The following is a 56,816-nucleotide window of genomic DNA, read 5'->3' as shown; positions in this document are numbered from 1 at the left end:
ACCGGAACCACACCCGAGCTGGCCTGCCCGATCGCGCCGGTGGTCGACATCGTGTTCAGCCGCTGGACGACGCCGATCCTGTGGACGCTCAACGAGTACGGGCGCCAGCGGTTCGTCGAGCTGGCGCGCCGCATCACCACGATCACGCCGAAGGTGCTCACCCAGCGGCTGCGGCAGCTGGAGCGCGACGGCCTCGTCGAGCGGACCTACCACGCCGAGGTCCCGCCGCGGGTCGAGTACGAGATCAGCGAGCTGGGCCGGAGCCTGGCGCCGCTGTTCGCCAGCCTCGCCGAGTGGTCCCCGAACCTCGGCAAGGTCGAGGCGGCCCGCGCGGCGTACGACGCCCGGCCCCCGGCCCGCCGCGGCTGGGATCGGGCCGGGCGTCAGCCGGAGGTGTCCAGGTAGTCCAGGTTCGCCGGGCCGTCGGCCGTGGTCGCGGTGAGGCGCACCGTGTGCTGTCCCGCGCCGAGCGCGTACGGCCGCGTCACCGTGCTCCACGTCGTCCACGCGCCCGTCGGCGGGAACGGTACGGCGGTCGCGATCACCGTGCCGTCGACCGCGATGTCCACCGGGCGCGCGGCCGCCGTGCCGTTCGCGTAGCCGAACGTCAGCGCCGACGCCGGTCCGGTCACCTGCCACTCGACGTAGCTGCCGACCGCGTTGGCGCCGTTCGCGAAGCCCGTCCCCGAGAAGCCCGCGTGGTTCGAATCCACCGTGCCGCCCGCGGACAGCACCGCCGACTCGGCTTCGTAGCGGGCGCCGCCGGCCCGGGACACGCGGTACAGCACCGTCGCGTGCGCCGGCACGGACGCGCTGATCGCCCCCGTCGAAACCCGGGAAGCCTTGCTCCACAGGTCTTTCAGCGTGTACGACGACGCGGCGCCGATGCCGGTCGCGGCCGCCGTCGTGCTGATCGTCGCCGTCGCGGCGGTTTCGTTGGACAGCGCCACCGCGCGGTCGCCGTCGGCCAGCACCTTGCTGTAGACGACCAGGCCGCCGTTCGAGCCGAGCACCGTCGCCTGCTTGCCCAGCGGGTCCTGGTCGAGCGCGATGACGTCGGTGTTCTTCAGGATCGAGAAGTCGTCGTCGGACACCTTCCGCAGGTCGCTGCCGATCAGCAGCGGTGCGGCCATCATCGCCCAGAGGCTGAAGTGCGTGCGGTACTCCGTCGCGGTCATGCCGCCGTTGCCGACCTCGAGCATGTCCGGGTCGTTCCAGTGCCCCGGCCCGGCGTACTGCGCCAGCCCGCGGTTGGTCTGCGCCTTCGAGATCATGCTCGACCACTTGTCGGAGATGTCGCCGGTGGTGCGCCACAGGTTCCCGACAGGCGCGGCCCAGGTCCACGGCTTGTTCTGACCCCACTCGCAGATGGAGTACGCGATCGGGCGGCCCGACTTCGCGAGCGCGTCCCGCATCGCCTTGTAGCGCTGCTGCGCGTCGACGCCCTGGTTGTTGCAGTTGTCGTACTTCAGGTAGTCGACACCCCACGAGGCGAAGGTGTTCGCGTCCTGCTGCTCGTGGCCGAGGCCGCCGGGGAAGCCCGCCTTGTTGCACGTGTGCGTGCCGGCGCTGGTGTAGATGCCGAACTTCAGGCCCTTGGCGTGCACGTAGTCGGCGAGCGCCTTGATGCCGTGCGGGAAGCGCACCGGATCCGGGACGAGGTTGCCCTTCGCGTCGCGGTCCGGCAGCGCCCAGCAGTCGTCGATGTTGACGTAGGTGTATCCGACGTCTTTGAGGCCCTTCGTCACGAAGATGTCGGCGATCCCCTTGATCATGGCCTCGGTGAAGTCGGCCTTGCACTGGGTGGAGTTCCAGTTGTTGAACCCCATCGGCGGCGTGCGGAGGAGCCCGTTCTCCAGCGCGGAAGCCGGGGACTGGCTCAGGACGGTGCCGCTGGCCGCGAGCGCGAACGCGGCGGCCGCGACCGCCGTGCGCCGGAGGAAGGACATGCTTGCTCCCTGGTGGAGACATCGGAGGTCTACACCAGTTAGTAAAGGGACCTGCCTAACCGGGCGTCAAGAGATCATGTATCAGATATGAAATTGGGTTTCCGCTGGCCGGGACGCTATTCGGTCACCTGCCGCGCGGTCGCCATCGCGCGCTCGGTCTCCCAGAACGCCCGCATCGACCGGATCAGCCCGTCCTCGCCGACGCGGTAGACGAACACCCCGTCGGTGTCGACGCGGTAGCCGCCCGGCAGGTACGTCGTGATCGTGCCGACGTTGGCGCACTCGTCGCCCGCCGCGTGCGAGTCGCGGATGGTGAACTCGAAGCGCTCGACGGTGCCGATCGTCTTGTCCCAGAACGCGCTGATGCCCTCGGGGCCGTGGTGGCCCTTGCCCTCCTCGTCGAAGAACGACGGCCCGACGGGGTCCTCCACGACCGCGTCGGGCGCGAACAGCGCCAGCCACGCGTCCTTGTCCCCCGCCGTCACCGCGGTCATCGACGCGAACGCCGCGCGCCGCGCCGGCGGCTGCTCCGCCGCGGTGTCCCAGCTGACCCGCACGCCCATGCCCGTCACTCCTCGAACTTGTCGATGATCTCGGCCCCGAACTTGCGGATCGCCTCGAGCTTCGGCTCGACGGGCGCGTCGAAGCCGACGCCGTCGAACACCCACGGCATGGTGATGATGTCGGTGACACCGACCTCGGCCTGCTCGCGGTAGCCGTCGAGACCGAAGCGGTCGATGCAGACCGCCTGGTACTCGAACGGGTCGTCGGCGCGGCCGCGCTCGGCGAGCAGCTCCTTCAGGCGCGCGATGGTGTCGCGCAGCTCGTCGAGCTTCATCATCGCCGAGGACCAGCCGTCGGCGACCCGGGCGGCGCGCTTCAGCGCGACCTCGGTGTGGCCGCCGATGTAGAACGGCACGCGCGACGGCGGCGCCGGGCTCATCTGCAGCTTGTCGAAGTCGTAGAACTCGCCGTGGTACTCGACCATGCCGCCGTCGAGGATCAGCCTGAGCACGTCGATGGCCTCGTCGACGCGCTTGCCGCGCCGTTCGAACGGCACGCCGCAGTACTCGAACTCCTGCGGCAGCCAGCCGACACCGAGGCCGAGCCCGAACCGGCCGCCGGTGAGCACCGACGCCGAGCCGACCTGGCGGGCCAGCAGCACGGGGTTGCGCGAGCCGAGCTTCAGCACGGACGTGTAGAACTGGATGCGGCTGGTGACCGCGCCCATCGACGCGGTCGCGACCAGCGGGTCCACCCAGGGGGTCTCCGCGGTCCAGAAGCGGCTGCCGTCGGGCGTGTACGGGTAGTCCGTGTCCACGGTTTCGGAGTAGAAGAGCGAGTCCGGCAGGGCGATGGACGCGAAGCCGGCCTCTTCGGCAGCACGGGCGAGCTCGCCCAGCTGATCGAGGGGGTTCATCGCGATCGACAGGGTGAACTTCATGGCCGAACTATAACGTGTTCTAGTTCGGTCGGCCAGCGCGTGCGGTGTGCCGGATCACTCGCCGGGAACCCTCCGCGTAACGTCCGCGTTGTCCGAATCAAAGGTGACTTCCGGTCACTGAGCCCCGAACATCTGGGAGTGGTCCATGGGCACCGCGATCTTCCTGATCGTGCTCGTCGTCGTGATCGTCGGTGGCGGCCTCTACTTTTCGCGGCAGCGGGCCGCGGCGCGCCAGCGCGAGCTGGACGACGCCAAGGCCGACGCCCGGCGCCTGGTCGAGCGGCTCGGCGGCCAGGTCCTCAACCTCAACGGCAACGACACCGCGTCGATGCAGGCGATGGCGGACGCGAGCGAGCGCTACAACGCGGCCGGCTCGCAGCTGGAGCAGGCCCGCACCATCGAGCAGGCCCGGCTGGTGAAGGACACCGCCGTCGAAGGTCTCTACTACGTCCGCGCCGCGCGCACCGCGATGGGCATGGACCCCGGACCGCAGCTGCCGGAGGAAGCCGAGCGCGAGCGCGCCGGCAAGGTCACCGAGCGCCGCGAGGTGGACGTCGAGGGCCAGCACTACGCCGCGTCCCCCGATGCCGGCCAGGACACGCCGTACTACTACCCCGGCGGCCGCGTCGCGGGCCGTCCGGTGCCGCAGGGCTGGTACAGCGAGCCGTGGTGGAAGCCCGCACTCGTCGCCGGTGCCTGGGGCCTCGGCTCGATGTTCCTCTTCAGCGCGATGTTCTCCGGCATGAGCGGCATCGCCAGCGCCTCGGCCTGGGAGTCGGGCTACGACGCGGGCCAGCAGGACGCGCTCGAGTCCGGTGACATGGGCGGCGGAGACGGCTTCGACGGCGGTGGCGACGGCGGCGGGTTCGACGGCGGCGGCGACATGGGCGGCGGCGACTGGGGCGGCGGCGGGTTCGACGGCGGCGGCTTCGACGGTGGTGGCTTCGACGGGGGCGGCTTCGACTTCTGAGGTCGCGCTGGCATTGTCTGGCGCATGGCGACTGTCCTGATCCCGGTCCCGGCGCGCGACTCGGACCCGTCCGAGGTGGCGGTGAGCCACGCGGTGCTCACCGCCGCCGGGCACACCGTGCGGTTCGCGACGCCGGACGGCACGCAGGCCGCCTGCGACGAGCTGATGGTCACCGGCCGGGGCCTCGACCCGTGGGGCCGCGTGCCGGGCCTGGAGAAACTGGTCGCGGTCGGGCGGGTCCTGCGCGCCGACAGCGCCGCGCGGGACGCCCACCGCGCCCTGCTCGCCGATCCCGCGTGGCGGTCGCCGTCCCGCTGGGACGAGGCCGGAGTCGAAGACGGCCTGCTGCTGCCGGGCGGGCACCGCGCCCGCGGCATGCGCGAGTACCTCGAAAGCCCGGTGCTGCAGAAGACGGTCGTCGACGCGTTCCGCCGCGACCTGCCGGTCGGCGCGATCTGCCACGGCGTCCTGCTCGCCGCGCGCAGCGTGGACCCCGGGACCGGCCGCTCGGTCCTGCACGGCCGCCGCACGACGGCGCTGACCTGGCCGCTGGAACGCACGGCGTGGCGGATCGCGCGGCGCACGCGCTTCTGGGACCCGGACTACTACCGCACCTACCGCGAAGAACCCGGTCAGCCCGACGGGTACATGTCGGTGCAGCAGGAGGTCACGCGCGCCCTGGCGCGTCCGGAGGACTTCCTCGACACCACCGACCGCGTCCGGGCGAGCGGCCGGGCCCGCGACCGGCTCGACGACGCCCGGCCCGCGTTCGTCGTCGAGGACGGCAACTACGTCTCGGCGCGCTGGCCCGGCGACGTCCACACGTTCGCGAAGACCTTCGCCGCCCGGCTCTGAGTCAGGCCGGCTGGCAGGACGGGCACCAGTAGAGGTTGCGCCCCACCAGCTCAGAGTTCGCCACCGGCGTCCCGCACACCAGGCAGGGCTCACCGGCCCGCCGGTAGACGTACACCTCGCCGCCGTGGCGGTCGACGCGCGCCGCGCGGCCCATCGCCTCCGGCAGGTGCTCGGGCCGGACCGTGTCGATGCGCCCGGCGCGAACGCCGGCGCGCATCAGGGTCACCAGGTCGGCCCACATGTCGTCCCACACCGCCCGGTCCAGGGCCCGGCCCGGCGTCAGCGGCGCGACGCCGTGGCGAAACAGCACTTCGGCGCGGTAGACGTTGCCGACGCCGGCGAGCACCGCCTGGTCCATCAGCAGCGCGGCGATCGACGTCTTCGAGCGCGAGATGCGTTCCCAGGCCCGCTCGGGTTTCGCGTCGCGGCGCAGCGGGTCCGGGCCGAGCCGCGCCTTGATCGCGTCCGCCTGGTCGGGGGAAAGCAGCTCGCAGCGGTTGGGCCCGCGCAGGTCCGTCAGGTGCGTCCGGCCTGCCAGACGCAGCCGCACCTGCCCCACCGGTTCCGTCGCGGGCAGCGGCGACTCGCCGAACGTGCCGTACAACCCGAGGTGGATGTGCACGACCCCGTGGGAACCGTAGTCGTGGAACAGGTGCTTGCCGTACGCCTCGGCGCCGACGAGCACCTGACCGTCCAAACGGGACGCTTCGGTGGCGAACCGGCCCTGCGGGCTGCTCACCTCGACCGGGGCGCCGGCGTACCGGCGCTTGTGCAGCCGCGCGAGCCGGTGGAGGGTGTGCCCTTCGGGCATCAGGCCCCCGGCAGCGCCGGCGGGATTCCGGTGCGCTCGTAGTCAAGCAGCTGCTGCACGCGGCGCGCGTGCCGCTCCTCCGGCGAAACTTCGGTCGCCAGGAAGGCTTCGACGATCTCGGTGGCCTGCTCGACGGTGTGCATCCGGGCGCCGACGCCGATCAGCTGGGCGTGGTTGTGCTCGCGGCACAGCTGGGCGGTCTCGACGCTCCAGGCGAGGCCGGCGCGCGCGCCGGGGACCTTGTTCGCGGCGATCTGCTCGCCGTTGCCCGAGCCGCCGACGACGATGCCGCGGCTGCCTTCGTCGGCCACCACGCGCAGCGCCGTCTCGACGCAGAAGGCCGGGTAGTCGTCGGCCGCGTCGTAGACGTGCGGGCCGATGTCGGTGACCTCGTGGCCCTGCTTCTCCAGGTGAGCCACCAGGTGGTTCTTCAGCTCGTAACCGGCATGGTCGGATCCCAAGTAGACACGCACGGCTGGGAGTCTGCCACCACGCCCGGCGTCCGGCATGCTCCGGGGGTGGGCATCTGGGAGCAATCCGGCTACGACGTCCGGCTCGACTGGGGCGGCGAAGGGGTGAGCGCGCTCGGCCGGGAATGCGCCGTACTGGTCGTCGTCGACGTGCTTTCCTTCGGCACCACCACGGATCTCGTGGTCGGCCGCGGCGGGCGCGTGCTGCCCGTGCGGTTTCGCGACGAACGCGGTGTCGCGCAGGCGCGGGCCGCGGGAGCCGTCGTCGCGGGTGAGAGCGAGTTCACCCTGAGGCCGTCTTCTGTGACGGAAATCCCGCCGGGGACCCTGCTCGCGCTCCCCTCGCCCAACGGCGCGACGCTCTGCGCCGCCGCGGCGGCGACCGGCGCGCACGTGCTGGCCGGCTGCCTGCGCAACGCGTCCGCGATCGCGGCGAAAGCCCGCGAGCTGGGCGGCCCGGTCGGCGTCATCGCCGCCGGGGAACGCTGGGGCGTCGACATCTTCGGCCACGGCGAGGAACTCGGCCCGCTGCGGCCCTGCGTCGAAGACCAGGTGGGCGCGGGCGCGATCGCCGGGGCGCTGGCCGGGCTGGGGCTGTCGCTCTCGCCCGAAGCCACCTTCGCCGCGCGGTGCGTCGACGTCGACGCGCTGGCAAGCTGCGTCTCCGGGCGTGAGCTGACCGAAGCCGGGCACGGCGGCGACGTCGCGCTGGCCGCCCGGCTCGACGTGAGCGATGCTGCTCCGATGCTGACGGAAGGAGTGCTCGCATGACCGGGCGCTGGATCGAGGTCGCCGAGGGCGTGCACGCGCGCCGCTACGAGGAGCTGGACCTGACCGTCGGGCTGGTGGTCGGCGCCGAACGCTGCCTGGTCGTCGACACCCGCGGCGACCTCGAGCAGGGCGCCGAACTCGCCGCGGCGGTCCGCGAACTGACGCCGCTGCCCTGGTCGGTGGTCTACACGCACGCCCACTTCGACCACGCCTGGGGCACCGAGCGGTTCCTGCCCTGCGCGGTCTGGGCGCACGAAGGCTGCCGCGCCGAGCTGGCCGAGTCCGCGGAGGACGACCGGGCCAAGTGGATCGCCTACTACCGCGAACAGGGCAAGACGGACACCGCCGACGCGATCGCGCGCACCACGTTCGCCGTGCCCGACCACCTGTTCACCGACCGCGCCGAACTCGACCTGGGCGGCCGGACGGCGGTCCTGCTGCACCCCGGCCGCGCCCACACCGACCACGACGCCGTCGTGCACGTGCCGGACGTCGACGTGCTCTTCGCGGGCGACGTCGTCGAGAACGCCGAACACGGCTTCAGCGCGTTCTCCTTCAGCGCCGGCTCGGACCTGACGGCCTGGCCGGACACCTTCGACCGGCTCCTCGAGCTGAAGCCGCGGGTGATCGTCCCCGGGCACGGCGAACCGGTCGACGCCGACTTCCTCCGCTACCACCGCCACGGCCTGCACGAGCTGATCGCGCTGAAGGCGGCGATGGGCCGCGGCGAGACGACCGAGGTCGCCGCCGTGGCCGCGTCCCGCTACCCCAGCGACGTCACCTTGGCCGCCCTGAACACGCCTTAGTCGAAGTTCAGCTCGCCCGTCCGGGTGCGCTTCAGCTCGAAGAAGTCCGGGTAGCTCGCCAGCGCGACGGCGCCGTCGAACACCTTCAGCGCGTCTTCGCCGCGCGGGATCGAGCTGAGCACCGGACCGAAGAACGCCACGCCGTCGATGTGGATCGTCGGGGTGCCGACGTCCTGGCCGACCGGGTCCATCCCCTCGTGGTGGCTCTTCTTCAGCGCCTCGTCGTACTCCGTGGAGTGCGCGGCCTCGGCCAGCTCGGCGGGCGCGCCGATCGCCGCCAGGGCCTCCTTGATGACCGTGTCGTAGTCCTTGACGCCCTGGTTGTGGTAGCGGGTGCCGAACTCGGTGTAGTACTCGCGCAGCATCTCCTCACCCTTGAGCTGCGACAGCGCCACGGCCACGCGCACCGGGCCCCAGCCCTTCGCCAGCAGCTCCTTGTACTGCTCGGGCAGCTCGTCCCGGCCCTCGTTGAGCACCGACAGGCTCATGATCCGGAAGCGCAGGTCGAGGTTGCGGTGCTTCTCCACCTCCAGGATCCAGCGGGAGGTGATCCACGCGAACGGGCAGATCGGGTCGAAGTAGAAATCGACCTTCGTGGGCTGCTCGGCAGCGGTCATCGGGGTACTCCTGAGTGACGTCTCGATGTGGGCGGACCCCCACACGACGGGCCAACACCGCGGGGTGCGGGCTTGTTCCCTTATCGCCCGCCACCCCGTCCCCATGATTGGATGCGGGGAGTTGAAAACCGATACCAACGACCAGAGGTGCCTGTGCCCGCCCCCAACCTGACCCGCGACCAAGCCAAGCTGCGCGCGGACCTGCTCGACGTCACCGGATACGACATCGAGCTGGATCTCACCGACGGCCACGGCGGTCCCGGGGAGAAGACCTTCGCGTCGAAGACGACCGTCCGGTTCTCCAGTGCCCGGGCCGGTGCCGACACGTGGGTCGACATCGTCGCCGACCGCGTGCACTCGGCGACCCTGAACGGCGCGGACGTCGACACCAGCGCGTACGTCGAGGACAAGGGCATCGCGCTCGCCGGCCTGGCCGAGGCGAACGAGCTGACGGTGACCGCCGACTGCCGCTACATGAACACCGGCGAAGGCCTGCACCGGTTCGTCGACCCGGTCGACGACGGCGTCTACCTGTACTCGCAGTTCGAGACGGCGGACGCGAAGCGGATGTTCGCCTGCTTCGACCAGCCCGACCTGAAGTCCGTCTACCGGCTGACCGTCGTCGCGCCGAAGGACTGGAAGGTCGTCTCGAACACGATGGCCGAGTCCACCGAGGAGACGGCGGAAGGCGCCGTCCGAACGGTGTTCAAGGAGTCCGAGCGGCTCTCGACGTACCTGGTCGCGCTGATCGCCGGCCCGTACGCCGAGTGGCGCGACGAGTACACCGACGAGCACAAGACGATCCCGCTGGGCGTCTACTGCCGCGCGTCGCTGGCCGAGCACATGGACGCGGACAAGCTGTTCACCGAGACCAAGCAGGGTTTCGGCTTCTACCACGAGAAGTTCGGCACGCCCTACCCGTTCTCCAAGTACGACCAGCTGTTCGTGCCGGAGTTCAACGCGGGCGCGATGGAGAACGCCGGCGCCGTGACGTTCCTGGAGGACTACGTCTTCCGCAGCCGCGTCACCCGCTACGCCTACGAGCGGCGCGCCGAGACGCTGCTGCACGAGATGGCGCACATGTGGTTCGGCGACCTGGTCACCATGCGCTGGTGGGACGACCTGTGGCTGAACGAGTCGTTCGCGACCTTCGCGAGCGTGCTGGCCCAGGCCGAGGCCACCGAGTACAAGAACGCGTGGACCAGCTTCGCGAACATCGAGAAGTCTTGGGCCTACCGGCAGGACCAGCTGCCCTCGACGCACCCGATCGCGGCCGACATCGTCGACCTGCACGCGGTCGAGGTGAACTTCGACGGCATCACCTACGCCAAGGGCGCGAGCGTCCTCAAGCAGCTCGTCGCGTACGTCGGGCTCGAGCACTTCCTCGACGGCCTGAAGGTGTACTTCGGCAAGCACGCGTGGGGCAACGCCACCCTGGCCGACCTGCTGGGCGCGCTGGAAGAGGCGTCCGGGCGCGACCTGTCGTGGTGGAGCGCGCAGTGGCTGGAGACGACGGGGCTGAACTCGCTGAGCCCGCGCTACGAGGTCGGCGCGGACGGCACGTTCACGTCGTTCGCGGTCGTGCAGACGGGCGCGAAGCCGGGCGCCGGTGAGCTGCGCACGCACCGCGTCGCCGTCGGGATCTACGACGAGGACGGCTCCGGCAAGATCGTCCGCACCCAGCGCGTCGAGCTGGACGTGGACGGCGAGCGCACCGAGGTGCCGGCCCTGGTCGGCCGGCCCGCGGGCAAGCTCGTGCTGGTCAACGACGACGACCTGACGTACTGCACGATGCGGCTCGACCCGGCGTCGCTGACGACGCTGATCGACCGCGTCGCCGACATCACCGAGCCGCTGCCGCGGACGCTCTGCTGGTCGGCGGCGTGGGAGATGACGCGCGAGGCCGAGCTGAAGGCCCGCGACTTCGTCACGCTGGTGCAGCGCGGCATCCACACCGAGAGCGAGGTCGGTGTCGTCCAGCGGCTGCTGCTGCAGGCCCAGACGGCGCTGAACTCCTACGCCGAGCAGGAGTGGGCGGCCGCCCGCGGCTGGCCGGCGTTCACGGCGCGGCTGCTGGAGCTGGCCCGCGGCGCCGAGCCGGGCTCGGACCACCAGCTGGCGTTCGTCAACTCGCTGGCCGGGTCGGTGCTGGACGACGCCACGTTGTCGGTGCTGTCCGGCTGGCTCGACGGCTCGGCGCCGCTCCCGGGCCTCACGGTGGACACCGACCTGCGCTGGCGCCTGCTGCACGCCCTGGTGGCGCACGGCAAGGCGGATTCGGCGGAGATCGACGCCGAGCTGGCCCGCGACAACACGGCGACGGGCCGCCGCCAGGCGGAGCGCAGCCGCGCCCTGCGCCCGACGCCGGAGGCCAAGGCCGACGCGTGGCAGCGGGCGGTGTACGACGACGAGCTGCCCAACGCGGTCAGCGACTCGCTCATCTCCGGCTTCTCGCACCCGGGCCAGAAGGCGCTGCTGGGCTCGTACGTGGGCCGGTACTTCGAGGTCATCGACGAGGTGTGGCAGCGCCGCTCGAGCGAGCGTGCCCAGCCGATCGCGATCGGGCTGTACCCGTCGTGGGCGGTGGCCCCGGAGACGGTGACGGCGTCCGACGAGTGGCTGGCGGGCGAGCACTCGCACGCCCTGCGCCGGCTGGTTTCGGAAGGCCGGGCCGGGATCGTGCGGGCGCTGGCCGCCCGGGACTTCGACGCCCAGGCCTGACCGGTCGTGAGTGTTCAGGGCGGTTCCGACCGCCCTGAACACTCACGAGAGCCGCGGTAGACAGGAAAAGAGCCCCGCACCTCGGCCGAGGTGCGGGGCTCTTCTGTGTCTCCGTCAGCGGGGCGCGGGCCCGGCCTGGTCGGAAAGCATGCGCAGGGCGTTCGCGAGGCCGTTGACCAGCCCGCGGACCAGGTCGCCCTCCTTGAAGGACGCCACCATGCTCGCCACCGCCAGCTTGGCGCCGCGGTCGGGCAGGCGGACGTGGGCCGTCTTGCCGGTGACGATCTCGATCAGGCGCTCGCCCGGGGAGACCGCGATCAGGACCGCGTTCGCCGGGTCCGTCGTCGTCGCGTGCAGCTTCTCCGCCGTCGAGCGGCTGTCCTCGCCCAGCTCGCCGAGGTACAGGCTGAAGTCGAGGCCGGTCTCCCGGCTCGCGAACGTCAGCGCCTCGTCGAGGCGGGCCAGCTGCCGCGTCGTGAACGGGCTCGTCGGCGCCGCCGGCTCGTACATCTTCGCGGCCGACACGCGGCCGCTGGACGTCAGGCCCTCGCCGTAGCCCAGCTCGGACTCGTCGACGCGCTTCGTCAGCTCACCAGTTGCCACGAGCGCCTCCCGCCGCGGTCGGGGCGCCCTCGGGCGCACTGTTCTCGGCTCCGGCGTGCCGGTGCCCCGCGCCCACCCCGTCGGGGTTGGCGCTCCACCACATGGCCGGGTAGTCCCAGGCCTGGCCGGACCGGTACCGCGGGGCACCGCCGGACCTGCGCCGGAGCGTCAGCAGCCCGGCGAGACCGTAGATGGCCAGCGGGATCACGGCGAAGACCACGATCGTCTCGACAACGTTCACGGCGCTGAGCGTATCGGATAACCCCGGCGGCCACCGCGCGCGCCGCACTCGACCGTTCGTCGTAAGCCGAGTGCCGTCCGCCGCTTGGCTCGCGGCCACTGGAACGTTGGGGCGAAGACCTTCGGGCCGAAAGGTTGCAACTCAACGTACAGGCGGCCGCACCCGCCGCTGTCGTCTTGTCGCAGCCTTGAAATCCTCGTAGCTTTTTCACCTGTACGGGCCTTGCGCCCCGCTCCCCAGCCCCAGCAGGTAACGCACCGGTCCCAGGAGGCCTTGCCATGAACAGCGCCCACACCCCCGCACAGGCGATCACCGAGACCTTCTCGTCACCGAGCGGCATCGAATTCGTGCCCGGAACGCGTGTGACGGCGGGCACAAGGGTTACCCGCGGTACACGAGTCACTCGCGGTACACGTGTGACGTCGGGCACCCGCGTCACCATGGGCACCCGGGTGACGAACGGCACGCGCGTCACCCGCGGTACCCGGGTCACCCGAGGCACGCGCGTCACGATGGGCACGCGGGTCACGGCCGGCACGCGCGTCACGCGAGGCACCCGCGTCACCCGCGGCACGCGCGTCACCCGTGGCACGCGCGTCACCATGGGGACCCGCGTCACCTGCCAGGCCGACTACGCGCTGGCCGCCTGACCGCGCACTCCAGGGCCGCTCGCACTACCTGAACACGCGCAAGCACCCGGCTCGCCCCGGCCGCCGCAAGGCAGCCGGGGCGCCGTTATGTCCGGGGCTCCGTCAGCCGGGCCGGATCACGCCGCGGAGCCGAGGTACGGCCGCCAGAGCGGATCGGCCTCCTTGGAGTGCGCGAGCAGCCGCCAGTGCGGGCCGTGCGGGGCCCGCGGGACGACCCGCAGCTTCCAGCCGATCTCGGCGAGCATCCGGTCCGCTTTGCGGTGGTTGCACTTGGCGCAGCAGGCGACGCAGTTGGTCCAGCTGTGAGGGCCGCCCCGGCTGCGCGGGACGACGTGGTCGATCGTCTCGGCCCGCCCGCCGCAGTAGGCGCAGCGGTAGCGGTCGCGGTGCATCAGCCCGGCGCGGGTGAGCGGCACCTGCGCCCGGTAGGGCACCCGCACGTACGTGCTGAGCCGGATCACCGAGGGCACCGGCAGCGACACCTTGGCCGAATGCAGCTCGATGCCGCCCGGGTCGCCGTGCACCACCTCGGCCTTGCCGCACATCACCAGGACCACGGCCCGCCGCAGCGGCAATGCGGTCAGCGGCTCGAAGGTGGCGTTGAGCAGGAGCACCCGGCGCCGGCCCCAGGCCGGGGCAGCCGGATCCCGGCCTCTACTACGCTGTCCGGGCGGGCGGGTAATTCCCCCTGGGCGGCTCCCCGGCCCGATCTGGGCGGCTCCGCCGGATGCGGAACCCCCCGGATAGGCGCGCAGGACCACCTCTGGCGTCTCGTCGGCCGTGGCTCGGCCGGAGGCGCCGCGGGGGCTGGGTTGTCGGTCTGGCACTCGACCACCTCCAGGGGCGTAGGCATAGTCGACCACAGAACAGGCCCCCAGCGCACGTGTGTTACATGACGTGTCACATCCGCGCGACCCAACATCCACTCGAAGTTGGCGAAACCGACCGGATCGGAAAGGTTGATCGATCTCCCGTGATCCCCTTGCTGACTGCCACCATGCCGCCATGCGCCACCGACCCGAGCACCTTCTGCGGTCAGGTGTACGAGGCCACCAAGAACGCGTGGCTGGCCGGCTCGGCGAACTGGCTGCTGACCAAGCCGTTGAAGATCCTGATGATCATCGTGATCGCGTTCGTGGTGCGGTTGCTGATCAGACGGGTGATCAACCGGGTCACGACGCTCCCGAAGTCGAACGGGAAGCTCCCGGCGCTGCTGCGCCCCCTGCGTGAGCGCGCCCCCGAAGTGCTCGGCTCCGCCGTGATCGAACGGCGCCGCCAGCGCGCGCAGACCATCGGCTCGGTGCTGAAGTCGATGACCACGTTCCTGATCTACGGCCTCGCCTTCATCCTCGTGCTGGGCGAACTCGGCCTGAACCTCGGCCCGATCATCGCGTCGGCCGGCATCATCGGCGTCGCGATCGGGTTCGGCGCGCAGAACCTGGTCAAGGACTTCCTGTCCGGCATCTTCATGATGGTCGAGGACCAGTACGGCGTCGGCGACGTCATCGACATCGGCGAGGCGACCGGCACCGTCGAGGCCGTCGGCCTGCGGATCACCACGCTGCGCGACCTCAAGGGCACGGTCTGGTACGTCCGCAACGGCGAGGTGCTGCGCGTCGGCAACTCGAGCCAGGGCTTCGCCGTGGCGGTCGTCGACGTCCCGCTCGGCTACACCGCCGACGTCGAGCGCGCGTCCACCGTGCTGGCCGGGGCCGCCTCGGCCGCGGCCGAAAGCGAGACGCTCAAGGCGAACGTCCTGGAACCGCCGGAGATGCTCGGTGTGGAGAGCGTCACCCCGGAGGGCATCCAGCTCCGCCTGACCGTGAAGGTGCGGCCGGGCAAGCAGTGGGCCGTCCAGCGGGCCCTGCGCGCGCAGCTGCTGGCGGCGCTCGAGGAAGCCGGCTTCGAGCCGCCGCTGGGCCGGTTGTTCCCGACCTCGACCGTGACGGTCGAGAAGTAGCCCCGCACCCGGGACGTGAGCCGCCTCACGTCCCGGGCCGCGTCGTTACGCTGGGGAACGAGGCAGCGACCTTCCGGCAGAGGCGGGACCGGGCGTCGGGAACCCGTACCCGGAAGGGCAAAATGAGAGGCGTGTCTGCAGTGAGCGAACCGGCGAACCTCTACGAAGCGGTGGGCGGCGAACCCACGTTCCGCCGGATCGTCGCGCGCTTCTACGAGGAAGTCGCGCGAGACGAGATCCTGCGCCCGCTCTACCCCGAGGAGGACCTCGGGCCGGCCGAGGAGCGGTTCCGGCTGTTCCTCATGCAGTACTGGGGTGGCCCGCACACCTACTCCGACCGGCGCGGGCACCCGCGGCTGCGGATGCGGCACGCGCCGTTCAAGATCGGTCCTATCGAACGCGACGCCTGGCTGCGCTGCATCCGGATCGCCGTCGACGAGGAGAACCTCGAGGAGCCGTACCGCGGGCAGCTCTGGGCCTACCTGGAGATGGCCGCGCACAGCATGATGAACAGCTTCGTATGAGACAGGACGCCTGGTGGCGAGATGCCGTCTTCTACCAGGTCTACGTGCGCTCGTTCGCCGATTCGGACGGTGACGGCGTCGGAGACCTGGAAGGCATCCGCTCCCGGCTCGGTTACCTGGAGCTGCTGGGCGTCGACGCGCTGTGGCTGACGCCGTTCTACCGCTCCCCGATGGCCGACCACGGCTACGACATCGCCGACCCGCGCGACGTCGACCCGATGTTCGGCACCCTCGGCGACTTCGACGTCCTGCTGACCGAGGCGCACAAGCGCGGCATCAAGGTCACCGTCGACGTCGTCCCGAACCACACCAGCAACCAGCACGCCTGGTTCAAGTCCGCGATGGCGGCTGCGCCCGGCAGCCCGGAGCGGGAGCGCTACGTCTTCCGCGACGGCGTCGGCCCCCAGGGCGAGGACCCGCCGAACAACTGGGTCAGCGCGTTCGGCGGCCCGGCCTGGACCCGGGTGCCCGACGGCCAGTGGTACCTGCACCTGTTCGCGCCCCAGCAGCCGGACCTCAACTGGGCCAACCCCGAGGTTGCCGCCGACCTGGAGCGGACACTGCGGTTCTGGCTCGAGCGCGGGGTGGACGGCTTCCGCATCGACGTCGCGCACGGCATGGCCAAGCCACCCGGCCTGCCGGACATGGACCCGCGCGCGGACGCGCTCGGGCCGAGCCACTACTACGACCCGCGCTGGGACTACGACGGCGTCCACGAGATCCACCAGATGATCCGCAAGGTGCTCGACGAGTTCCCGGAGTCGATGGCGGTCGGCGAGATCTGGGTGACCGACGAGGAGCGCCTGTCCCGCTACCTGCGGCCGGACGAGCTGCACCTGGCGTTCAACTTCCGCCTGGTGCTGACCCACTTCGACGCGGACGCGATGCGCACGGCGATCGAGCGGTCCCTGGCGGTCCCGGCGCGCACGGGGGCGCCGGCGACGTGGACGCTCGGCAACCACGACGTCTGGCGGCAGGTGAGCCGCTACGGCGGGGGCGCGGTGGGCGTCCGGCGGGCCCGGGCGATGGCGCTGGTGGAGCTGGCGCTGCCGGGCACGGTGTACCTGTACAACGGCGAAGAGCTCGGCCTGGCCAACGTCGACATCCCGGTAGCGGAGATGGCGGACCCGCGCGCCAAGACGAGCGGCGCGGAGTTCGGCCGGGACGTCTCGCGCGTCCCGCTGCCGTGGGAGGGCGACCTGCCACCGTTCGGGTTCTCGCGCAACCCGCGGACGTGGCTGCCGATGCCCGCCGAGTGGGCCGGGTCGACGGTGGAGAAGCAGATCGAAGACGAGGACTCGACGCTTTCCCTGTACCGCCAGGCGATCGAGCTGCGGAAGACGCACCCGGCGTTCGGCGGCGACGAGCTGGAGTGGTACGGCGCGCCGGCGGGGTGCTTCGCGTTCCGCCGCAAGGGCGGCGGGCTCGTGTGCGCGTTGAACACCTCGGCCAGCCCGATCGCGCTGCCGCCGGGCGAGGTGCTGCTCTCGAGCAGCCCGCTGGTGGACGGCAAGCTGCCGGCCGACGCCGCCGCCTGGCTGCTTTAGAGCGGCACCCAGCGGCCGGGCTTGACCACCTCGGCCGCCTCCGGCACGGGCTCGTGCGCGATCTGGTTGACGCGCTGGTGCGACAGCCCCAGCAGATCGGCGATCGCGCGCTGCGAGATCTGGCCGTTCAGCGCGGAAACCAGGCGGGCGCGGACCCCTTCGCGCCACTCCGCGACGTCTTCGGCGATCCGGTGCGCCTCCTGGTACTGCAGGACGAGGTCGGTCGCGTCCTCGTCCTCGAACTCGTAGCGCCACCGGAGGTAGAACCGCGTGGCCGGGACGCCGGTCCGGTCCGCGATGAGCTCGCGCATGCCTGGGTCGATGTCGGTGAACCGCTTGAACTCGCCCGCGATCGCGGCTTCGGAGCCGCCGGTCACCCTGGCCGTCCACAAGCCGGCCTCGCGGGTCACAGTCACGGTGAACGCCGGGAACCTCATCGCTTGCCTCTCGCCGTCCCCACCCCGAGAAGGCACGGACGGTAATCAATCAGGTCCGGCGCTGTCAACCACGCTGGACGCGTCAGCCGCTCTGGTTCCCCGAGCCGTCGTCGAAGGCACCACTGGCCAGCCAGGCCACCAGCGCCGCGGCCTGGAGGTACGGCGCCGCCTGGGCGGCCGCCGCCCGGGTGCGTCCCCACCGCTCGGGCCGCTCGGCGCGCTCCGGCGCCGGCTCCCCCGGCGGCCGGTCGCGCCGCCACGGCGTTTCCTCCGCGCGGACCTCGTCGAGGAAGTCCGCGGTCGGATCGTCGTCCGGGCTCATCCGCCCAGCGTGCCACCGAATCCCGGCGCGCGCCGCCGTCGTAAGGAATCCGTCAGAACAGCAGCGGCAGCAGCGCGTGCCGGCGCCGGACGATCGCGCCGTACCGGGCGTCCAGGCGCAGCCACGAGTCCGTCGCCGTCACGCGCACGACGTCGCCTTCGACGTCCGAATCCACGAAGCCCATGCCGGACATCGCGAACAGGCAGCGCATCTGGACCTTGACCTCCTGCGAACCGCCGCTCACCGTCAGCACCGCCTGGTCCATCAGCGACGCCGGCGGCGTGCCGTGCGGGCCGACGTTGTCGCGGGCCAGCGTGACGCCCCGGTCCGCCAGGTCGGCCACCACGTTCGCCGGCAGCTCGTCGACCAGCGGCCAGCGGCCGGGCGGCGGGAGCTCGCCGTGCCACAGCAGGTCGCGCGCGGGTCCCGGGTCCATCCGGGTCCCGCCCGCCACGGTCAGCGCCGCGAGCAGCTCGTTGCCGGACACGGTGACGTCGCCGGGCGTGACGTCGCCGGCCACCGCGCGCGTCGCCAGGCACTCGAACGGCGTCGCCGTCCAGGCTTCGACCACGCCGTCGCCGCGCTGCCGGAGCCGGACGGCTGTCTGGCCGTCCAACCGGACCGCGCGGGCGACGAACGCACCGAGGGTCTCCCGGTCCGCCGCGTCCGGCACGAACAACTCAGGCATCCGCGAACCCCTGCTTCAGAAACTCCGACTCGGCCGCGCTGAGCCTACGCGGCCGCAGCGCGACCGTGTCGTACGGCGCCAGCACGGTCTCGGCGGTGACCGCCACCGGGTCCGGCTCGCCCGGTCCGGTGTGGACGCGGTAGGCGAGCGTGAAGCTCGCCGCCTTCAGGTCGGTCAGGTCGATCTCGACGCGGAGCTGCTGCCCGGACACCACGACCGGCGCCTTGTAGGCGATCGCCAGCCGGACGACGACGATGCCCTTCGGCAGCTCCTCGAGCCCGGCCTCGACGGCGCCCGCGAACAGCAGCGGGATGCGGGCCTCTTCGAGCAGCGTCACCATCTTCGCGTGGTTGATGTGCCCGTAGACGTCCATGTCCGTCCAGCGGGGACGGACCAGCGAAACGTAGGTCACCGCACCGTGCTCCGGATCTGCCGGGCCGCCACGGAAAGCGTCGCGAGGTCGAGCCGGCCGGACTTGGTGATCTCGTCCAGCGCGACGCGCGCCCGCTGCAGCCGGGAGGCGTTCGTCTTTTCCCACTGGGCGATCTTGGCGTCCGCCGAGGACCCGGGATCGCTGTGCCGCAACGCGTCCAGCGTGATCGCCCGCAGCGAGCCGTAGACGTCGTCGCGCAGCGAAAGCCGGGCGAGGGCGTGCCAGCGGTTGCCACGTTCGAGCGCGCTGATCTCGGTGAGCATCTTGTCGACGTCCAGGTGCGCCGAGAGGGCGTAGTACAGGTCCGCCGTCTCCGCCGGGCTGTGCGTCGCGTCGACGCCGATCTGCTGCTCGGCCAGCTCGGCGACCTCGGTGACGTCCAGCAGGCCGTAAGTGTGCAGCAGCAGCGAGACGCGGCGGGCGAGCTCCTCGGGCACGTTCGCCGCGATCAGCTCGTCCACGTGCTTCTGCACCGACTCCGCTTCGCGGCCGCGCAGCAGGTCGTGGATCTTCGGGACCAGCTCACCGAGCACCCGGCCGAAGCGGTTGATCTCCGCCAGCGGCGCGAGCGGCTGCGGCCGGTTGGTGAGGAACCAGCGCGCGGCCCGGTCCAGCAGCCGCCGCGTCTCCAGCACCATGGTGTCGGCGACGTCGGTGGACACGACGTTGTCCAGCGCGTCGATCTCCGCCCACAGGGCCGGGAGGTCGAACACCCGGGTCACCACGGCGTACGCGCGCACCGCGTCGGTCGCGGTCGCGTTCATCTCCTCCATCAGCCGGTAGACGAAGGAGATGCCGCCGCCGTCGACGACCTCGTTGGCGATCATCGTGGTGATGATCTGCCGGCGCAGCGGGTGCTCGCCGATCGCGGGGGCGAACCGCTCGCGCAGCGGCTTCGGGAAGTACTCCGACAGCCGGCCGGCGAACACCTGCGAGTCGGGCAGGTCGCTGGCCAGCAGCTCGTCCTTCAGCTCCAGCTTGACGTGCGCGAGCAGGGTCGCGAGCTCGGGCGAGGTGAGGCCCTTGCCCGCCTTCTCCAGCTCCCGGAACTCGGAGTTGCTCGGCAGCGCTTCGAGCTTGCGGTCGAAGGCACCCGCGGACACCAGCGCCTGCACCTGGCGCGCGTGCACCGACACCATCGGCGCGGCGTGCGCCCGGCTGACGCCGAGGACCGCGTTCTGCCGGTAGTTGTCGTCGAGCACCAGCGCGCCGACCTCGTCGGTCATCTCCACCAGCAGCTCGTTGCGCTGGGCTTCCTCGAGCTTCCCGGTCTGCACCAGGTGGTCGAGCAGGATCTTGATGTTGACCTCGTGGTCGGAGCAGTCGACGCCGGCCGAGTTGTCCAGCGCGTCGGTGTTGATCTTGCCGCCGTTGCGGGCGAACTCGATCCGGCCCAGCTGCGTCAGGCCCAGGTTGCCGCCTTCGCCGAACACCTTGACCCGCAGCTGCTTGCCGTCGACGCGGATGGCGTCGTTGGCCTTGTCGCCGGCGGCGGCGTGGGACTCGGTCTCGGCCTTGACGTACGTGCCGATGCCGCCGTTCCACAGCAGCTCGACCGGCGCCAGCAGGATCGCCTGGATCAGGTCCATCGGCGCCAGCGCGGTGACCCCCTCGTCCAGGCCGAGGGCCGCGCGGACCTGCGGGCTGATCGGGATCGACTTGGCGGTGCGCGGGTAGATCCCCCCGCCCTCGCTGATCAGGGAGCGGTCGTAGTCGTCCCACGAGCTGCGCGGCAGGTCGAACAGCCGGCGGCGCTCGGCGAACGAGCTCGCCGCGTCCGGGTTCGGGTCGAGGAAGACGTGCATGTGGTTGAACGCCGCGACCAGCCGGATGTGCTCCGAAAGCAGCATGCCGTTGCCGAAGACGTCGCCCATCATGTCGCCGATGCCGACGACCGTGAAGTCCTCGGTCTGGGTGTCCTTGCCCAGCTCGCGGAAGTGCCGCTTGACGCTCTCCCAGGCGCCCTTCGCCGTGATGCCCATGGCCTTGTGGTCGTAGCCGACCGAGCCACCGGAGGCGAAGGCGTCCCCGAGCCAGAAGCCGTACTTCGCCGACATTTCGTTGGCGATGTCGGAGAACTTCGCGGTGCCCTTGTCCGCCGCGACGACCAGGTACGAGTCGTCGGCGTCGTGCCGGACGACACCCGGCGCGGGCACCGTCTTGCCCTCGATCCGGTTGTCGGTCAGGTCGAGCAGGCCGGAGATGAACATGCGGTAGCAGGCGATGCCCTCGTTGAGCTGGGCGTCGCGGTCGATGCTCGCGTCCCCGGTCGGGATGGGCGGGCGCTTCACGACGAAGCCGCCCTTCGCGCCGACCGGCACGATCACCGCGTTCTTCACCGCCTGCGCCTTGACCAGGCCGAGGATCTCGGTGCGGAAGTCCTCCCGGCGGTCCGACCAGCGCAGGCCACCGCGCGCGACCTCGCCGAAGCGCAGGTGCACGCCCTCGACGCGCGGCGAGTACACGAAGATCTCGAACCGCGGCCGCGGCTCGGGCAGGTCCGGCACGCCGCTCGGGTCGAGCTTGATCGCCAGGTACGTCTTCGGGTTCCCGTCGGCGTCGGTGACGTGGTAGTTCGTCCGCAGCGTCGCCTGGATGACGGCCATCAGCCGGCGCAGGATCCGGTCTTCGTCGAGGCTGGTGACCTCGTCGATCATCGCGCTCAGCTCGCCGGCCAGCGCCTCGGTGGCCGCCTCGCGGTCGGTGTCGCCCAGCTGCGGGTCGAAGCGGGCTTCGAACAGCCGCAGCAGCTTCGTCGCGACCTGGGTGTGCTTGAGCAGCGTGTTCTGGATGTAGTCCTGGGAGAACGCGCTGCCGGCCTGGCGCAGGTAGCGCGAGTACGCGCGCAGCACGGCCGCCTGGCGCCAGGTCAGCCCGGCCCGCAGGACCAGGCCGTTGAGCCCGTCCACCTCGGCGTCACCGCGCCAGGCGGCCTCGAAGGCGTCCTGGAACCGCTGGCGCAGCTGGGAAATCGCGTGCTCGTCGGCCTCGTCGAGCATCTTCTGCGCGATGCGCAGGCCGAAGTCGTAGATCCAGCAGGCACCGCCGTCCTCGCGGTGCAGCTCGTACGGGCGCTCGTCGACCACCTCGACGCCCATGGCCTGCAGCACCGGGAGCACCTTCGACAGCGTTACGCCCTCACCGCGCAGGTACAGCTTGAAGCGGCGCTCGCCCGGCTCGGCGCCGGCGGGCAGGTAGAACGACAGCGCGAGGTCGCCCTCGTCGGTCAGCGAGTCGAGCGCGCGGAGGTCGGCCAGCGCCTCTTCGGCCGAGAAGTCCTCCTTGTAGCCCTCGGGGAAGACGCTCGCGAAGCGCTGCCCCTGCTCGGTCGCCGACTCCTCGCCGAGGACACCCACGGCGACGCCGCCGTCGGACCGCTCCCGGCGCTCGTCCAGCACCGCTTCGACCATCCGGTCGTCCCAGCTGCGGACGGCGCTGTTGAGCCGTTCCTGGATCCGCTGGGTGTCCGGCTCCAGCCGCCGCGACGGGTCGGTGTGCACCATGAAGTGCACCTGCGCCAGCACGGTTTCGCCGATCCGGGCGCTGTATTCCAGCTGGGTGCCTTCGAGCTCTTCGAGCAGCACCTCCTGCATCGCCAGCCGCGAGCGCGTCGTGTAACGGTCCTGCGGGAGGTAGACGAGGCAGGAGTAGAAGCGGCCGTACGGGTCGCGGCGCAGGAACAGGCGCAGCCGCCGCCGGTCGGACAGCGTGATCGCGCCCGTCGTCGTCGAGTACAGCGAATCGGTGTCGGCGGAGAACAGGTCCGCGCGCGGCCAGTTCTGCAGCACCTCGAGCATCCGCTGGCCGGAGAAGGACTCCATGGGGAAGCCGGCGCGGTGGATGACCTCGCGGACCCGGTTGCACACCACCGGGATGTCGAGCACGTTCTCGTGCAGCGCGGTCGTGGTGAACATGCCGAGGAAGCGGTGCTCGCCGGTGACCTTGCCGTCGGCGTCGAAGGTCTTCACGCCGACGTAGTACGGGTAGACCGGCCGGTGCACGGTCGAGGGCGCGCTCGCCTGCGTCAGCACCAGCAGCGACGGCGCGAGCGCGGTGGCGGCGGTGTCCGGGCCGGCGGTGAGGCCGCGGGCGGCGAGGCTGTCCTGGCGCAGCACGCCCAGGCCGGACGCGAGGACCGCGCGCAGCGCCGGCTCGTCCGAGTCCGGGTGCGGGTTGTCGATCAGCTCGTAGCGTCGGTAGCCGAGGAAGGTGAAGTGGCCGTCGGCCAGCCAGCGCAGCAGCCGCGCACCCTCGGCGACCTCGGCTTCGGGCAGCTTCGGCGGGTCGGTCTCCAGCTCGCTCGCGAGCTGGCACGCCGTCTGGGCCATCTTCTCGGCGTCTTCGACGACCTCGCGGACGTCGCCCAGCACGCTGGACAGCCGGTTGTCGAGCTCGCGCGCGCGGTTCGGGTCGGTGACGAAGTCGATCTCGATGTACATCCACGACTCGGCGGCCGAGTTCGCGGGCGGGTCGGCCGGGTCGGCGTCCGGGTGGACCTCCTGGAGCTCCCCGGTCAGGTCGCGGCTGACCACGACGATCGGGTGGACGATCCGCTGCACCTGCACGCCGTCGCGGGCGAACTCGGCGGCGATCGAGTCGACCAGGTACGGCATGTCGTCGGTGACGACCTGCACGACGGTGGCTTCGCGGGCCCAGCCGTCTTCGGCGACGGTGGGGTTCAGCAGCCGCACGGCCGGGCGGCCGGGCATGCGGGACTTGGCGAGCTGCAGGTGCGAGCGCACCGCGCCCACCAGGTTGACGGGCTCGTCGCCGACGATCTCCTCGGCCGGGATGTGCCGGTAGTAGAGCCGGATGAGCTCCCCGATCTCCGGCGCCAGGCCGGCGGCGGCGTCGATCAGGTCGTCCCTGATCTGCTCCGGGCTGGCCGGGGAACGCTGGCCGAATTCGGGTTCGGCGTCGGCTCCGGTTCCGGGTAGGGACGAGACTCCGGTCGAGCTCATTTGAGGCAACTCTCCAGTATGCGTGAGGTGGCACCGTGCCGGTTCGGCGATGAACCGGACCACCCCACACTAATGCGCCGCGGTCGGGGAACACATGAAGACCCGGAGGTTCACTAAAGCCCGAAAACCCTTCCGGGCCAGCGGATTCGCGTGATCGGTCAAGCTACTGACGGGTTGTGTTCGAGCCGCCCGCACGGCGCTGACCAGCCTCCCGCCGCGGGCGTTGTGCGACGTGAGGCCAACATGATCGGTTCAGTTGATCGCCGGTCGAGCCGCTCGGCGAAGCCTGTCGGCCGGTCGGCGACACCAGACTGCGACGGATCCCACTGCGGCCGGACGCCCGGCAGGTCGGCGACGGCGCCCGACGTCTCGGCGATCGGGTGCCGGGTGGAGTGAACTGGGCGGCCGGTGGGGCGTCGCGAGCGGGCGCACGACGCCACCGGCAGAGCGCCGCCGATGGGCGCCGGGTGGAGTGGACCGCCTGGCCGACGGGCGCCGCGAACGGGCTCCGGGCGGGGCGAAACACCCGCTGGCCAAGCGTCGCCGTCAGGCACCGGATGGAGCGAACCGCGCGGCCAGCCGAGCGTCGCGAACGAGCGCTTGGCGGAGTGGACCGCACCGCGGGCGAGGCTTCGCGAACGGGCACCACGCGGCGTGGACCGCACCGCAGGCGAAGCGTCGCGAACGGGCGCCGCGCGGCGTGGACCGCACCCGCGGGGCGTCGCGAACGGGCACCGCGCGGGGGCGAACTACACGGCCAGCCGAGCGTCGCGTTCGGGCGGCGGCCGGACCGGGGCGGTACGCGTCAGTCGCCTGAGCCGTGGCGGCGGGAGTCCGAAACTTCGGCGCCGTGGCCGTTGCGGCCGTGGCCGTTGCGGCGGCCGGTGTCCTGTGAGCCCAGCTGCTTGACCAGCGCGGCCGCGCTCGCGGTTCCGGCCTGGTGCTCGGCGAGCGCGCGGGCGAGGAGGTCGGCGAGCCCCGCGTCCGGCGGGGGCTCGTCCTCGGCGATGGCGCGGGCGTAGCTCTCGGGGAAGGGCGCCGTCGCGGGCGTCCAGTGCCCGAAGTCCTCCATCGGCTCCAGCGACGGCGGCATCCGCAGCCGCGGCAGCCAGGGTTCGGCTTCGTCGCGGTAGTCCAGCGGCTCGTCCTCCGGCCGCGGCGGCGGGGCCAGCTCGGGCTCGGGACGGTCACGGCGCGGGCTTTCGGCGGCGGGGCCCTCCGCGTCGGTGTCCTCCGCGCGGCGACGGCCACCGCCCCCGCTGCCCCCGGACGATGAAATCCCGAGCCGGTCGAGCACCGACCGCGCGGCCACCGAGCCGTGCTCGGAGTCGTGCCGGGTCGACGGCTGCGGCCGGTCGTCCCGCTCGGCGGCGGGCTCGGGTGCGAGCGGCAAAGCGGGCGTGACACGCGTGGGCGCCGACTCCCGTTCGGCGGCGGTCTCCTTCAGCCGCGCTTCGGCGAGCGCCGCCCAGGAGAACTTGGTCTTCCCGCTTTCGCCGGGCACCGGCGCACTCGCCACGGGCCGCTCCGGCTCGCCAGACCGCCCCGAACGCATCTCTGGCTCGCGCCGTTCCGCGGGTTCGGAGCCCACCTCGACCGGCTCCGGCCGGAAATCCGGCTCGGCAGGCCGCCCCGACCGCACCTCGATCGGCTCAGCCGCCGCACGCCGCTTCCCCACCGGCTCCGCGCGCCGTTCCGACCGCACCTCGATCGGTTCGAGCGCCGCGTTCCGACGCTCCTCGGCAGGCTCGGGCGCCGCACGCCGTCGGCCCCCGGGCTCCGGCTCCGCAAGCCGTTCCGCCGACTCCGACCGAAACTCGGGCTCCGCACGCCCCCCGACCGACTCCGACCGAAACTCCGGCTCCGCACGCCGCCCAACCGACTCCGGCCGAAACTCCGGCTCTGCGCGCCGCCTGCCCGACTCGGCCCGGAACTCCGGCTCGGCACGCCGCTCGACCGAGTCCGCCGCACGCCGCTGCACCGACTCCGGCTGGTACTCAGGTTCCGAACGCCGCCCAACCGACTCGGCGCGATACTCCGGCTCCGCACGCCGCTCCGAGCGCACCTCGATCGGCTCCGGCCGCGCGGCGGGGCGCTCGGGGCGGCGCTCCACCACCACCGGTTCCGAGCGCGGCTGCCGGGGCGGCGCGGGCTCGTCGCGCACCGCTGGCATCACCGTGGTCTCGGCGACGTCCGCCGTCGCCCGCGGCCGCTCGAACGACCACGCGGGGGCCGCCGGCTGCGGAGCTTCCTCGCGGCCGAACGACCAAGCCGGCGAAGCCGGTGGCGAGGCCGGCGACGCGACCGGCTCGGCCGCGACGACCGGGACCGGCCGTGACGGCACCGCCTTCAGCACCTCGTCCAGATCGACCGACGCCGGTTCCCCGGTGCCGAACTCGCCGGCCAGGACGCTGCACGCCTGCCGCCGGGCCCGCGCGTGCAGCTGCTCGGCCGCCCGCGAGCGGTACAGGCACGCGATCGCTTCCTCGGCCTGCCCGAACCGCTCCTGCAGCTGCGCCAGCTCCAGCCACAGCCGGGCGGTGACGGCCGACATGCCGTGCCGGTCCGTGCTCGCGACGGCTTCGCGGACCAGCTCGATCGCCGCTTCGCCGGAGCCGGCGGGCAGGTGGATCCGCGTCGCGACGGCCAGTCGCAGCCAGCCCGCCGGGGCGATGCCCGCCGCCCGCACGGGCTCGGCCAGCACCGGCTCGGCGATCTCGTACGCCATTTCGGTGTCGCCGCGGTCGAGCAGGGTGCTGACCAGCAGCAGGACCAGCCGGATCCGGACGAGGCCGCCGTCGTCGGCCGGGTTGTCGAGCTTCTCCAGGAAGCCCAGGCCAGTCCGGGCGGCGTCGGCCGCCGCCGTCAGATCGCCGTGGCGGCGCCGGTGCGCGGCCGTGCCGACGCGCAGCAGCGCCCGCACCAGAAGCTGGGTGTCGGCGCCCAGGGACTCGTCGCCGAGCACGAGCTTGTCCGCCTCGACGAGCACGCGGTCCAGCTCCGCCTTGCGCCCGAGCAGGCCGAGGCAGCCGACCAGGTGCGTCAACGCGGCGGCTCGGTGCACCGGCGAAACGACCGGGTCCGTGAGGACCGGCCGCAGCGCGGCGAGCCCGGTCAGCGGCACGCCCAAGCTGCGTGCGCAGACGGCGAGGTCGATGCGCAGCCGGGCGGCGATGTCGCCGTAGCCCGCGTGTTCGGCCGCGCGCAACGCCGCGACGGCGCGCCCGACCGTGCCCGGCCGCTCGCCGAGCCGGACGCGCGCGGACACGACCAGGCTCTCGGCGCGGATCCACTGTTCGTCGGCGCCCGCGGCTTCGGACAGCGCGGCGGCGCGCTCGCCGAGGACCAGGGCGAGCTCGGGCGCGCGCAGGTGCAGGGCGTCCGCCCGCTCGATCAGCCGGCCGACTGCGGAGAGGGTTCCCCCGGCATTGACGGAGCGCCCGCTCTCGTGCGAGAGCGGGCCCGTCCGGTGCTGCTTGCTGGCTTCCACGGGGAAACCCGCCCCCTCAGTCGCGGGTCAGCTTGCGGTGGGTGACACGGTGCGGGCGGGCCGCTTCGGCGCCCATCCGCTCCACCTTGTTCTTCTCGTACCCCTCGAAGTTGCCCTCGAACCAGAACCACTTGGCCGGGTCTTCGTCGGTGCCTTCCCATGCCAGGATGTGCGTCGCGACCCGGTCGAGGAACCACCGGTCGTGGGAGATCACGACGGCGCAGCCGGGGAACTGCTCCAGCGCGTTCTCCAGCGAGCCCAGGGTCTCGACGTCCAGGTCGTTCGTCGGCTCGTCGAGCAGGATCAGGTTCCCGCCCTGCTTGAGCGTCAGCGCCAGGTTGAGCCGGTTGCGCTCACCACCGGAGAGCACGCCCGCCGGCTTCTGCTGGTCCGGGCCCTTGAAGCCGAACGCGCTGACGTACGCGCGCGACGGCATCTCGGTCTGGCCGACGTGGATGTAGTCCAGCTCGTCGGAGACGACCTGCCAGACGGTCTTCTTCGGGTCGATCCCGCCACGGTTCTGGTCCACATAGGACAGTTTGACCGTCTCGCCGATCTTGACCACGCCGTCGTCCGGCTCTTCGAGCCCGACGATCGTCTTGAACAGCGTGGTCTTGCCGACGCCGTTCGGGCCGATCACGCCGACGATGCCGTTGCGCGGGAGGTCGAACGACAGGCCGTCGATGAGGACGCGGTCGTCGAAGCCCTTCTTGAGCTTCTCGACCTCGACCACGACGTTGCCCAGCCGCGGGCCCGGCGGGATCTGGATCTCTTCGAAGTCGAGCTTGCGGTGCTTGTCCGCCTCCGCCGCCATCTCCTCGTAGCGGTCGAGGCGGGAACGCGACTTGGTCTGGCGCGCCTTGGCGTTGGACCGGACCCAGTCGAGCTCGGTCTTCAGGCGCTTCGCGAGCTTCGCGTCCTTCTTGCCCTGGACCTCGAGGCGCTCGCGCTTCTTCTCCAGGTACGTCGAGTAGTTGCCTTCGTAGCCGACGACGCGGCCGCGGTCCAGCTCCATGATCCACTGGGCCACGTTGTCGAGGAAGTACCGGTCGTGGGTGACGGCGAGGACGGCGCCGGCGTAGCGGGCCAGGAACTGCTCCAGCCACAGGACACTCTCGGCGTCCAGGTGGTTGGTGGGCTCGTCGAGCAGCAGCAGGTCGGGCGCGGACAGCAGCAGCTTGCACAGCGCGACGCGGCGGCGCTCACCCCCGGAGAGGTGCGTGACGCCTTCGTCCGGCGGCGGGCAGCGCAGCGCGTCCATGGCCTGCTCGACGGTCGAGTCGAGCTCCCAGGCGTCGGCGTGGTCCAGCTCCTCCTGGAGCTGCCCCATCTCCTCCATCAGCTCTTCGGTGTACTCGGTCTCCATGAGCTTGAGGACCTCGTTGTACCGGTCGAGCTTGACCTTGACCTCGCCGAGGCCCTCTTCGACGTTCTCGCGGACCGTCTTCTCCTCGTTGAGCTCCGGCTCCTGCATGAGGATGCCCACGCTCGCGCCCGGCTGGAGGAACGCTTCGCCGTTGCTGGCCTGCTCGATCCCCGCCATGATCTTCAGCACGGTGGACTTACCGGCACCGTTCGGCCCCACCACGCCGATCTTGGCGCCGGGGTAGAACGCGGTGCTGACGTCGTCGAGGATGACCTTGTCCCCGACGGTCTTGCGCACCTTCTTCATGGTGTAGATGAACTCGGCCATACCGACGATCGTAGAGCGCTCCTGATCGCGGCCTGACGCCGGTCACCGTCGGACTACCGAAAGTCAGCCCGAGATCACCGCGGGAACACCGAAACCGCGGTTTTCCCGGCATCCGGGACGGGGGTCAACCTCTACCGGAAGTCGAGACTCAGTCGGCGCGCTTGCCCTCGGCGAGGTTCTTCAGCATCGCGTTGTAGGCGTTCAGCTCTTCGTCGCCGGTCACCGCCTCGCGCCGGTCCCGCCGCTTCGCCTCGCGCTCGTCCTGGCGCGACCACTGCACCAGCAGCGCGATCAGCACCAGCAGCACCGGGATCTCGCCGGACGCCCACGCGATGCCGCCGCCGAGCCGCTGGTCGGCCAGCAGGTCGGTGACCCACGGCAGGTGCAGCTGGCTGTAGAACGCCTGCCCGATCACGGTCTGCTTGCTCATCAGGATCACGCCGAAGAAGGCGTGGAACGGCATCGCGGCGAACATCATGCCGAGCCGGCCGAGGTACGGGATCCGCCGCGGCGCCGGGTCGACGCCGATCACCGGCCAGTAGAAGACGTACCCGGCGAGCAGGAAGTGCGCGTTCATCGCCAGGTGCGCCCAGTGGTAGTTCAGCGCGTTGTCGAACAGGCCCGAGAAGTACAGCGCGTAGAACGAGCCGACGAACAGCAGCAGCGCGACCACCGGGTGCGTGAGGAACCGCGACACCGGGGAGTGCACGGCGGCGACGAGCCACTCGCGCGGTCCCGGCGGGGCCTCCTTGCCCGCGGCCGGCAGGGCGCGCAGCGCGAGCGTCACCGGGCCGCCGAGCACGAACAGCACCGGCGCCACCATCGACAGGAGCATGTGGTTGCCCATGTGCACGCTGAACATCGCGGGCGCGTACCGGCCGATGCCCGACGACGTCGCGATCAGCAGCACGACGCAACCGACGATCCAGGAGATCGTCCGGCCGACGGGCCAGGTGTCGCCGCGGCGCAGCAGCCGCCGGACCCCGGCGAGGTACAGCCCGCCGAGGACGAGCGCGAGCGTGCCGTAGACGAGGTCGAAGCGGGTGTCGAAGAGCAGCCGCCAGACCGTCGGCGGCCCGTCGAGGTTGTAGCCGATCAGCAGCTCGGTCGTGGACGGCTGGGTGACCGCGTCCGCCGGTGGCGGCGTCCGGGCCAGGCCGGACGCGATCCCGATGGTGACGAACATGATCAGGATCTCGACCGCGGCCAGGCGCAGCAGCTGCGCGCCGCCGCGGCCGTCGACGAGGTCCTTGACGCCCTTCTGCCGCTGCTGGTGGCCGAAGACCCCGAGCAGGAGCAGCGCGACCGTCTTGGCGACGACGAGGAGGCCGTAGTCGGTCGTGAAGAGGTCGTTCAGGCCGATCCGGACCAGCGCGTTGATCACGCCGGAGATCGCCATCACGATCCAGCAGACCAGGGCCAGCCTCGAGAACCGCTGCGCGGCCAGGCTCAGGTGGGCGCCGCGCCGGTAGCCCAGTGCCAGCACGGCGATCAGGCCGCCGACCCAGAGCGACGCGGCGACCAGGTGGAACAGGAGGCTGTTCGTCGCGACGTCGTGCGAGCCGCCGCTGGCCGAGTGCCCGGTGACCGCGACCGGCACCAGCCCGCCGACGGCCAGGAAGAACAGCACCGCCGTCCAGCCCCAGGTCAGCGCGAGCCGGCAGCCGAGCGCGACGAGGATCGCGATCAGCGCCGTCCACAGCCAGGCCTTCGGCTGTTCGATGGCGCCGACGAGGTCGAGCAGCGTCTGCGGGTCCAGTACCTCGCCGAACGGCTTCCCGGCGGTGTCGGCGGCGGTGAAGGCGACCGAGAGCAGGGCCGCGCCGAACCACACCCAGGCGGCGACGCCGGCCGCGCGAAGGGCGCCGTAGCCCTCGGGGCCGAGCGTGCCCGACTTCTGCGGCGGCACCAGGAACGCGGCCAGCAGCAGCGAGCCGACGCAGATCACGGACGCGGCTTCGGACAGCACGCGCATGACGGTGATGCCGTACTTGGTCACCAGCCCCGGGTCCGGCAGGCCGGCGATGACGTACCCGGCGCCGCCGGTGAGCGCGATCAGCCCGATCGCGACGACCGCGGCCAGCAGCACGCCGACCGAGATCAGGGGCAGCACGCTGGCCCGGCGCTGCGAAGGGACGTCGGTTCTGGTCACGGACTGCTCGGACACGCCCCTGAGCGTATGCCCCGGCCGGGTTACACCCGCGTGACGGGCAGGATGGGAGCGTGAAGATGATCCTGCTGCGGCACGCCGAGTCGCTCGGCAACGTCGACGAGCTCGCCTACACGCGGATCCCGGATCACGCCCTGCCGCTCACCGAGAAGGGCCGCCGGGAGGCCCTCGCGGTGGCGCCCGAAATCGCCACGCTGCTCGACGGCGCGCGGCCGGCCGTGTACGTCAGCCCGTACCTGCGCACGCGGGAGACGTTGCGGCTGCTGGACATCGAGGCCTCCTGCGAGCGGCTGCTGCAGGAGCCTCGGCTGCGCGAACAGGACTGGGGCAACCTCCAGGACCCGGCCGACCAGGAGATCCAGAAGGCGCGGCGCAACGAGTTCGGGCACTTCTTCTACCGGCTGCCCTTCGGTGAGTCGGGCGCGGACGTCGACGACCGCGTCGCCGCGTTCCTCGCGGACCTGAGGCTGCGCGACGAAAGTCACCCCGAGACGGTGCTGATCGTCTCGCACGGGCTCACGCTGCGGCTGCTGTGCCGTCGGCTCTTCGGCTGGAGCATCGAGCTGTTCGAATCCCTGTCCAACCCGGCGACCTGCGAATACCGGGTCCTGTCCGAGTCCGACGGCAAGTGGTCGCTGGACCGCCCGTTCGCGCAGTGGCGGGACTCACCCGACGGGGAAACGCAGCTCTGACGGCACGGTCAGCACGACGCGGGTGCCCTGGCCGGGCGCCGAGTCGATCCTCGCCCCGCCCCCGATCTCGGCCATCCGCGCGTGGATCGAGTTCTCGATGCCGAACCCCTTGGCGTGCGCGGCGACGTCGAAGCCGGTCCCGTGGTCGCGCACGGAGACCGTGACGACGCCTTCGCGCTCTTCGAGACACATAACGGCTCTCGACGTCTTCGCGTGCTTCAGCGTGTTTCGCAGCGCTTCGCGGGCTGCGTCGTGCAGGGCGTTTACGAGGCTTTCGGGGACTTCGCTGGGCTTCGCAAGCGTCACGAGGTCGACGCGAAGGCCCTCCGCGGTCATCTCGACGGCCAACGCGCCGAGGCGGTGTTCGAGGCCGCCCGGCTCGGCGGGCGCGTCCCCGTCGAGGCTCAGCCGCAGGCGCAGGGCGTGCGCGCGGGCGATGCGGCGGACCTGGTCGAGGCTGCCGACCGGGTCGAGCGCGTCCCGCGGCGCCGGGAGGGCGAGCGACTCCATCACCTGCAGCACCGTGTCGTGGACGTCGCGGCGGTGCCGTTCCCGTTCCGCGGCCCGGCCGCGCTGCTCCCCCAGCCCGAGCGCGAACCGCATCGAACCGGCGACCAGCAGCACGATCGCCAGGGCCGTCACGGCCGCCGCGACCAGGGCGAGCACGATCCACGTCGCGGGTGCCGCGGTGCCCGACACCGCCGCGACGCCGTAGCGCAGGAGCACGGCGCCGACGATCGCCACCGCCCCGGCCGGGGCGCCGCGCAGCAGCGTCCAGACCATGACCGTGCCCATGATGTTCGGCCAGGTCAGCGCGAGCAGGCCGGGCACGTGCGCCGCGAACGCCGCCGCGGCGAGGCTCGTGGCGACCGTGTACGCGGTGTCGGCGGTGAGCACCGCGCGGATGCCGGTGGTGCGGCAGAAGACCCAGGCGACCTCGAGGAGGTTCGGCACGAGGTAGAACACCACCGCGATCCCGAGGGCCGGCGCGCCGAGCGCGTCCGAAGCCCAGACCGCCTGCAGGAACAGCGCGAGCCGGAACGCGACCGGCACGAGCACGAGCCGGGGCACTGCACCCTGGACCAGCGAGAGGCCCGGCCCGAACCGCCCGCTTCCGCCGGCGAGCGCCCCCGCGCCGCCGAGCAGCACAACCCTCACGACGTCCTCCCCGGGTCAAGGCCCCTACCCTGACCAGCCCACCTGAAACCGTAACGTCGGCGTATTCATTTCAGCTAACGACGTGCTCAGCTTGCCCCGCGTGCTTCCGCACTGTCAATCGGGGCTTCGGCTGTAGGGGCCGCACAGGAAGAGACGCGTACCCCGGGGTTCGGATCCCGGGGGTTCGTCACGATTCGACTGTCAACGCGGCTTCCTCGCGGAGCCGGGCGCGGCGGGCGCCGAGGGCGGCGGGCAGGATCAGCGCGGCCACGCACGCGACGAAGCCGAACGCGACGCCGTAGTCCGTCACCTGCGCGATGCCGCCGATGATCGGCGGGCCGCCCAGGAACCCGGTGTAGGCGATGGCCGTGACGAAGCCGATCTCGCGCTCGCCGCCGGTGCCGTCGCCACGTTTGCCGGCGTCGCCGGCGAGGCTGAGGGCGAGCGGGAACGACGCGGCGAGACCGGCGCCGGCGAGCGCGAAACCGGCGTAACCGACGGCGGCGACCGGGATCGCGGCCGCGGCGAGCAACCCGGCCGCCGCCAGCACCGAACCCGCGGCCAGGCAGCGGGTGGGGCCGAAGCGGCGTTGCGCCCACGAGCCCGCGAGCCGGGTCAGGGCCATGACCAGCTGGAAACCGGCGAAGGCCAGGGCCGCGTAGCCCTCGCCGACGCCGCGCTCGGCCGTCATCAGCAGCGCGGACCAGTCCGAGGACGCGCCCTCGGCGATCGCCGAGCAGAGCGCGACCGCGGCGAGCAGCCACAGCACCGGCCGTCGGATCGGCGCCCGGCTCGGCGCGGCATCTTCGGTGTGCTCGGGACGGCTGCCGGGGACCGCGCGGACGACGAGCAGCAGCACCACGACCGCGACGACGGCGGCCACGGTCAGGTGGCGCCCCGGCGACCAGCCGTGGCCGGCGGCGAGCCCCGCGGCCAGCGAACCGGCGAGGGCGCCGAAGCTGAACCCCGCGTGGAACTCCGGCATGATCGGCCGGGCCACCCGGCGTTCGACGGCCACCGCGGCGACGTTCATGGCGACGTCGAGCATCCCGACGCTCACGCCGATCACGAACAGCGCACCGGCCAGCAGCGGCACGGTCGGCGCGAAGCCGATCAGGATCAGGGAAACCGCGGCGAGCAGGGTGCTCCCGGCGACGACCGCGCGGGCACCGGCCCGCTCGATGAGCCGCCCGGACACCGATGCGGCGGCGAGCATCCCGACGCTGGCGCCCAGCAGAGCGAGGCCGAAGACGCCGGGTGAGGCGTGCACCTGGGCGACGAGCGCGGGCGTGCGTGAAGCCCAGGAGCCCAGCGCGAGGCCGTTGAGGGCGAACACCGTGAACACCGCGAGCCGCATTGTTTCCCCCTTTCGTGGTCACCAGGGTGACTGAAGCGCTTCAGAAAGTCCACCGGGTCGTGGCTAGACTGCGCGGATGACCCGGCGCCGCCGTCCCACGCTCGACGACGTGGCCGGAGCCGTCGGCGTCTCCCGGGCCACCGTCTCGAACGCGTACAACCGGCCTGACCAGCTCTCCGCCCAGCTGCGCGAAGAGGTCCTGCGAGTGGCCTCCGAACTCGGCTACGCGGGCCCGGACCCGACCGCGCGGAGCCTCGCCACCAGCCGGACCGGGGCGATCGCGGTCCTGCTGGACACATCGCTGTCGACGGCGTTCTCCGACCCGGCGTTGTCCCTGACGCTGGACGCGCTGGCCCGGGTCGTCGACCCGCACGGGCACGCGTTGCTGCTCCTGCCGGGCGGTCCTTCGGGTGGGCCGCCCGCGGCGCGCGTGCTGGCCGCGCAGGCCGACATCGCGGTCGCGTATTCGCTGGCCGACGGCGCTCCGGCACTGGACGCGGTACGCGCGCGGGGATTGCCGCTCGTGGTCGTCGACCAGCCGCTGCTGCCCGGCGCGGCGCGGATCGGGTGCCAGGACCGGCTCGGAGCGGCGCTGGCCGCCCGGCACCTCGTTTCGCTCGGCCACCGGCGGTTCGGGATCTTCGCCGCGTGCAGCCGGGTCACGCCTGGTGGGGGCAGTCTTTCGGCCACCTCGGCGGCGCAGGCCGCGTTCCACGACACCCGGGAGCGGCTGGCCGGGTACGTCTCGGCGCTGGGCTCGGCGCCGGCGGCGGTCGAGGAGGCGGCCGGGCTCAGCGCGGAGAGCGCGATGGCGGGGGCGTTCGCGCTGCTCGGGCGGTCCCCGCGGCCGACGGCGGTGCTGTGCATGTCCGACCAGCTCGCCCTGGCGGTCCTCGCCGCGGCGGCACAGCTCGGGATCGGCGTGCCGGACGAGCTTTCGGTGGTCGGCTTCGACGACAGCCCGCCCGCCGCGTGGTCGTCGCCGCCGTTGACCACGGTTCGCCAGGACCTCGCGGCCAAGGGCCGGATCGCGGGCGAACTGGTGCTGGGCCTGCTGAACGGCGACCCGGTGCCGGAGCCGGCCGAGGTGCCGGTCTCCCTGGTGGTGCGGGGCAGCACCGGGCCCGCCTAGCACCGCGTCCGCCGACCCGCAAGACCGTTCGCGGATCTGTGGACAACCGGTTCCCGGGCGGCCAACTGTCCACAGATCCGAAATTGCCCGCTGACAAATCCCCCACCGCCCGCCAATCTGGAATCACCAGTTCACCGCGGCCCGAAAGCCGCGATTCCAGAGGGGAAATCCACGATGTCTTCACGCCGTCTCCCGTACCTGCTGATCCTGGCCACCCTGGGCCTCCTGACCAGCGCCGGAACCGCGAACGCCCAGGCCGAGCCAGGGTGCCAGAAGGGCGAGTTCTGCGTTTGGGCGGCGAACGACTACGGCGGCGAGGTCCAGCGGTTCGACCTGCGCACCGCAAATCCGGGGGAATGCATTCCCCTGTCCGAGGGATTCGCCGGTTCGTCATTCGAGAATCTGATGACCCGCGACGTCACGGTGTACCAGGACGACGAATGCTCGACCGAGGGAGATTTCGTCACCTACCCGGGTGGCGGCACGTTCGTCCCGAACGCACCGTTCCTGGTCCGCGGGATCCAGATCTGGGAGTAACGCCACGAGCTGGGCCCGAACCCGCCGACCGCTCCCCAGGGGAAGAGCCGGCTCGCGGCGGCGGCCGGGCCCGTCAGGGGCCGCTACCCCGACAGCGGCCCCACCCGTGGGCGCGCCTCTGCGGCGTGGCGCGCCCACGGGCCCCTTCACGGGCTCCGTGAGCTGCGTGGCCGCGTGGCTCCGTCGCTGCGTGGCTGGGCGGCCGCGTGGCTGGGCGGCTCCGTGGCTGCGTGGCTCCGCGGCTGCGTGGCTCCGCGGCTGCGTGGCTCCGCGGCTGCGTGGCTGCGTGGCTCCGCGGCTGCGTGGCTGCGTGGCTGCGTGGCTGCGTGGCTGCGTGGCTGCGTGGGCCAGGCTTCCGGGCTGGGCCCGCGCAGGCCAGGCCTGATCGGCCGGGCCTCGCGGGCCGCACCACGCAGGCCGAGCCTCACCGGCCAGCCTCGCAGGCCGAGCCTCCCCGTCTGGGCATCGGGGGCTGGACTTCGTCGGCCTGGCTCCGTCGGCACTGAACACGCCGGGCCGCCGCGCTCCTGGGGCGCAGGCCTCGTCACTGGTCCTCCTGCCCGGGCAGTCGACACCGAGGCTTACGGCGCGTCTTGGGCCGGGCTCCAGCCAGGGCGTCCCAAATCTCGAGAGCCTTCCGTCTCCAGGTCGCACCTCCAAGCGCCTTACCCCAGCTCGGCCCGCGACCAGCACACCCGCCCTGCGCGGCGGGGCTCAGCCACCTCGTCCGTCCACCACGGAACCCGGCCGAGCGGGATCAGGCTGGCGAGGGAGATCCACACCACCCTCCCCCGCCGGGGTTGACGATCAAGGCCGTCGGCGGTCGGGGACGTGGTCAGCACCTCGTCGCCGAATTCCTCGGACGAGACCTGAAACGATTCGCCGGTGTCGAACGATCGAGAGGTTGGTGACGACTAAGCTGCCGATGCCGGGCGACCGGCTCGATCGGCAGCAGGCCGTCGGCGCGGGCCCTCGTAGCTCAGCTGGACAGAGCAAGAGCCTTCTAATCTCTAGGTCGCAGGTTCGAGTCCTGCCGGGGGCGCCACCAGGGGAGACGCCGTGCGCAGCTGCGCACGGCTCATCCCGGCCACGTGATCGACCCCACGCTCCGACGTCCTTTCCGCCGCCACCTCGCCCCACAGTGGACGGTCTCCGTCCACGACTCTCTGCGGCGCCGGAGCCCGGAAGCCGTGCCCCGCAAGCGGCCGAGTGGCGCAACCACACCTTGTCCGGACCTTTTCCGAGACAATCTTGTTACCCGGACGGCGAATCCGCCCATCGTGCTCCCCCGCAACCGAGCCGTCACACCGAGCAATGATCCCGTCAACCCGACACGCCGACCCGTCCGGCGTACCCCGCGCGGAGGACCCACCATGCCGGAGCCCGAACCCCCATCCCGCCACCACCGCCGGCGAACGAACAAGGCCGCCCGGGCAATCTTCACCGAAGCCCGACGCGCCGGCCTCGTCCAGCGCCACCTGAGGAAGCTCCACTATCTGGCCACGCGCGCCGGACCACCACCCGTGCCCGGTCCACCGGAGCCCACCCCGCCGACCCCCAGTACCCCACCGTCCACATCGGAGGCACAACCGGCGAGCGACACTCCGCAACCGTCCACACCGGAGGCCGCCTGACGCGACACGATCCTCTTTGGATGGTGCTCCCCCGGACGGCCTGGCGACCACTTTCGGGGGACGCGGCTTGTCCACCCGAGGCGTCGGTCTGGCGTGTCTGTGTCGCGAGCCTCGTACGCCGGCCAACACAGCTCGCACGGCTCCCTGGAAGGGACCGCCCGTCGGCGCTTTGAGCGGTGCGGGCAGTAGCTCGCAGGCGGCAAGCACACCACCGAAGGCACCCGCGCGCCGATGATCTCGGCACCCCATGCAGCCGCACCCTGGGTTGGCCCCAGGCACACCGGAACGGCGCACTCGACGCGACGCGAGCCGGAGCCCCGCGTGCGCCAATGATCTCAGCGCCGCGTCACGGGTCGGCGAACACGGCCCTTGAGTGCCGTGAGCCTGTCGCGTACGCGGCGGTGCCAGGGCCGCAGCGTGGCGGCGCGGCAAATGCGCCGGGACCAACCGCAGCCAGGCCACCACGCCCGCCGAGCGCGGCCTTTACCTCACATCCGGCACGCGTGCATCTTCCAGATTGCTCTCTTCCGCCCACAGACCGAAGAAACCTGCTCGGACCACCCCAAGGTGGTATTCCCCGCCCGGAAACAGCATCATGGAAGAACACGGCCCGCCCGGGCCGGTGAAGGTGGAGGAACTTTCCGTGTCGGATTCGATGGGGAAGAGGCTGCTGCACGCCGTCGAGCGGACGGCCGGCTTCAGCCACAGCGGCTACCTGCTGAACGGGCTCACCGGGCCCGGGCCGTTCGCGGCTCCCCGGTTCCTTGCGCCCGTGCGGCATCCTGATCTGCGGCTTTCGCCGCCGCTCAGCCGGCATGAACGCGAGGCCTTCGAGCGCATCACCGCCTGGCTTCGCTGAAGCCTCACCCGCCTCGGCCACCAACGCACCCTCGGGCCGCCCAGGCAACTCCCCTCGGCCGCCAAGGCAGCTCCCCTCGGCCGCCAAGGCACCTTCGCGCCGCTTCGGCAGGTCCTCGGCCACCAACGCACCCTCGCGCGCCGCGGCAGCTCCCTCGGCCGCCAAGGCACCCTCGCGCCGCTTCGGCAACTCCTCGGCCACCGATGTGCCCTCAAGCCGCAGCCCTCGGCCACGAATGCGCCCTCAGGCCGCGTCAAGCAGGTCCTTGGCCGCCAACGGGCCGTCACGCCGCCTCGGCAGCGCCCCGGGCCAAGTACCGCACCCTCAAGCCGCCTCGGCAGCGCCCCGGGCCGGCACCGCACCCTCAAGCCGCCTCCGCGGCTCCCTCGGCCACCAGCGCGGCCAGGCCCTCCGCCACCTCAGCGGGGGTCGGCTGGGCCGCCAGCTCCGCTGCCAGCGTCGCCGCCGCGTGGCGGTAGCCCGGGCCGTCCAGGATTCGCGCGCAGCGGTCCGCGATCGCCGATGGGGCGATCTCGTCCGGCAGGAGCCTGATGCCCGCTCCGGCGCGGGCCACCGACTCGCCGTTGTCGAACTGGTCGTCGAACACCGGGAGGACTACCTGGGGCAATGCCGCCTCGATCGCCGTCAGCGCTGTTCCCTGGCCGCCGTGGTGGATTACCGCGTCGCAGGTTGCGAATACCGGGGACAGTGGCATGCGGCCCACGTGGCGGACCGCCGCCGGCAACGGGGGCCAGCCCGCCGCGATCCGGTCGTCCACCGCCACCACCACCTCCACGTCCAGGTCCGACAGCGCGCCCACGATGTCGGCCACGCTCTCCGCCACCTGGCTGCGGCCCGTTCGGGGCACCACCGTGCCCAGCGTCAGGCACACCCTCGGCTTGCGCCGGCGCCGCAGGACCCAGTCCGGCACCCGGGCCTCGCCGTTGTACGCCAGGGGGCGGATGCCCGTGTGGGCCGCCGCGTGCGGGAGGCGCAGCGAGGGGGGCCACGGGTTGAGCGTCGCCGTCGGTCTCGGGAGCACGTCCAGGCCGCGGGCGGCCAGCTGGACCGACAGCTCCGTCGCCGCGCCCCAGCGGTACTCCGGCAGCGCCGCCACCCCCCAGTGCAGCTCCACCTGCGGGATGCCCAGGCTCCACGCCGCGACCGGGCCGGCGAACTCCGCGCGCTCGCTGACCACCACGTCCGGGCGCCACGCGCGCATCGCCACCGACGTGCCCGGCAGGGCGCGGGCCGCCATGCGGCCGAACACCCGGCCGTGCGCCGTGCGCTGCTCCGCCAGGCCTTCGCTCGGCCGGTCGTCGGCGACCAGGTCGGCGAACCGCTCCGCCGGGCCCGACGACGTGCCCGGCAGGCCCGAGCCCAGCACCGTCGGGACGAAGTGCTCGGCGCTCAGCACCAGCACCTCGTGCCCCGCCGCGCGGCAGGCCCAGGCCAGCGGGACCAGCGGGAAGAAGTGACCCGGCAGGGCCACCGTCGTGAACAGGATCCGCACAACAGCCCCCGGGCGCCGTTTCAGTAGGTGACGACGGCGCGGAACCGCACCTCGCCCTTGCCGACCTTCCGGACGGCTTCGGCGACGTCTTCGGCCGCGAACGTCTCCACCAGCGGCTTCACCTTGCCCGCCGCCACCAGGTCCAGCGCCTCGCGCAGGTACTCGGTCCCGTTGTGGGTCGCGCCGAGGATCTGCTGGCCCAGCCCGAAGAACGGCAGCATCGGCGGCAGCGTGAACGGCTCGGTGACGTCGATGCCGGCCAGCACCAGGCGGCCGTTGACGTTCAGGCCCGTCATCGCGTCCGCGGCCGCGCGGTACGACGTGCCCGTCACGAGCACCACGTCGGCGCCGCCCGCAGCGCGCAGCTCCTCGCCGTTCGAGACGACCGTGCCCGCACCCAGCTCACGGGCGAGGTCGTGCTTCTCCGGCGAGCTCGTCACCGCGATCGTGTCGAAGCCGCACGCCCGGGCGTACTGGACCGCGAGGTGCCCCAGGCCGCCGATGCCCACCACCGCGACGCGCTCGCCCGGCTTCGGGTCGGCCGTCCGCAGCGCGCTCCAGCTCGTGTACCCCGCGCACAGCACCGGGACGGCGAGCTCCGGGGACAGGTGGTCGGGGATGACCACGGTCTGGTCGGCGGCGACGACGATGTACTCCGCCTGTCCACCTTGGACGGTGAACCCGGTCGAAACCGGTGCCGCGCAAGCGAAGGCGGCGCGGGCCGACAGCGGCAGGCCGAGGCGGCAGTAGTCGCAGCTGCCGCAGGTGCCGCGGATCCAGGTGGTGCCGACGACGTCGCCGACCTGGCGGCTGGTGACCGCGTCGCCGACGGCCACCACCTCACCGACCGGCTCGTGCCCGGGGATCGCCGGGTCGAACGCCGGGAACGGCAGCATCCCCTTCGTCACCAGGACGTCGTTCGAGCAGATGCCGGACGCGCGAACGCGGATCAGCACGTCGGCCGGGCCGGGCTCGGGGGTCGGCACCTCCCGCAGCTCCCACTCCTCGTTGACCCCGGGAATCACCGCAGCCTTCATCACCATCATCCTCACTGGACGCCGGACGCTTACCGACAACGGTGCCAGGCCGGCGCCGCCCCGCCGTCTTCCCCGCTGCGGGCTTTCGGGAAACGGTCAGGCCGCGCGCGCGACGCGGATCCGCCGGCCCGTGCACTGCCGCACGGCCGAGATCACGCGGTCGACGTCCGCGTCGGACAGCGACTGGTGCATCGGCAGCAGCAGGGTCTTCGCCGACGCCGCTTCGGCGCCCGGGAGGACCGCGGACGAGCCGTACGCCGGCACCTGGTGCAGCAGCGGGTAGCGGAACGTCGTGTAGACGCCGAGCTCGTACAGGTCGCGGGCCACCTGGTCGCGGATGCCGCCCTCGAACTGGAGCCAGTACATGTAGTACGACGACGTGTGGCCCGCCGGGAGGGGCGGGGGCACGCGCAGGCCGGGCACGTCCGCCAAGCCGGCGTCGTAGGCGAGCGCGACTTCGCGGCGGCGGTCGATGAACTCGCCCAGCCGGCTCAGCTGGACGGTGCCGATCGCGGCGAGCACGTCGTTCGTCGTGGAGCGGCGGGAAAAGGACGTCACGTCGAAGTCCCACCAGCGCGTCTGGGCGCGCATCGCCTGGTCGTACCCGCTGCGCTGCTCCATCCCGAGGTAGGCGATCTTGGGCGCGCGGGCGGCCAGCTCCGGGTCGCGCACGCACAGCATCCCGCCGTCGACAGTGACCACGATCTTGCCGTGGTCGAAGCTCCACACGCCGATGTCGCCGAAGGTGCCGCAGCTCTGTCCGTCCACAGTGGAGGCGATGGCGACGGCGGCGTCCTCGATCAGGGGGATGCCGCGGTCCCGGCACAGCTGCGCGATCCGCGCCACCTCACCGGGGTAGCCGCCGTAGTGCAGGATCAGCACGGCTTTCGTGCGGGCGGTCAGGACCGCCTCGACGTCCTCCACGCGCGGGTTCAGCGTGGCTTCGTCGACGTCGCAGAACACCGGGACGGCGCCGCGCGAGGCGATCGCGTTGCCCGCGCCGACGAAGCTCGGCGTCGGCAGCACCACTTCGTCGCCCGGCCCGATGCCGAGGAGCTCCATCGCGATGAACGTCGCCTCGGTGCAGGAGTTCGTCGACGTCACGTGCTCGGGGTCGACGCCGATGTGCCGCGCGAAAGCCGACTCGAACTGCTGCGTGCGGGCGCCGCGGCCGATCCAGTTGCTCTCGAACACCTCCCGGACCGCCGCGAGCTCCTGCTCGCCCAGCGCCGGCTGCATGACGTTGATCATGGGCTCCATCGGGACTCCTCCGCACGACTCGTTCACGGGACGATCCGGCCGGACCGCTCGCGCGATCCGGCCGGATCAAGGGTTTTCCAGGCCGTCAGGCCTGGGCCGCCTCCGCGGAGGTTTCGCCCTCCGCGGCACCTTCCGGCGCGGCCTCCGGCGGCGGGCCCGTGGGGGGCGCCGGCGGGACCGGGATGTGCCGGAGGGTGACGAAGGCCAGCGCGGCCAGGGCCACGAACACGACCGCGCAGATGCCGGCGGTGGTGTTCAGGGCACTGGTGAACGCGTTGCCCGCCGCGGAAAGCAGGTCCTGCGCGACGTTCGGCGGCTGCGTACCCGCCGCCTGGACCGCGCTGGTGATGCTCTCGCGGGTGGCGTCCGCGGCGGAGCCGGTGACGCCGGCCGGCACGGTCAGGTGGCTGTGGTAGGCCGCCGTCGCGATGCTGCCCAGCGCGGCGATGCCGAGCGCGACGCCCAGCTCGCCACCGGTCGACTGCAGCGAAGCCGCCGACCCCATCTTCTCCGGCGGGGCCGAGCCCATGACGACCTTGTTGACCAGGACGCCGATCGGGCTGCCGCCGAGGAAGATGATGCTCGAGCCGAGGATCAGCACGGCCACACCCGACGTCGTGTCGTACAGGCTCAGCACCAGCATGCCGACCGCGGCGATGAGCATGCCGACGATCAGGATGACGCCGGGCTTGACCTTCATCGACAGCGGGTTGGTCGCCTGGATGCCGATCACCATGATCACGGCCGGGATCAGCAGCAGGAGCGCGGACTTCAGGGCCGAGAAGCCCTCCACCTCCTGCAGGTGCTGGGTCACCAGCAAGCCCGTGCCGCCCTGGATCGCGGCGAACAGCAGGCCGAGGACCAGACCGCCGGAGACGGCCTTGATCGCGAACAGCCGCACGTCGAGCAGCGGGTTCGCCAGCTTGCGCTGCCGGACCACGAACACGATGCCGAACACGATGCCGGCGACGGCCACCAGGACCGGGGCGACCGCCCAGCCGGAGCGGACGACCTCCTTGAGGCCCCAGATGAACGGCAGGATCGCCAGCAGCGACAGCGCCACGCTCACCAGGTCGAGCTTGCCCGCGTTCGGGTTCTTGAACTCGGGCAGCAGGATCGGCCCGAACACCAGCACCAGCACCATGATCGGCACCGCGAGCAGGAACACCGAGCCCCACCAGAACGAGGCCAGCAGCAGGCCGCCGACCACCGGACCGAGGGCGATACCGGCCATCATCGAGGTGGCCCAGACACCGATCGCGGCACCCATCTGCTTGGGGTGCTGGAACATGCCCATGATCAACGCGAGCGTCGACGGCATGATCGTCGCACCCGCGATGCCGAGCAGGGCCCGGATGATGATCAGCATTTCGGGGTTGGTCGAGAAGGCCGCGACCGCCGAAAGGATGCCGAAGGCCGTGGCGCCGGTCACCAGGACCTTCCGCCTGCCGATCCGGTCACCGAGCGTACCCATGGTCACCAGGAACCCGGCGATCAGGAAGCCGTAGATGTCGGTGATCCACAGCTGCTCGGTGCTGCTCGCGCCCAGGTCAGCGCTCAGGTGCGGGAGCGCGAGGAACAGGACGTTGATGTCCATCATCGTCAACATCGTGGGGAGGGCGAGCACCGCCAGCCCCCACCACTCCCGCCGCCCGGCCAAGGGCGGCGCGCCGTTACCGGTCACTATTCATCATCCTCTCTCCATCAAAGCCGCCGGCCAACCGAGGGATCACAAAGGCCAGACGCACAAGGCGTTGTGACTTCGAGGTCGGTTCGTACGGTGAGTAACTGTCCCAGAGTCCGCTCGTCACGAGCATCTTCCGAAATGCGGTGCGACCCCGGCCGGGAACCGCTCGGTGGGACCGTGCGTTCTCACTGTTTTTCCCCGGGCGTTCCACGCCCTGACCTGCGGCAGCGAATTCCTGACGCAGATCAGGGCGGGACGGCGAAATCGTCGGCTCAGATGTATGCGGTGTCCGGTTCCAAACCGCACAGAATACGACCGTACAATTCCGCGGCCGTCGTCGGGTTGATCAGCGCGTGCAGGCTCGCGGCCTGCAGGTCGTGCAGGATGCCCTGGATCGGCACGTGCTGGTAGATCGACGCGCCACCCGCGCCGGCGGCGAGGATGTCGACGGCTTCCTTGGCCAGCTTGCAGACCTCACCGACGTCGGCGCGGTTGCGGGCCCGCTCCTCGAGGGTCCACGGCACGCCTTCGAGCGCCTTGGTGTCCACAGTGGAGGTGATCCGTCGCGAGTGGAACTCGGCCTGGTCGATCTTCTGCGCCGCCTCCGCCACCTGCAGGTGGGTGACCGCCGCGTCCGACTGCTTCGTGTACGCGGTGTAGGCGATCCGGCGGCCGGGCAGCCACTCCAGGAAGTTCTCCATGGCCGCGCGCGCCAGGCCGAGCAGGGTGCCGACGCTGCTCGCGCCGGCCACCGGCACCAGCGGAGCGCGGTAGATCGGGATCCGCGCGTTGCGCTCGGACACCGTGTTGCCCTGCACGACCGTCGGCATCGGCAGCGCCCGCTCGGCCGGGACGAACACGTCCTGCGCGATGGTCGTGAGGCTGCCCGAGCCCTTGAGCCCGGTGGCGTACCAGTCGTCGACGACCTGCAGGTCGGCCATCGGGACGAGCGCCATCAGCGGGTACGGCTCGCTGCCGTCGCCCGGGTCGAGGATGGCGATGATCTCCTGCCAGTGCGCGTGCGGCGCACCGCTGATGAAGCTCCACTTGCCGTTGACGATGTAGCCGCCGGCGACGGTCTTGGCGAACGCGGTGGGGCTGAGCGTCCCGCACACCCGGACGTCCGGGGTCGAGAACACCTCCTCCTGCACCTGCTCGGGGAACATGCAGACCATCCAGCCCGGGATGGAGTAGACCGACGCGACCCACGACGCCGAACCGTCGCCGCGGCCGAGCTGGGTGGCCACCTCCATCAGGGTGGTCGTGTCCGCCTCGTACCCGCCGAACCGGGCGGGGACGCGGAGCTTGAAGACCCCGGCGTCGGCGAGCGCGTCGATCGTCTCCTCGGTGAGCCGGCGGTCCTGGGCGGCCTTGCCGGCGTTCGCGCGCAGCATCGGGACCAGCCCGGCAGCGCGTTCGACGAGCTGGGCCCGGGTCGGAAGTGGGGTGCTCGGCACCTGGACCTCCACAGTGTGACGGGTCTACGGAGGGGCCCGGCCGGGCGGCTCCGGGCGCAACAGGACGCCGCGCGTGCTCCCGACGGTGGCACCCGGCCGAGGCCGCGCGCACCTCGCGGAGTGCGCCCGCCCGCGGCCGCGCAATCCGGAAGAGCCCCCGGACGCCAACCGGAAAGACGCGCGCGCGGCCGGGCGCGGACCACACTGGCGCCAAACCGTCCGCGACCGGAGGATGCGCATGCGAGTCACCATCGACCGGCTGGCCGTACCCGGCGCGAGCCTGTACTACGAGGTCCGCGGCGCCGGCCCGGCCCTGCTGATCATCCCCAGCGGCAACGGCGACGCCGCGCCGTTCGTGCCGCTGGCCGAGACGCTGGCCGACGAGTACACGGTGATCACCTACGACCGGCGCGGGTTCTCGCGCAGTCCGCTCGACGGCCCGGTCGGCGACGACCGGCTCGCCGACGACGCGCACGACATCGGGGCCCTGCTGCGGCACCTCGCCCCCGGCGCGGCGGCGGTGTTCGGGTCGAGCTCCGGCGCCATCGTCGCGCTCGCCACCCTCGAACGGCACCCGGACCTGGTGCACACCGTCGTCGCGCACGAGCCGCCGCTGGCGTCCGTGCTGCCGGACGCCGAGCACTGGCTCGGTTTCTACTCCGAGCTGTACGAGACCTACCAGCGCGAGGGCGTCGACGCCGCGCGCAAGGCGTTCCGCTCCGGGATGGGCATGGAAACCACGACCAAGCCGCCGCGGCGCACCGAGCTGCCGCCGGACGAGCTGGCCGAGATGCTCGGGCGCATCCGGCGCAACCACGTGTTCTGGTTCGAGCACGAGCTGAAGCCGTACCCGGCGTACCGCCCGAACATGCGGCTGCTGAAGTCCTTTTCGGACAAGCTGGTGCTGGCGGGCGGCGACGCGCGCGACACCTTCCCGTACCGGCCGAACACCGTGCTGGCCGAGCACACCGGCAACGCGATCGTGCACCTGCCGGGCGGCCACGTCGGGTACGTCACGCACCCCGAGGAGTTCGCCGCGGCCCTGCGGGAGATCGTCCGCCCCTGACGCCCGGGCGGCACTTTCACGGGAAGGTGCCGCCCTCCTCCTCGTGCAGGCGCAGCAGGGTGTACGCCGAGACCGTGGTGTTGTCGCGGATGCCGCCCGAGCGGATCAGGGCCTCGAACTCCGCGCGCGAGCACCACCGGTGCCGCATGTCCTGCTCTTCGTGCTCGCGGTCCGGCTCGCCCTGCGCCAGGTCCGTCGCCAGGAACACCGTGCACATCTGGCCGCTCGCGCCGTGCCACGCGGCCAGCCGGCCGATCGGGACCATCGAGCCCGCGCGCAGGCCCGTCTCCTCGGCCAGCTCGCGGTGCGCCAGCTCGAGCTGGTCGCCGTCGCGGCGGCCGGGGAAGCAGCCCTGCGGGAACTCCCAGTAGCGGCCCAGCAAGGGGTACCGGAACTGGTCCACGAGGTGGAAGCCGCCGTTTTCGGCCGCGATCACGGTGGCGAAGTCGGGGCGGTCGATCACGGAGTAGATGCCGTGCGAACCGTCGGGGCGCTCGATGCCGTCTTCGCGCACGCTGAGCCACGCGTTCTCGTACACCAGGCGGGAAGAGATCTGCCGGATCACGGGGAGGTCGGCGTCGGCCATGGCCACCACCCTAACCGCGGCGGCCCGGCCTGGGCTTCTCTGGCGGTGCGGCGCAAGCAACAGAGGAGACGCGACCGGCGCCGCGCCGCGCGGACCATGGTCGGCGGGGAGCTCCGCATTCGGCGCGCGTTCGCCCCCGACGAGTTCGTGCAGGACCCGGCCGCGAGCCGGCCCCGGAGGCAGTATCACCCGATTGGAGACGCGGATGCGTTTTCTGCCCGACCAAGACCAGTTCCGAGTGGCGGTGATCGGTTTCGGCTACGTCGGTTCGTGCATCGCCGCGACGCTGGCCGGCCGGGGGTTCGACGTCGTCGGCGTCGACACCGACCCACGCCTGGTCGACGAGCTGGCGCGCGGCCACTGCCGGTTCGCCGAAGAGGGGCTCGCCGAGCTGGTCTTCCGGAGTCTCGCCGCCGGGAACCTGCGCGTCACCACCGACATCGCCGAGGCGGCCGACGCCGACGTCATCCTGATCTCCGTCGGCACGCCGGTGCGCGAAGACGGTTCCCTGGCCGAGGAGCAGCTGCGCGGGGCCTGCCGGGCCCTGAGCGCGCACCTGCGTCCCGGCCAGCTGATCGTCCTCAAGAGCACGGTGCCGCCGGGCACCACGCGCGGCATCGTGCTGCCGATCCTGGAGGAGAGCGGGCTGACCGGCGGCGTCGACTTCGGCCTGGCGTTCACCCCCGAGCGGCTCGCCGAAGGCACGGCTTTGCGTGAGCTGCGGACCTTCCCGATCGTGGCCGGCGGCCTCGGCGCGGACAGCGAAGCCGCGGCGGAAGCCTTCTGGCGGCGCGCGCTCGGCGTCGAGGTGATCCCGCGCGACTCCCTGGAAGCGGCCGAGATCGTCAAGCTGGCCAGCAACTGGTGGATCGACCTGAACATCGCCCTGGCCAACGAGCTCGCGATGTTCTGCGCGCTCTACGGCGTCGACGTGCTCGACGTGATCTCCGCGGCGAACACGATCCCCAAGGGCGCGGGCAACGTGAACATCCTCCTGCCCAGCGTCGGCGTCGGCGGCTCGTGCCTGACCAAGGACCCGTGGATGGTGTGGCGCTCGGCCGAGCGCCACGGCCTGCCGATCCGGACCGCGCCCGCCGGCCGCGAGGTCAACGCCGGGATGCCGGAGTACACCGCGCAGCTGGCGATCGACGAGCTGGTGCGCCGGGGCAAGAACCCGACCGGCAGCAAGGTGGCCGTGCTCGGGCTGGCGTTCAAGAACGACACCGGCGACCTGCGGGCCACCCCGACCGTCGGCGCGGTGAAGACGCTCGCCAAGGCGGGGCTCACCGTGTCCGTGTACGACCCGCTGGTCGACCCGGACGCCGCCGAGGAGCTGTTCGGCATCCGGCCGGCGGCGAGCCTCGAAGACGCCGTGCGCGACGCGGACTGCCTCGCGGTCCTGGCCCTGCACCGCGACTTCCACGACATCGACTTCGCCGCGCTGCCCGTCGCCCGGGACTGCCTGGTCCTCGACGGCCGCGCCTACTACCCCAAGGAAAAGATCGCCGAGCTGCGCGCCGCCGGGTACGTCTACCGCGGCATCGGCCGCGGTGACGCGATCCCGGGCACGCCGAACGAGACGGAGACGGCTCGATGAGCACCCCCCAGCACGCCGTGGTCACCGGTGGCTCCGGCTTCGTCGGCTCCCACCTGGTCGAGCGCCTCGTCGACCGCGGTGACGAGGTGACCGTCCTGGACGTCGCGCCGCCGCGGTTCCCGGTCGAGGGCGTCCGGTACATCACCGGAGACCTGCGGGACACCGCGAAGCTGGCCGAGGCGATCCGGCCGGGCGTCGGCGTCGTGTACCACCTCGCCGCCGTCGTCGGCGTCGACCAGTACCTGGCGCGCCCGCTCGACGTCATCGACATCAACTACGCCGCGACGCGGGCCGTGCTCGACCTCGCGCTCGAAGCGGGCGCGAAGGTCGTCCTCGCCAGCACCAGCGAGGTGTTCGGCAAGAACCCGGCCGTGCCGTGGGACGAGGACGGCGACCGCGTGCTCGGCGGCACCTCGCACGACCGGTGGTCCTACTCCTCCAGCAAGGCGCTGGCCGAGCACCTGACCTTCGCCTTCGCCCGCCAGCACGGGCTCGAGGCGACCATCGTGCGCTACTTCAACGTCTACGGTCCGCGGCAGCGGCCCGCCTACATCGTGAGCCGGTCGGTCCACCGGGCGCTCAACCGGCGTTCGCTCGTGGTCTACGACAAGGGCGTCATGACCCGCTGCTTCACCTACGTCGACGACGCGATCGAGGGCACCCTGCGCGCGGCCGACCACCCCGGCGCGGTCGGGCAGGCGTTCAACATCGGCAGCATGGTCGAGACCACCATCGGCGAGGTCGTCCGGCTGGTCGGTGAGCTCACCGGCGCGAACGGCGTCGTCGACGTCGACACCGGCGTCAAGCTCGGCGCGTCCTACCAGGACCTCCCCCGGCGCGTGCCGAACAACGCCAAGGCGGCCGGGATCCTCGGCTGGCGCCCGGAAACGGCGCTGCGCGACGGGCTGATCAAGACCATCGAGTGGGCGCGCGGCGCGGACTGGTGGCTGGCGCAGGACGACAAGGGCGCGGAGTGAGGATTCGATGACCACCAACAGTGAGGGCCAGTCCATGGGTACGAAGTGTCGGGTGTGCGACGGCCGCGTCGTCGAGTTCGTCGACCTGGGCGACCAGCCGACGGCGAACGGTTTCCTGCTCCCCCACGAGGTCGAGGGCGAGTTCCGCTTCCGGCTCGCGGTCGGCTCGTGCGAGGACTGCACGATGGTGCAGCTGATGGAGGAGGTGCCTCAGGAGCTGCGCTACCACGCCGGCTACCGGTACCAGGCCTCCGGTTCGGCCGGGCACCGCAAGCACTTCCGGGCCGACGCGGAGTGGTTCCTGGCGAACGAGCTGACCGGGCCGGACCCGTTCATCGTCGAGATCGGCTGCAACGACGGCGTGATGCTGTCGACGATCGCCGAGGCCGGCGTCCGCCACCTCGGGGTCGAGCCGTCCGGGAACGTCGCCGACCTGGCGCGCGCCAAGGGGGTCCAGGTCCTGTCGGCGTTCTTCGACGCTCAGACCGCGGCCGCCGTCCGCGGGGCGCACGGCGCGGCCGACGTCATCTTCGGCGCCAACACGATCTGCCACATCGCCCACGTGGAGTCGCTGTTCCGCGGCATCGACGCGCTGCTGTCGGACAACGGCATCTTCGTGTTCGAGGAGCCCTACCTCGCCACGATCATCGAGGGCATGGCGTTCGACCAGATCTACGACGAGCACGTGTTCTACTTCAGCGCCGGCTCGGTCCGCGCGATGGCGGAGCGCTTCGGCTTCGAGCTGGTGCACGCGGAGCACATCGCCATGCACGGCGGCGAGGTCCGTTACACGATCGCCCGTCCGGGCGCGCGCACGCCGTCGGCCTCGCTCGACGCCCTGCTGGCCGAAGAGGAGGCGGGCAAGCTCTCGGAGCCGCTGACGTTCGCGCGGTTCGGCCGCAACGTCGAGCGGATCCGCGACGACCTCGTCGGGCTGCTGACGGACCTGCGTGCCCAGGGCAAGACCGTCGTCGGCTACGGCGCGCCGGGCAAGAGCTCGACGGTGACGACGTACTGCGGCATCACGACGGACCTGATCCCGTTCGTCGTCGACTCGACGCCGGGCAAGCAGGGCCACCTGCTGCCGGGCTCGCACCTGCCGGTGAAGCCGCCGGCGGCGTTCTCGGACGCCTACCCGGACTACGCCGTGCTGTTCGCGTGGAACCACGCCGAGGAGATCATGGCCAAGGAGGAGGCGTTCCGCGCCGCCGGCGGGCAGTGGATCCGGTTCGTCCCCGAGGTCGAAGTGCTCTGACGCGCACAGGAAAGGCCCCGCCGGGTTCGCCCGGCGGGGCCTTTCTCTTGCACAGCAAAAGAAACCGCCGTCCCGCGGGTGCGGGACGGCGGCTTCCGGGGGCGGGACGGGGAGGCTCAGCGCCGGCGGTGCTGGACGACCAGCTTCTCCAGGTCCGGGATGATGTCGCTCGGGCTCGGCATCGCCAGCCAGTCGTCGTGGAGGGCGTGGGCCGCGTGCTGGTAGCGCTGGTCGGTGGCGACCGACCAGACGAGGTCGCGGATCTCCTCGACGGTGTTGGCACGGTGGTCCAGGCGGACGCCCGCGCCGGTCGAGATGACGAAGTCCGAGACCACCGTGGACTCGACCTTCTTCGCCGGCAGCTCCCAGTGCGCGGTCGACGCCTCGGGGGCACCCTCTTCGCGCTCGTCGAACTCCCAGCCGAGGCGGTAGGTGCCCGTGGTGTTGATGTCGCCGCCGTCCTCGACCAGGCGCATCAGCAACGAGATGCCCTCGACGTCGCAGACCAGCTGCGGGACCTTGTGCGCCACCGCGGAGGAGTACGTGCCGATGCCGCCGTGGTGGATCAGCGCCGAGCAGGTCGGCAGCAGGTGCGGCAGGTTGACCCAGTCGATCACCTTGACGTTCGGCGGGATCTCCTCGACGTCGGCCAGCTGCGCCTTGTCCAGCGTCGCGACGATCTCGAGGTCGTCGAGCTGCCCGAGGGCCTTGAGGATCTTCGGCGCGCGGTCCCAGTCGCCCTTGATGAACCGGCGCGTCGACTCGCCCAGCGACAGCGCGACGCGGCGGCGGTTCTTGCGGCCGCAGCACTCACAGCGCGTCAGCTCGGGACGCTGGTACAGCCACTTCGGCAGGACCTCGGGGTCGACGTAGGGCACGTGCCGCATCGGCAGCTTCTTCGTGCTCGTGGGCAGGCGCAGGCCCTCCAGCATCGTCTCGATGCTGAAGTTGCCGACGAGCAGCTCGTCGTCGACCTCGAAGCCGTACTTCTCGGCCAGCGGCCGGATCAGCGTCGCGAGCGGGTTCGGGTCCAGCCCGGCGGCCACCAGGGCGCTCTTGTTCTCGGCGAGGCGGTCGAGCGACCAGCCGAACATGTCGTGCCCGATCAGCAGCCGCGTGTGCGCCGCGCCGCAGACCTTCGCCGCGACGGCGCCGGCCGGGATCGTCGCGTCCCACGAGATCAGGTCCGGCTGCCAGACCTTGGCGAAGTCGATCAGGTCCTCCGCCTCGCGGCGGTCGAGCCGCACGTAGTCCGACGTCGGCTGCATCAGCCACTGGTAGAACACGATCCAGTGCTCGCGGCCCTCCGGCGACAGGCCCATCACGTCGGCGTAGCGGTTGACGATGTCCTGGTGGTGCGGCGGGGCGCAGTCGTCGGTGAGCCGCACCGGCGGCTGGTCGGGGTCGCCGAGCTGGACCGGCGTGAGGCCCGTCTTGATGATCATCTCCGCCGCGCTGTGGTGCGCGGCCACGCGGACTTCGTGCCCCGCGCTCTGCAGCGCCCACGCCAGCGGCACCACCGGGTAGAGGTGCGCCAGTGAGTTCGGGTAGACGGTGAACAGGACTCGCATCGAATCTCCTCGACTCCGGAGGTGGTGTCGTCGTCGGCAAAGGTCAGGATCGTCGCCACGGCCGAACCGGCGCATCTCCCGCAGTGCTGAGGGCCGCTGCGCAGTGCAAACGAGGAGACGCAACGGCTTTCGCGCCCGGCCGATACTGGCCTTTGCCCACCGGAACCCGGCCGGATCGCGCGCCGTCGTGGAGGACGCATGAGTACGTTCAGTTTCCTGGACGAGAAGACGATCGCCTACGTGGTCAGTTCGTGCACGCAACCGGACCCGGTGGTGAGCAGCCTGATCGAGGACACCGCCGAGGTCGGTGAACTCTCGGAGATGCTGACCCCGGTCGAGCAGGCCGGTTTCCTGCACCTGATCGCGAAGCTGGTCGCGCCAAAGACGGTCATCGACGTCGGGACGTTCACCGGACTGTCCTCTTTGGCCTTCGCCCGCGGGCTCGCGCCCGGCGGCAAGGTGATCACGTGCGACGTCACCGAGGACTGGGTCGGCATCGCCCGCAAGCACTGGGAGCTCGCCGGCGTCGCCGACAAGATCGAGTTCAAGCTCGGCCCCGGCCGCAAGACCCTGCCCGGCCTGGTCGGCGAGGGCGAGGCGGACCTGGTGTTCATCGACGCCGACAAGACGTCGTACCCGTACTACGTGGACGCCGTCGCGCCGATGCTGCGCTCGGGCGGCCTGCTGATCCTCGACAACGTGCTGCTGCACGGGACCGTCGCGGCCCCCGAGGACGTCGAAGAGGACCTCCCCCGCTACGCCGCCGAGGTCGTCGCCGGCGTCAACGCGAAGCTCGCCGTCGACGAGCGGTTCGACACCGTGATGCTGCCGATCGCGGACGGCGTCACGCTCGCCCGCAAGAAGTGAACCGACAAGGGGAGGTGGCCATGAGCGAGAGCCGTCCGGCCCGGCCGCTGACCGGCGCCGAGTACATCGAAAGCCTGCGTGACGACCGCGAGGTCTACATCAACGGCGAGCGCGTCAAGGACGTCACCGAGCACGCGGCGTTCCGCAACCCGATCCGGATGACCGCGCGGCTGTACGACGCCCTGCACGACCCGCAGTACAAGGACGTGCTGACCGCGCCGACCGACACCGGCAACGGCGGCTACACCCACCGGTTCTTCCGCACGCCGCACAGCGTCGAGGACCTCGTGGCCGACCAGAAGGCGATCGCCGCGTGGGCGCGGATGAGCTACGGCTGGATGGGCCGCAGCCCCGACTACAAGGCGTCGTTCCTCGGCACGCTCGGCGCGAACTCGGAGTTCTACGCGCCGTTCGAGGAGAACGCCAAGCGCTGGTACCGGGAGTCGCAGGAGAAGGTGCTCTACTGGAACCACGCGCTGGTCCACCCGCCGGTGGACCGCAAGCGGCCGCCGGACGAGGTCCGCGACGTGTTCGTCCACGTGGAGAAGGAAACCGACGCCGGCCTGGTGGTCAGCGGCGCCAAGGTCGTCGCGACCGGGTCCGCGCTGACGCACTACAACTTCATCGCGCACTACGGGCTGCCGATCAAGAAGCGCGAGTTCGCGCTCGTGGCGACCATCCCCATGGACGCCAAGGGGATGAAGCTGATCTGCCGTCCGTCGTACACGTCGATGGCCAACACGGTCGGCTCGCCGTTCGACTACCCGCTCTCGTCGCGGCTGGACGAGAACGACACGATCCTGGTGCTGGACAAGGTCCTGATCCCGTGGGAGAACGTCTTCATCTACGGCGACCTCGGCAAGGTCCAGACGTTCACCGGGCAGTCGGGGTTCATCGAGCGGTCGACGTTCCAGGGCTGCACCCGGCTGGCCGTGAAGCTGGAGTTCATCGCGGGCCTGATCGCCAAGGCCCTCGAGATCACCGGCACCGAGGACTTCCGCGGCGTGCAGACGCGCCTCGGCGAGGTCCTGGCGTGGCGCAACCTGTTCTGGGGCCTCTCGGACGCCGCGGCGCGCAACCCGGTGCCGTGGCGCGACGGCGCGCTGCTGCCGAACCCGGCGTACGGCCAGGCCTACCGCTGGTTCACGCAGGTCGGCTACGCCCGCATCCGCGAGATCGTGCTCCAGGACGTCGCGAGCGCGCTGATCTACATCAACTCCAGCGCCGAGGACTTCAAGAACCCGGAGATCCGGTCCTATTTGGACACCTACGTCCGCGGCTCGAACGGCATCGACGCCGAGACGCGCGTCAAGGTGATGAAGCTGCTCTGGGACGCCGTCGGCACGGAGTTCGGCGGCCGGCACGAGCTCTACGAGCGCAACTACGCCGGCAGCCACGAGAACACCCGCATCGAGCTGCTCTTCGGCCAGGTCGCCTCGGGCCAGGTCGACGACTACAAGCGGTTCGTCGACACCTGCCTGAACGAGTACGACCTCGACGGGTGGACCGTTCCCGACATGACCCGGTGAAGGATTTTCGCCGGGGCACTGGGCAAGACGCGAGGTGTGACCGGGCGGGGCCGCGGCGAAGATGAAGCCGGGGAACGAGCAACGGCGACCGCGGCCGTCCTGGGGTGCCGCGGGGTTCGGCCGAAGACCTTTGAGGAGTGACTGATGTCCGCAGAAGACGCCCCGCGCGTGCCGCTCGAGGCCACGGAGCTGACCAACCCGCCGCAGCTGCTGGCCAAGCTCGGCACCGACAGCCCGATCCACAAGGTGTCGATGCCCGACGGCATGCCGGCCTGGCTGGTCACGGGCTACCGCGAGGCGCGGCGGGCGCTGTCCGACCCGCGCCTGGCCCGCAGCGACAAGGTCGCCGACCCGACCCTGAAGCCGTACCTGGCGCTCTACAACGACGACTTCTTCCGCCACTCCATGGTCTTCAACGACCGGCCGGACCACACCAGGATGAAGAAGCTCGTCTCGCAGGCGTTCACCCCGCGGTACATGGAGAACCTGCGCCCGCGGGTGCAGGAGATCACCGACCGGCTGCTGGCGGCGGTCGCCGGCACCGGCACCGCGGAGGTCGTCGAGGACCTCGCCATCCCGCTGCCCAACGAGGTCATCTGCGAGTGGTTCGGCGTCCCGATGTCCGACCGCGCCGAGTTCCGCGAGTACTGCGGGATCGTCACGGGCCTCGGCGAGGTCACCGACCAGAACGACATCTTCCAGGCCGGCCGCTGGTTCGACGAGTACCTGACGAAGCTCATCGCGCAGCGCAAGGAGACCTCGGGCGAGGACATGATCTCGGCGATCCTGTCCGGCCAGGAGGGCAACTCGACGCTGTCGGACATCGAGCTGCGGTCCAACATCTTCCTGATGCTGATCGGCTCGGTCGAAACGGCGGTCAACATGATCGCCAACGGCATCCTCGCCCTGCTGCGCAACCCGGAGCAGCTCGCCGCGCTGCGGGCGAACCCGGACCTGGTGCCCAAGGCGATCGAAGAGATCCTGCGCGTCGACCCGCCGGTCGTCACGGTGACCTACCACTTCGCCAAGGCGGAGGTCACGATCGGCGACGTCACGGTCCAGCCGGGCGAGCACGTGGCGATCTCCCTGACCGCGACGAACTACGACGCCCGCGACTTCCCGGACCCGGGCAAGTTCGACCTCGAGCGGCAGACCCCGCACCTGGCGTTCAGCCACGGCATCCACTTCTGCCTGGGCGCCCCGCTGGCCCGGCTCGAGGGCGAGATCTTCTTCAAGAGCCTCCTGGCGAAGTTCTCCGACATCCAGCTGGCCATCCCGGAGTCGGACCTCGGCTGGAAGCCCAGCTACTTCGTGCACCGCCTCAACGAGCTGCCCATCCGCCTGACGGAGTCCTCCGCCGCGGCGGCCGCGTAGGTCGAGCAGCGTCGAGCCCCGGGCCCGGTTCGCCGGCCCGGGGCTCTTTCGCGTGCTTGGACGGCCGACACGCGTGATCGAGGGGGCGACACGCGGTCCGCCGGCCGCGCCGAAGGCTCTCAACCGCGGGACTCGCGTGATTGAACGGGCATCATCCGTGTGGAGTTGCCCCGGTGAGGCGGACACGGGGTTTTCAGGCAGCTGAGGCCTGAGCGTAGTGGTTGATGCGGGTTTCGGCCGGGGTGTTGTGACCGACGGTGGAGTGCAGCCTCGTGTGGTTGTAGTAGTGCAGCCAGGTGAACACGTCCTGGCGGACTGCGGCGCGGGTGGGCCAGATTGTGGTGCCGATCTCGGTCTTGAGGGTGGCGAAGAAGGCTTCGGCGACGGCGTTGTCGTAGCAGGACCCGACCCGCCCGACCGAGGGCCGGATCTTGTGTTCGGTGAGAGCGGCCCGGAACTGGCTCGAGGTGTATTGGACCCCGCGGTCGGAGTGGAAGACCGCGTCATCGTTGATGAGGCCGCGGGCGGTGGCGAGGTC

48 protein-coding genes and 1 tRNA gene (1 of these 49 running past the window's edge) are annotated in these 56,816 nt (G+C 71.5%); 22 read left to right on the top strand and 27 right to left on the bottom strand.

Translation table 11 applies throughout. The features are described 5' to 3' along the window. Window positions 1-405, top strand: partial view of a winged helix-turn-helix transcriptional regulator gene (locus ACWEN0_RS25540; protein ID WP_451978312.1) — the 3' portion only. The gene continues 3 nt to the left of window position 1, outside the view; the window shows 405 of its 408 coding nt (coding positions 4-408); its start codon lies beyond the left edge, outside the window; its stop codon occupies window positions 403-405. Here ACWEN0_RS25540 and ACWEN0_RS25535 read toward each other — a convergent pair. From ACWEN0_RS25535 to ACWEN0_RS25525, 3 genes are all read right to left on the bottom strand, one after another. Then, window positions 384-1,949 carry a carbohydrate-binding protein gene (locus ACWEN0_RS25535; protein ID WP_451978309.1) on the bottom strand — a complete coding sequence of 522 codons (1,566 nt, stop codon included), beginning with the start codon at window positions 1,947-1,949 and terminating at the stop codon, window positions 384-386. The genes ACWEN0_RS25540 and ACWEN0_RS25535 overlap by 22 nt on opposite strands. A gap of 116 nt (window positions 1,950-2,065) precedes the next feature. After that, window positions 2,066-2,512, bottom strand: coding sequence for a nuclear transport factor 2 family protein (locus ACWEN0_RS25530; RefSeq protein WP_451978306.1), 447 nt, complete (start codon window positions 2,510-2,512; stop codon window positions 2,066-2,068). A gap of 5 nt (window positions 2,513-2,517) precedes the next feature. Continuing rightward, window positions 2,518-3,393 carry a TIGR03619 family F420-dependent LLM class oxidoreductase gene (locus ACWEN0_RS25525; protein ID WP_451978303.1) on the bottom strand — a complete coding sequence of 292 codons (876 nt, stop codon included), beginning with the start codon at window positions 3,391-3,393 and terminating at the stop codon, window positions 2,518-2,520. Between the two features lie 145 nt (window positions 3,394-3,538). On the opposite strand from ACWEN0_RS25525, the gene ACWEN0_RS25520 reads away from it, so the two are divergent. Both ACWEN0_RS25520 and ACWEN0_RS25515 read left to right on the top strand, forming a co-directional pair. Continuing rightward, window positions 3,539-4,363, top strand: coding sequence for a hypothetical protein (locus ACWEN0_RS25520; protein WP_451978300.1), 825 nt, complete (start codon window positions 3,539-3,541; stop codon window positions 4,361-4,363). Between the two features lie 24 nt (window positions 4,364-4,387). Further along, window positions 4,388-5,218: a type 1 glutamine amidotransferase domain-containing protein gene (locus tag ACWEN0_RS25515; RefSeq protein WP_451978297.1), complete on the top strand. Its 831-nt coding sequence runs from the start codon at window positions 4,388-4,390 to the stop codon at window positions 5,216-5,218. Between the two features lies 1 nt (window position 5,219). On the opposite strand, the gene ACWEN0_RS25510 is transcribed toward ACWEN0_RS25515, so the two are convergent. After that, window positions 5,220-6,029, bottom strand: a complete 810-nt coding sequence (locus tag ACWEN0_RS25510; protein ID WP_451978294.1) for an Fpg/Nei family DNA glycosylase — start codon at window positions 6,027-6,029, stop codon at window positions 5,220-5,222. Beyond that, window positions 6,029-6,502 (bottom strand): ribose-5-phosphate isomerase, encoded by a 474-nt coding sequence (locus ACWEN0_RS25505; RefSeq protein ID WP_451978291.1) that lies wholly within the window; start codon window positions 6,500-6,502, stop codon window positions 6,029-6,031. Before ACWEN0_RS25505 ends, ACWEN0_RS25510 begins: the two co-directional genes overlap by 1 nt. Before the next feature lie 45 nt (window positions 6,503-6,547). Here ACWEN0_RS25505 and ACWEN0_RS25500 point away from each other — a divergent pair, with 45 nt between their 5' ends. Then, window positions 6,548-7,270 (top strand): 2-phosphosulfolactate phosphatase, encoded by a 723-nt coding sequence (locus ACWEN0_RS25500; protein ID WP_451978288.1) that lies wholly within the window; start codon window positions 6,548-6,550, stop codon window positions 7,268-7,270. Continuing rightward, complete coding sequence (locus ACWEN0_RS25495; RefSeq protein WP_451978285.1) at window positions 7,267-8,076, top strand: MBL fold metallo-hydrolase; 810 nt, start codon at window positions 7,267-7,269, stop codon at window positions 8,074-8,076. The genes ACWEN0_RS25500 and ACWEN0_RS25495 overlap by 4 nt, the downstream gene beginning before the upstream one ends. On the opposite strand, the gene ACWEN0_RS25490 is transcribed toward ACWEN0_RS25495, so the two are convergent. Then, on the bottom strand, window positions 8,073-8,693 hold the full coding sequence (locus tag ACWEN0_RS25490) for a mycothiol-dependent nitroreductase Rv2466c family protein (RefSeq protein ID WP_449689489.1): 621 nt from the start codon (window positions 8,691-8,693) through the stop codon (window positions 8,073-8,075). The two genes, ACWEN0_RS25495 and ACWEN0_RS25490, sit on opposite strands and share 4 nt — an antisense overlap. A 153-nt stretch (window positions 8,694-8,846) precedes the next feature. Between ACWEN0_RS25490 and pepN the strand changes: the two genes are divergently transcribed. Further along, window positions 8,847-11,414, top strand: a complete 2,568-nt coding sequence (gene pepN / locus ACWEN0_RS25485; protein WP_451979019.1) for an aminopeptidase N — start codon at window positions 8,847-8,849, stop codon at window positions 11,412-11,414. A gap of 114 nt (window positions 11,415-11,528) precedes the next feature. Here the strand turns inward: pepN and ACWEN0_RS25480 are convergent, their stop codons facing one another. Next, on the bottom strand, window positions 11,529-12,017 hold the full coding sequence (locus ACWEN0_RS25480) for a DUF5130 family protein (RefSeq protein ID WP_451978282.1): 489 nt from the start codon (window positions 12,015-12,017) through the stop codon (window positions 11,529-11,531). Then, complete coding sequence (gene ctaJ, locus ACWEN0_RS25475) at window positions 12,004-12,258, bottom strand: aa3-type cytochrome oxidase subunit CtaJ (protein ID WP_451978280.1); 255 nt, start codon at window positions 12,256-12,258, stop codon at window positions 12,004-12,006. Before ctaJ ends, ACWEN0_RS25480 begins: the two co-directional genes overlap by 14 nt. A 278-nt stretch (window positions 12,259-12,536) precedes the next feature. Between ctaJ and ACWEN0_RS25470 the strand changes: the two genes are divergently transcribed. Next, window positions 12,537-12,908 (top strand): hypothetical protein, encoded by a 372-nt coding sequence (locus ACWEN0_RS25470; protein ID WP_451978277.1) that lies wholly within the window; start codon window positions 12,537-12,539, stop codon window positions 12,906-12,908. Window positions 12,909-13,024: 116 nt separating this feature from the next. Here the strand turns inward: ACWEN0_RS25470 and ACWEN0_RS25465 are convergent, their stop codons facing one another. After that, window positions 13,025-13,522 (bottom strand): HNH endonuclease, encoded by a 498-nt coding sequence (locus ACWEN0_RS25465; protein ID WP_451978274.1) that lies wholly within the window; start codon window positions 13,520-13,522, stop codon window positions 13,025-13,027. Window positions 13,523-13,905: 383 nt separating this feature from the next. Between ACWEN0_RS25465 and ACWEN0_RS25460 the strand changes: the two genes are divergently transcribed. The 3 genes from ACWEN0_RS25460 (at window position 13,906) to ACWEN0_RS25450 (ending at window position 16,939) form a co-directional block, all read left to right on the top strand. Then, window positions 13,906-14,868 carry a mechanosensitive ion channel family protein gene (locus ACWEN0_RS25460; protein WP_451979016.1) on the top strand — a complete coding sequence of 321 codons (963 nt, stop codon included), beginning with the start codon at window positions 13,906-13,908 and terminating at the stop codon, window positions 14,866-14,868. Between the two features lie 140 nt (window positions 14,869-15,008). Continuing rightward, the gene (locus tag ACWEN0_RS25455; RefSeq protein WP_072477289.1) at window positions 15,009-15,392 is read left to right on the top strand and encodes a globin; all 384 of its coding nucleotides are present in this window, start codon (window positions 15,009-15,011) and stop codon (window positions 15,390-15,392) included. After that, on the top strand, window positions 15,389-16,939 hold the full coding sequence (locus tag ACWEN0_RS25450; RefSeq protein ID WP_451978271.1) for a glycoside hydrolase family 13 protein: 1,551 nt from the start codon (window positions 15,389-15,391) through the stop codon (window positions 16,937-16,939). The genes ACWEN0_RS25455 and ACWEN0_RS25450 overlap by 4 nt, the downstream gene beginning before the upstream one ends. Here ACWEN0_RS25450 and ACWEN0_RS25445 read toward each other — a convergent pair. From ACWEN0_RS25445 to ACWEN0_RS25410, 8 genes are all read right to left on the bottom strand, one after another. After that, window positions 16,936-17,355 (bottom strand): hypothetical protein, encoded by a 420-nt coding sequence (locus tag ACWEN0_RS25445; RefSeq protein ID WP_451978268.1) that lies wholly within the window; start codon window positions 17,353-17,355, stop codon window positions 16,936-16,938. The two genes, ACWEN0_RS25450 and ACWEN0_RS25445, sit on opposite strands and share 4 nt — an antisense overlap. A gap of 103 nt (window positions 17,356-17,458) precedes the next feature. Then, the gene (locus tag ACWEN0_RS25440) at window positions 17,459-17,698 is read right to left on the bottom strand and encodes a hypothetical protein (protein ID WP_451978265.1); all 240 of its coding nucleotides are present in this window, start codon (window positions 17,696-17,698) and stop codon (window positions 17,459-17,461) included. Window positions 17,699-17,750: 52 nt separating this feature from the next. Beyond that, entirely contained in the window at window positions 17,751-18,386 is a 636-nt protein-coding gene (locus tag ACWEN0_RS25435; RefSeq protein ID WP_451978262.1) for a hypothetical protein, read from the bottom strand. Further along, on the bottom strand, window positions 18,379-18,798 hold the full coding sequence (locus tag ACWEN0_RS25430; protein WP_451978259.1) for an acyl-CoA thioesterase: 420 nt from the start codon (window positions 18,796-18,798) through the stop codon (window positions 18,379-18,381). Before ACWEN0_RS25430 ends, ACWEN0_RS25435 begins: the two co-directional genes overlap by 8 nt. Continuing rightward, window positions 18,795-23,780, bottom strand: coding sequence for an NAD-glutamate dehydrogenase (locus ACWEN0_RS25425; RefSeq protein WP_451978256.1), 4,986 nt, complete (start codon window positions 23,778-23,780; stop codon window positions 18,795-18,797). The genes ACWEN0_RS25430 and ACWEN0_RS25425 overlap by 4 nt, the downstream gene beginning before the upstream one ends. Before the next feature lie 805 nt (window positions 23,781-24,585). After that, window positions 24,586-27,270, bottom strand: coding sequence for a hypothetical protein (locus ACWEN0_RS25420; RefSeq protein ID WP_451978253.1), 2,685 nt, complete (start codon window positions 27,268-27,270; stop codon window positions 24,586-24,588). Between the two features lie 16 nt (window positions 27,271-27,286). Then, window positions 27,287-28,963 carry an energy-dependent translational throttle protein EttA gene (ettA, locus tag ACWEN0_RS25415; protein WP_451978250.1) on the bottom strand — a complete coding sequence of 559 codons (1,677 nt, stop codon included), beginning with the start codon at window positions 28,961-28,963 and terminating at the stop codon, window positions 27,287-27,289. 148 nt (window positions 28,964-29,111) lie between these two features. Continuing rightward, window positions 29,112-31,130 carry a cytochrome c oxidase assembly protein gene (locus tag ACWEN0_RS25410; protein WP_451978247.1) on the bottom strand — a complete coding sequence of 673 codons (2,019 nt, stop codon included), beginning with the start codon at window positions 31,128-31,130 and terminating at the stop codon, window positions 29,112-29,114. A 56-nt stretch (window positions 31,131-31,186) separates the two neighbouring features. Between ACWEN0_RS25410 and ACWEN0_RS25405 the strand changes: the two genes are divergently transcribed. After that, window positions 31,187-31,825 carry a phosphoglycerate mutase family protein gene (locus ACWEN0_RS25405; protein WP_451978245.1) on the top strand — a complete coding sequence of 213 codons (639 nt, stop codon included), beginning with the start codon at window positions 31,187-31,189 and terminating at the stop codon, window positions 31,823-31,825. Here the strand turns inward: ACWEN0_RS25405 and ACWEN0_RS25400 are convergent. Together ACWEN0_RS25400 and ACWEN0_RS25395 are read right to left on the bottom strand one after the other, a co-directional pair. Then, window positions 31,799-32,974, bottom strand: coding sequence for a sensor histidine kinase (locus ACWEN0_RS25400; protein ID WP_451979013.1), 1,176 nt, complete (start codon window positions 32,972-32,974; stop codon window positions 31,799-31,801). The two genes, ACWEN0_RS25405 and ACWEN0_RS25400, sit on opposite strands and share 27 nt — an antisense overlap. Window positions 32,975-33,170: 196 nt before the next feature. Then, complete coding sequence (locus ACWEN0_RS25395; protein ID WP_451978242.1) at window positions 33,171-34,340, bottom strand: MFS transporter; 1,170 nt, start codon at window positions 34,338-34,340, stop codon at window positions 33,171-33,173. Between the two features lie 76 nt (window positions 34,341-34,416). Between ACWEN0_RS25395 and ACWEN0_RS25390 the strand changes: the two genes are divergently transcribed. The 4 genes from ACWEN0_RS25390 to ACWEN0_RS25375 all read left to right on the top strand — a co-directional run bounded on the left by ACWEN0_RS25390 (window position 34,417) and on the right by ACWEN0_RS25375 (window position 38,502). Further along, complete coding sequence (locus ACWEN0_RS25390) at window positions 34,417-35,472, top strand: LacI family DNA-binding transcriptional regulator (protein WP_451978239.1); 1,056 nt, start codon at window positions 34,417-34,419, stop codon at window positions 35,470-35,472. Window positions 35,473-35,646: 174 nt separating this feature from the next. After that, on the top strand, window positions 35,647-36,009 hold the full coding sequence (locus ACWEN0_RS25385) for a peptidase inhibitor family I36 protein (RefSeq protein WP_451978236.1): 363 nt from the start codon (window positions 35,647-35,649) through the stop codon (window positions 36,007-36,009). A 968-nt stretch (window positions 36,010-36,977) separates the two neighbouring features. Further along, a tRNA-Arg gene (locus ACWEN0_RS25380) sits at window positions 36,978-37,054 on the top strand. Window positions 37,055-38,286: 1,232 nt separating this feature from the next. Next, entirely contained in the window at window positions 38,287-38,502 is a 216-nt protein-coding gene (locus tag ACWEN0_RS25375; protein WP_451978233.1) for a hypothetical protein, read from the top strand. Window positions 38,503-38,866: 364 nt separating this feature from the next. Here the strand turns inward: ACWEN0_RS25375 and ACWEN0_RS25370 are convergent, their stop codons facing one another. From ACWEN0_RS25370 to ACWEN0_RS25350, 5 genes are all read right to left on the bottom strand, one after another. Continuing rightward, window positions 38,867-40,015, bottom strand: coding sequence for a nucleotide disphospho-sugar-binding domain-containing protein (locus tag ACWEN0_RS25370; protein ID WP_451978230.1), 1,149 nt, complete (start codon window positions 40,013-40,015; stop codon window positions 38,867-38,869). A 20-nt stretch (window positions 40,016-40,035) separates the two neighbouring features. Then, window positions 40,036-41,052 carry an alcohol dehydrogenase catalytic domain-containing protein gene (locus ACWEN0_RS25365; RefSeq protein WP_451978227.1) on the bottom strand — a complete coding sequence of 339 codons (1,017 nt, stop codon included), beginning with the start codon at window positions 41,050-41,052 and terminating at the stop codon, window positions 40,036-40,038. A gap of 96 nt (window positions 41,053-41,148) precedes the next feature. Further along, a complete protein-coding gene (locus ACWEN0_RS25360) occupies window positions 41,149-42,312 on the bottom strand; it encodes a DegT/DnrJ/EryC1/StrS family aminotransferase (protein ID WP_451978224.1) in 1,164 nt (387 codons plus the stop codon). 85 nt (window positions 42,313-42,397) lie between these two features. Further along, window positions 42,398-43,996 (bottom strand): MFS transporter, encoded by a 1,599-nt coding sequence (locus tag ACWEN0_RS25355; protein WP_451978221.1) that lies wholly within the window; start codon window positions 43,994-43,996, stop codon window positions 42,398-42,400. Window positions 43,997-44,271: 275 nt separating this feature from the next. Further along, window positions 44,272-45,456, bottom strand: a complete 1,185-nt coding sequence (locus ACWEN0_RS25350; RefSeq protein ID WP_451978218.1) for an acyl-CoA dehydrogenase family protein — start codon at window positions 45,454-45,456, stop codon at window positions 44,272-44,274. Window positions 45,457-45,694: 238 nt separating this feature from the next. Between ACWEN0_RS25350 and ACWEN0_RS25345 the strand changes: the two genes are divergently transcribed. Next, a complete protein-coding gene (locus ACWEN0_RS25345; RefSeq protein WP_451978215.1) occupies window positions 45,695-46,522 on the top strand; it encodes an alpha/beta fold hydrolase in 828 nt (275 codons plus the stop codon). 16 nt (window positions 46,523-46,538) lie between these two features. Here the strand turns inward: ACWEN0_RS25345 and ACWEN0_RS25340 are convergent, their stop codons facing one another. Continuing rightward, window positions 46,539-47,108 carry an NUDIX domain-containing protein gene (locus ACWEN0_RS25340; protein WP_451978212.1) on the bottom strand — a complete coding sequence of 190 codons (570 nt, stop codon included), beginning with the start codon at window positions 47,106-47,108 and terminating at the stop codon, window positions 46,539-46,541. A gap of 205 nt (window positions 47,109-47,313) precedes the next feature. Between ACWEN0_RS25340 and ACWEN0_RS25335 the strand changes: the two genes are divergently transcribed. Genes ACWEN0_RS25335 through ACWEN0_RS25325 form a run of 3 tightly spaced genes read left to right on the top strand, consistent with a single transcriptional unit; the run spans window position 47,314 to window position 50,937 of the window. Then, window positions 47,314-48,705: a nucleotide sugar dehydrogenase gene (locus tag ACWEN0_RS25335; RefSeq protein ID WP_451978209.1), complete on the top strand. Its 1,392-nt coding sequence runs from the start codon at window positions 47,314-47,316 to the stop codon at window positions 48,703-48,705. After that, window positions 48,702-49,682: an NAD-dependent epimerase/dehydratase family protein gene (locus ACWEN0_RS25330; RefSeq protein WP_451978206.1), complete on the top strand. Its 981-nt coding sequence runs from the start codon at window positions 48,702-48,704 to the stop codon at window positions 49,680-49,682. The genes ACWEN0_RS25335 and ACWEN0_RS25330 overlap by 4 nt, the downstream gene beginning before the upstream one ends. A gap of 7 nt (window positions 49,683-49,689) precedes the next feature. Further along, window positions 49,690-50,937, top strand: coding sequence for a methyltransferase domain-containing protein (locus ACWEN0_RS25325; RefSeq protein ID WP_451978204.1), 1,248 nt, complete (start codon window positions 49,690-49,692; stop codon window positions 50,935-50,937). A 116-nt stretch (window positions 50,938-51,053) separates the two neighbouring features. On the opposite strand, the gene ACWEN0_RS25320 is transcribed toward ACWEN0_RS25325, so the two are convergent. Further along, window positions 51,054-52,508, bottom strand: coding sequence for a nucleotide disphospho-sugar-binding domain-containing protein (locus ACWEN0_RS25320; RefSeq protein ID WP_451978201.1), 1,455 nt, complete (start codon window positions 52,506-52,508; stop codon window positions 51,054-51,056). A 198-nt stretch (window positions 52,509-52,706) separates the two neighbouring features. Between ACWEN0_RS25320 and ACWEN0_RS25315 the strand changes: the two genes are divergently transcribed. From ACWEN0_RS25315 to ACWEN0_RS25305, 3 genes are all read left to right on the top strand, one after another. Next, window positions 52,707-53,375, top strand: coding sequence for an O-methyltransferase (locus ACWEN0_RS25315; protein WP_451978198.1), 669 nt, complete (start codon window positions 52,707-52,709; stop codon window positions 53,373-53,375). A 20-nt stretch (window positions 53,376-53,395) separates the two neighbouring features. Then, window positions 53,396-54,904, top strand: a complete 1,509-nt coding sequence (locus ACWEN0_RS25310) for a 4-hydroxyphenylacetate 3-hydroxylase family protein (RefSeq protein ID WP_451978195.1) — start codon at window positions 53,396-53,398, stop codon at window positions 54,902-54,904. 144 nt (window positions 54,905-55,048) lie between these two features. After that, entirely contained in the window at window positions 55,049-56,278 is a 1,230-nt protein-coding gene (locus ACWEN0_RS25305) for a cytochrome P450 family protein (RefSeq protein WP_451978192.1), read from the top strand. 193 nt (window positions 56,279-56,471) lie between these two features. Here the strand turns inward: ACWEN0_RS25305 and ACWEN0_RS25300 are convergent. After that, a partial coding sequence (locus ACWEN0_RS25300; RefSeq protein ID WP_451978189.1) for an integrase core domain-containing protein occupies window positions 56,472-56,816 on the bottom strand: 345 nt, incomplete at its 5' end.

The organism is Amycolatopsis sp. NPDC004378, from assembly GCF_053602455.1.
Note: the sequence above shows the minus strand (reverse complement) of the source record. Positions and strands in the feature narration are given on the sequence as shown.

Coding starts and splice junctions, on each gene's coding strand:
- ACWEN0_RS25535 (WP_451978309.1), bottom strand. CDS start 1,949: ATGTCCTTCCTCCGGCGCACGGCGGTCGCGGCCGCCGCGTTCGCGCTC.
- ACWEN0_RS25530 (WP_451978306.1), bottom strand. CDS start 2,512: ATGGGCGTGCGGGTCAGCTGGGACACCGCGGCGGAGCAGCCGCCGGCG.
- ACWEN0_RS25525 (WP_451978303.1), bottom strand. CDS start 3,393: ATGAAGTTCACCCTGTCGATCGCGATGAACCCCCTCGATCAGCTGGGC.
- ACWEN0_RS25520 (WP_451978300.1), top strand. CDS start 3,539: ATGGGCACCGCGATCTTCCTGATCGTGCTCGTCGTCGTGATCGTCGGT.
- ACWEN0_RS25515 (WP_451978297.1), top strand. CDS start 4,388: ATGGCGACTGTCCTGATCCCGGTCCCGGCGCGCGACTCGGACCCGTCC.
- ACWEN0_RS25510 (WP_451978294.1), bottom strand. CDS start 6,029: ATGCCCGAAGGGCACACCCTCCACCGGCTCGCGCGGCTGCACAAGCGC.
- ACWEN0_RS25495 (WP_451978285.1), top strand. CDS start 7,267: ATGACCGGGCGCTGGATCGAGGTCGCCGAGGGCGTGCACGCGCGCCGC.
- ACWEN0_RS25490 (WP_449689489.1), bottom strand. CDS start 8,693: ATGACCGCTGCCGAGCAGCCCACGAAGGTCGATTTCTACTTCGACCCG.
- ACWEN0_RS25470 (WP_451978277.1), top strand. CDS start 12,537: ATGAACAGCGCCCACACCCCCGCACAGGCGATCACCGAGACCTTCTCG.
- ACWEN0_RS25460 (WP_451979016.1), top strand. CDS start 13,906: ATGCCGCCATGCGCCACCGACCCGAGCACCTTCTGCGGTCAGGTGTAC.
- ACWEN0_RS25450 (WP_451978271.1), top strand. CDS start 15,389: ATGAGACAGGACGCCTGGTGGCGAGATGCCGTCTTCTACCAGGTCTAC.
- ACWEN0_RS25440 (WP_451978265.1), bottom strand. CDS start 17,698: ATGAGCCCGGACGACGATCCGACCGCGGACTTCCTCGACGAGGTCCGC.
- ACWEN0_RS25435 (WP_451978262.1), bottom strand. CDS start 18,386: ATGCCTGAGTTGTTCGTGCCGGACGCGGCGGACCGGGAGACCCTCGGT.
- ACWEN0_RS25425 (WP_451978256.1), bottom strand. CDS start 23,780: ATGAGCTCGACCGGAGTCTCGTCCCTACCCGGAACCGGAGCCGACGCC.
- ettA (WP_451978250.1), bottom strand. CDS start 28,963: ATGGCCGAGTTCATCTACACCATGAAGAAGGTGCGCAAGACCGTCGGG.
- ACWEN0_RS25395 (WP_451978242.1), bottom strand. CDS start 34,340: ATGCGGCTCGCGGTGTTCACGGTGTTCGCCCTCAACGGCCTCGCGCTG.
- ACWEN0_RS25390 (WP_451978239.1), top strand. CDS start 34,417: ATGACCCGGCGCCGCCGTCCCACGCTCGACGACGTGGCCGGAGCCGTC.
- ACWEN0_RS25385 (WP_451978236.1), top strand. CDS start 35,647: ATGTCTTCACGCCGTCTCCCGTACCTGCTGATCCTGGCCACCCTGGGC.
- ACWEN0_RS25365 (WP_451978227.1), bottom strand. CDS start 41,052: ATGAAGGCTGCGGTGATTCCCGGGGTCAACGAGGAGTGGGAGCTGCGG.
- ACWEN0_RS25360 (WP_451978224.1), bottom strand. CDS start 42,312: ATGGAGCCCATGATCAACGTCATGCAGCCGGCGCTGGGCGAGCAGGAG.
- ACWEN0_RS25345 (WP_451978215.1), top strand. CDS start 45,695: ATGCGAGTCACCATCGACCGGCTGGCCGTACCCGGCGCGAGCCTGTAC.
- ACWEN0_RS25340 (WP_451978212.1), bottom strand. CDS start 47,108: ATGGCCGACGCCGACCTCCCCGTGATCCGGCAGATCTCTTCCCGCCTG.
- ACWEN0_RS25335 (WP_451978209.1), top strand. CDS start 47,314: ATGCGTTTTCTGCCCGACCAAGACCAGTTCCGAGTGGCGGTGATCGGT.
- ACWEN0_RS25330 (WP_451978206.1), top strand. CDS start 48,702: ATGAGCACCCCCCAGCACGCCGTGGTCACCGGTGGCTCCGGCTTCGTC.
- ACWEN0_RS25325 (WP_451978204.1), top strand. CDS start 49,690: ATGACCACCAACAGTGAGGGCCAGTCCATGGGTACGAAGTGTCGGGTG.
- ACWEN0_RS25320 (WP_451978201.1), bottom strand. CDS start 52,508: ATGCGAGTCCTGTTCACCGTCTACCCGAACTCACTGGCGCACCTCTAC.
- ACWEN0_RS25315 (WP_451978198.1), top strand. CDS start 52,707: ATGAGTACGTTCAGTTTCCTGGACGAGAAGACGATCGCCTACGTGGTC.
- ACWEN0_RS25310 (WP_451978195.1), top strand. CDS start 53,396: ATGAGCGAGAGCCGTCCGGCCCGGCCGCTGACCGGCGCCGAGTACATC.
- ACWEN0_RS25305 (WP_451978192.1), top strand. CDS start 55,049: ATGTCCGCAGAAGACGCCCCGCGCGTGCCGCTCGAGGCCACGGAGCTG.